Source organism: Winogradskyella epiphytica (assembly GCF_003217215.1).
In the GTDB taxonomy this organism is placed as follows: Bacteria; Bacteroidota; Bacteroidia; order Flavobacteriales; family Flavobacteriaceae; genus Winogradskyella; species Winogradskyella epiphytica.
Genome location: NZ_QJTD01000010.1, coordinates 6756 through 47960 on the forward strand (window position 1 = coordinate 6756; position 41205 = coordinate 47960).

Below are 41205 nucleotides of genomic sequence, written 5' to 3' on the forward strand. Positions count from 1 at the left end.
TTCTGCAAATTGAGCTTTCGACCCTGTCGAAATTGGGGACTTTATTATTTGCTTGGGTTGGTGATTGTTTGAGGGGCTTTGTGTCTTCTCTGTGTTCTCACTGTGTGTCTCTGTGGAATAACTTCTTAGCTCCATTAGTTCTCGATACTTTTCTCGCGCACTCGAAACTCTCGAACTGACGGTGGTGAGGTGTAAGGGATTAGGGGTTAGTTAGTGAGTCAGTGAGATAGTGAGTCAGTGAGTGTGAAAAGTGAATCGATTTTAGTCATTTATGTTAGTTTCTAGCTTCCAGCTTCCAACATCCAACTTCTAGCTTCCAGCCGTCTAATTTCTAATAGCTTCTGCGTGTCTCTCCATATAATCACTAAAAACTACCATCTACCAACTAAAATCTCTACTTTACAAACAGTTTCATAAATTTATAGTTTCTTAAATTAACACTATTGAAAACTCGTAAAAAGATCCTCATCGGATTATTAGCTATTGTCATCATTGGATTATTAATTCCTCAAAACTTACAGATGCCTGTTACAGGTGCAAGCCAGTCCGATTACAATTCTGAATCTTTTTGGTATTACCCTTGGGGAAAATCTATTACGCACAAAGGGGTTGATGTGTTTGCTAAAAAGGGAACCGATATTAAAGCTTCTACCATTGGCATGGTATTATATGCTGGTAAAATTCCTGTTGGTGGCAATATTATTGTGGTACTAGGTCCTAAATGGAGATTACATTATTACGCACATCTCCATGAATTAAAATCGTCATCTTTATCCTTTGTCAATAAAAACACAAGCATAGGAACGGTGGGTTCTACGGGAAACGGTGCAGGTAAACCACCTCATCTCCACTACTCTATCATAAGCATGCTTCCTTACGTTTGGAGAATGGATTCAGATAGGCAAGGTTGGATGAAGATGTTTTATCTCAACCCCATTGAATATTTCGAAAACTAAGAAATTTCATTTAGACCATTAATTAAAAGATGATTTTGTATTCCGATTAAGCATATTTATACGCGGCAGGCCTCATAAAACGATACATAAGGTGGTGCCTCTCGATTATTCCAATTAGAATATCGAAAAATTAATGCACAGCTTTTTGATTCTTCACCTCCTGCTTACTGCTGCATTTTCAAATATTTATCTACCGAATGTCTACCAGATCCATAGAATAAAAAGAAAACACATAAAAACAACACGGTTGATGACAACAATAGGTTTGTTGGATTCATCACACCTATGAAATTTATTAAAACCGCTCCAATTAGAATTGGTAGTTGAGCTATAATAGCCCAACGTGTTAATAGCCCGAAAACAATTAAACAACCTCCAATAAAATGAGCGGGTGCCACATAATGCACTAACATTATATCACCTGCTAAGGAGTTAATCGGCTCATATAAATCTATTAATAGGTGAATATTCGACATAAAGAAAATGCCTTTATAGAACAAAAATACGCCTAAAGCGATTCGTAAGAGATCAAGAGGATAATACGTGTGCGCATTAGCCCATTTATTCAGTGTTTTAATATAGCCCATGATACAACTGACTTTGATTAAACTACTATAAGTTAATCATTTTCAATAAGACATCATCTAACATTTATAAAACATACTGTATTTTTAATATTTTGAAAGTATTTCTCACATATCAAGAGACACATATACTCATCAGTTTTTATACTTCTTTATTCAAACAAATCAGAAGACAGATAACGATCACCGCGATCGCAAATAATACTAACAACAATGCCGCTGTCTAATTCATTAACCAGTTTCAAAGCTGCAGCTGTAGCGCCACCACTACTCATTCCCGCTAAAATGCCTTCGTCTTTTGCTAATCTTCTAGTCATTGCCACGGCTTCATCCCGACTCACCTCTAGAATTCTATCGACCTTTGAAGCATCAAAGATTTTTGGCAAATAGGCTTCAGGCCATTTTCGTATGCCAGGAATATTAGAATCGTCTGTAGGCTGCACCCCTACAATTTGAACGTTCTTATTTTGTTCTTTCAAATAGGTTGATGTTCCCATAATGGTTCCTGTCGTTCCCATAGAAGATACAAAATGTGTTATTTCGCCATTAGTATCTCTCCATATTTCAGGCCCTGTAGATTTGTAATGTGCCTTCCAATTATTGTCATTAGCGAATTGGTTGAATGAAAAGTAGCCTTCATGTTCAACTTTTGATTCCGCATAATCACGAGCACCTTCAATCCCATCTGGATGCAAGGTTACTTTAGCCCCATAAGCTTTCATGGTTTGAACACGCTCTTTAGTAGCACTTTCAGGCATCACTAGTTCGATGTCGAGTTTAAATATTCCAGCAATCATCGCCAATGCTATTCCTGTATTTCCGCTAGTTGCTTCGATCAGTTTGGAATTTTTATCTATCTGTCTCGTATCAAGTGCTGTTTTTATCATATTATAGGCGGCTCTATCCTTTACGCTTCCACCTGGATTGTCGCCTTCTAACTTAAAATACAAACTCACATTAGGATTTGTATTCAATACCATCGATTTCACTAATGGTGTATTTCCTATTTGATCAATTATTGTTTTATTCATTTTAACGCTCTGTTTTTCTAATTACTTGTACATCGGGGTTATGCAAAACTATAGAGTCTTTTGCCACAGGATGAGTTAACCATGTATTTCCTCCAATAATACTATTCTCACCTATGACCGTTTTACCACCTAAAATAGTCGCATTAGCATAAATCACCACATTCTTTTCAATAGTTGGGTGGCGCTTTGTATTCTCAAGTTCTTTTTCCACTTTGAGCGCGCCTAAAGTTACCCCTTGATAAATTTTTACATTATCATGAATAATTGTCGTTTCTCCAATAACGATTCCTGTGCCGTGATCGATAAAAAAGTCATCTCCAATCTGAGCACCAGGATGAATATCAATTCCTGTTAATTGGTGCGCATACTCGGTCATAAGTCGTGGAATAAGTGGTAAACTTAAGCTATAAAACACACGAGCCATTCTATAAATTGCGATGGCAAAGAAACCTGGATAGGCTAAATAGACTTCCTCTATGGAATGTGCCGCTGGATCATTATTGTAAATCGTTGTAGCATCTTTTTTCAAACTGCAGAATAAATCAGGGATCACTTTTGTAAAGTCCTCCCATCTTTTGCAAGGCTTCCCAACAATATGTGGACAAGCCAAATCTCTAATCTTTGTAAATAAGACTTCCAGTTCTACTAATGCTTGTTCAGCATCTGTGCCCTCATCAAATAAAGCATTAAATAATAACTGCGTAAACCTTTGGGATTCTTTCTTTAAGGTTATCGACACCTTAATGTCTTGTTTTTGATTCTTTATAGCTTCTAATAATAAAGCGTGATTCATAGTATTTATTTATAGGAATGATAACTAAACAGGAGTATAAATTATTTCGATTGCATCGGTTTAGACGTTTTTATACTTCAGCTGTCCATTTACTCAAAGATAAACATCAAACAGAGAAATAGACGAATATGACGCCATACATTTTATTATTTCGATATCGTAAATCAAGATTCCTTGTAGATATAATCGACTGTAAAACATACTTTATTCACGCATTGTAATGGTGCAAAAAAATAATATCAGAATCTACAAATCTGCACTTCTATTTTATTACCTTGCTTAGCTTAAGCAACCATATCACATGATTAGAAATATATTAGCTACAATTATTGGTTTTATTGTCGCCTCTGCCACCGTTTATATTTTTGAATCTCTAATAGGTCAAAACCTATTTCCTTTACCTATAGGTGCAGATCCGTTGAATTTAGATTGGCTTAGCAAGAATATGCATCTGATTCCAACAGGGGCTAAAGTTTTTGTAGTATTAGCACATTTTTTTGGAATTGTAGCAGGTATGTTTGTTGCTGCTAAAATTTCTAAAACGAGTTTAATTCCAAGTTATATTGTTGGTGTTTTAATGCTGGCCGCCACATTTTTTAATATTATTACGCTCCCTAAAGAGCTTTGGTTTACACTTTCAGATGGAGTATTAGCGCTTATTGGATTCTATTTAGGACATCAATTAGGTTCTCGACAAATAAAGAAGACAGAAGATATCTCTTAAATTTAGATTCAGAACAAAATGTTATCGAAGAAAATTCAATGGCATTTTAAGTCAGTACTTTCAAACCGATTAGAGCCTTAGGATCAGGACAATTCTCTCTATAAAAACCTAGATCTTTATCGGAGCATACGCCGGGATAATCGCCATAATTATCTTGAAGGTCTTTAATGATTTGAAAGTGTAAATGAGGTGGGTAATCACCATTAACTTCTGAAGTTCCAAGAGTAGCTAATTGTTGACCTGGTTTCACCTCGCTTCCAACCTTCAAATTTGCAATAGATTCTAGGCTTAAATGTCCATACAATGTATAAAATGATTGGTTATTAACATCATGCTTCAAAATTATAGTCGGCCCGTAATCTCCATAGTTAGTATTATTTTTAAAACTATGAATAACACCTTGTAATGGTGAATATATAGAAGAACCTGCTACAGCCCATAGGTCGACACCTAAATGAATATGTCGTTGGTCCTCAGGATGTTCTTTCGTAAAATAATCACTACGCTGATAGATTCCTCTTTTCTCAAGATAGCCTCCAAAGGCAACCTTAGCCTTTTTCGCCTTCATATTCCTAAATATATAAAGTTCTAAATCGTCAGAGGAAGCAATATTAATCTCATTTAACTCTATATTATCAACAGATAAATCGATGGATATATACTCTTCAGACTTTAGGTTTTCACCTAAGAGCGGAAAAGGCTTCAGAGTTTTTAAAAAAGCTTCAAATCTGGTACAGCTCATAACTATTTTTTACTAAAAATAAGAAACAATACGCTGTAACTTATCTTTCTTCATCACAAACTATCTTTTATTAACTACCGTCAATTTTCGAACTTTAATCGTATAACTAGAGGTATAACCTATCTATTCTGTTTTAATACATAGGTACTCCATAAATTGATAAAAATATTTTAAATTATAAGAATTACTTAAATTTCATCGTTTGCTTCTAAAAAGTTAGGGAATTGAATTATCTTTAAATCGTGAAAATCGAACATCGAAATTTTCAATTAAAAACTAAATCTATTTAAGATTAACCACTATGTTAAAACGCCTCCTTATTATCCTGTCTATTTTGGCTATAGGCTTACTTTTATATTCTGTATTTGTTGAAAATATATTTTCCCCACGTTTGAGTCCAAAGGATTCTGCACAAATATCACTCAACGACCTAGAATTAAAAGTGGAGTATAACAGACCATCTAAGCGCGACCGTGAAGTTTTTGGTGCACTCGTACCCTTTAATAAAGTATGGCGAACCGGAGCGAATGAGGCTACAACATTTGAAACCAATAAAGACCTATTAATCGATGGCATGCGATTAAAAAAAGGGAAATACACGATTTGGACAGTACCAAATGAAGAGAAATGGAAAGTGATGTTCAACTCCAAACAATACGAATGGGGTGTTAATGAAAAAATGGAACCTATGTGGGACCCCAATTATGATGCCCTTGTGTTGGAAGTTCCAAGTGAAGAATTAGATGTGGTGGTAGAAAAATTTACTATTGCCTTTGACAATAAGACAGGACACCTGAAACTCACTATGGCATGGGATAATATCTTAATTGAAGTGCCTTTAGAAGTTCACCCTAATTCTAAATCGTAAGTTGATCGTTGCTTGTGGCAAAGAAAGATAAAACATATAAATCGGCATTACAGGAACAAGATGGCGTTGAATCTCCAGATAGTTTAAGTTCTAATGCTGCCGAAATCTTTAAAGCCAGACGAAGAAAACAACCTTCGACTCAGGACTTAGTTTCTGGAATTACTTCCGGAAATATAACGGCTTTAAGCAGAGCCATTACTTTAATTGAAAGTACCAATCCTGCCCATTCTCAAAAAGCGAATGAAATCATCAACGCCTGTTTACCTCACGCGAATACATCGATACGAATTGGTATTACAGGAGTTCCTGGAGTAGGTAAAAGCACCTTTATTGAAGCCTTTGGACTGCATTTAACCTCATTGGGAAAGAAAGTTGCCGTGTTAGCCGTTGATCCTAGTAGTACCTTAAGTAGAGGCTCTATATTAGGTGATAAAACCCGTATGGAAGATTTAGTAAAAGATAAGAATGCTTTTATTAGACCATCGCCATCAGGTGATTCATTAGGTGGTGTCGCGAGGAAAACGCGAGAAACCATAATTCTATGTGAAGCAGCAGGATTTGACACTGTTATTATTGAAACCGTTGGTGTTGGCCAAAGTGAAACTGCTGTACATAGTATGGTGGACTTCTTTTTATTGCTGAAATTAGCAGGTGCAGGAGACGAACTCCAAGGCATAAAACGCGGGATTATTGAAATGGCCGATGCTATTGTTATTAATAAAGCTGATGGTGAAAACATCAAAGCTGCCAAGACTGCTAAGGTAGAATTTAACAGAGCATTGCATCTATACCCAGCAAAAGCTTCGGGCTGGTCACCTAAAGTGTCTTTATGTAGTGGTCTTAAACGCGAAGGGATTTCTGAAGTATGGGAAATGATTGAAAACTATACGACAACCACTTCGGATAATGGTTTCTTCGATAGCCATAGGAACAATCAGAATAAATTTTGGCTGCTTCAAACTATAGAGGAACGCTTAAAATCTAATTTCTACAATTCAGAAAACATCAAAGTCGAATTAAAAGCTCAAATCATGTTGGTGGAGGCAGGAAAGACAACTCCTTTTGCAGCGGCAGAATATTTACTTTCACTTCAGTAGATGCGCTTCAGTTTTACCTTACATTTTCAAGATTCTACTTTTAAATCACAAGACCTTCGTTCTGATATAAAAAAACAATATTTTTGTACCGACTAAGACCTTTAGCGCATGACATATAAGTTTACCATCATAGTTCCGGTTTATAATGAAGAGGACAATTTAGAACGTGTAGAAACCGAACTTTCGAACTATCTTAAAATAGCAAAGGTAACCTCGTCTGTTCTCTTTGTTAACGATGGTTCTAGTGATAATAGTCAAGCGTTAATTGAAGCTATTTGCGAACGTAACGAGGCTTTTAATTATATCTCCTTTAAACAAAACCGAGGGTTAAGTGCAGCTATTAAAGCTGGCTTTGATTATGTCGATTCAGAATTGGTTGGTTATATAGATTCCGACTTGCAAACCACACCAGAAGATTTTAATATTCTGTTAGATCATATTGATACACATGAATTAGTGACTGGCGTTCGTTCTAATCGAAAAGATTCTTTTGTTAAAAACATGTCGTCTAAAATCGCTAACGGCATTAGACGCACCTTTACACATGATGGCATGGACGATACGGGTTGCCCGCTTAAAGTCATTAAAACAGACTACGCTAAACGCATCCCCATGTTTAAAGGCTTGCATCGCTTTTTACCTGCTATGATTTTATTGCAAAAGGGTAGAATTATACAAGTGCCTGTACAGCATTTTCCAAGAATGGCAGGAACCGCAAATTTTGGACTATGGAATCGGCTTTTCGGACCATTAATGGATTGCTTCGCCTATTTATGGATGAAGAAGAAATACATTAATTACGAGGTAGAAAAATCTAGCAAATAAATTATACAATTTGAAAGACTGGATTATTTACAGCATAGGATTTTTAGCTCAGATTTTATTTTCTTCTCGGCTAATCATCCAATGGATTACCTCAGAAAAACAAGGAAAGGTAATTACACCCACCACATTTTGGACTTTGAGCTTAGTCGCATCGTTTCTGTTATTTATTTACGGCTATTTAAGATTGGATTTTTCAATCATGTTAGGACAGAGCTTAACTTACTACATTTATATCCGAAATTTACAGCTTCAAGACCAGTGGAAAAAATTCCCAAAAGTGGTTCAATACTTATTAATTATAGTACCTGTTTTTATTGTGGTGTTTTATTATAACAACAATAAAATAGACTTAGATCTTCTGTTTAATAAAGAAACTATTCCTCTTTGGTTATTAGTTTTAGGCATTATAGCTCAGGTGGTTTTCACTTTGCGTTTTGTTTATCAGTGGATATATTCTGAACGTCTTAAAGAATCGACATTACCATTAGGATTTTGGATACTGAGTTTAATTGGGGCAGGTTTAATTTTAAGCTATGCCATTATAAGAGAAGATCCGGTATTGTTTGTTGGTCATTTATTTGGGTTAGTCATTTATGCTCGTAACGCCTATTTAATTAGAAAATCTGATGATTAAATACATTGAAAAATATCCGGTTATAAGCCTGTTATTATTTGTAATTATGATGCTTGGCTTTACCATTGATGCCATTCCTGTAAGCATTATGGAAGCTCGAAACTTTATTTCGGCAAGGGAAATGCTCACGGATAATAATTGGATTTTAACGACAATGAATGGCGAAGCTCGATACGAAAAACCTCCCTTGCCAACCTGGTTGACGGCAGCCTTTGGTTATATGTTTGGAATTTCATCTGTTCTCGCACTGCGATTACCTGCCTTATTGTTTTTAGCGAGCATTGGTATTTCTGTCTATCTATTATCGAAAGAATTGGAACTCAGAACATCTCATAGTGTTATTAATGGTTTTATAGCACTGACTTCCTTTTATATCATAGGTATTACTATTGAAGCCCCTTGGGATATCTACGCTCATGGATTTATGTTGTTGGCTTTATTTCAATTGTTTTTAATGTTGAAAAGCGAATCTACTTCAATTGTACATAGTTTATTATTCGTGTTATTTATAGCCGGTTCTGTATTATCTAAAGGCCCCGTTTCACTTTATGCACTGTTCTTGCCATTTCTGTTTGCTTATGGCATCGCTTTTAAATATAAAGGGGGCGTTCTTCATTTTTTAAAACTGTTGAGCCTTCTCATTTTTGGAATAGTTTTAGGTGGATGGTGGTATATGCATGTTAGACTTGCAGATCCTGAAACTTTCAATGCGATTGCTACGCGTGAAACTTCGAATTGGAGCAGTTATAACGTTAGACCTTTTTACTATTATTGGAGTTTCTTTGTTCAAAGTGGACTTTGGACAATACCCGCTTTTATTAGCTTACTTTACCCCTATTTAAAATCGAGGGTGATTCATTTAAAAGCGTATCGCTTCAGCTTTTTTTGGACAATAATCGCTGTAATTTTACTGTCTATTATTCCTGAAAAGAAGTCACGTTATTTAATGCCTGTATTAATTCCGTTGGCCTTTAATATTGGGTTTTATATCGACTATATCATTCGTGAATTCAAAAATTTAAAGTCTAAAAGAGGAACCTTACCTATATACTTTCATTTTGGGTTAATAGGACTTTTAGCTCTGTTATTTTGGGTTACAGGATTCTTCTTAATACCTTCATTATCTGGTTTTGCATTAGTTCGATTTGTAGTTACGAGTATCGTTCTAATACTCATTGGAATTTTCATTTTTAAAAACCTGAGAGCCAAGAACATTAAGGTGGCATTCTATCTTCTAATCGCCTTTATGCTCAGTATTGGGTTCTTGGCCTTACCCTTGGCTAAAGTCCAAGCACACCCGACCTATAAGCCAATTTCCGAAATAAATGCTGATGCAATTCCACTATACCATTTAGATTATGTGGCACCAGAAACCATTTATAATTATGGCGATAAAATCCCTAATTTAAAGACGGAAGAAGGTTTTATTGTTCCTGAGGAAAAGGAATTTAGATTATTAACAACTTCGACGAATCCTGAAGATATTGAAGCATTATCTCATCTTTACACTATAGAGTTTGAAGCAACCTACGATTTAAACTTCTCTAAAAACGGGTATAATAAAAGATTAGTGAATCAGCTATATAAACTTACTCGGAAATAAATTTATTCAAAAGGTACTTATTAAGCTTATAGAATCCGTAGCCCGTTACTGCACCAAAAGTTAATCCGCATACAATATCTAAAGGATAATGCACGCCAACATAAATACGACTATAGGCTACAACTATACTCCAAATCAACATAAGATAGATTAAATTTTTGAAGTATGGTCTTAACAAGAGTCCTGCAAAAACAGCGGTTGACATAGAGTTAGAGGCATGTCCGGAGAAAAACCCATACTTCCCACAACGCGGCGCGACAAAACGCGTTAAATCCATAATACCTTCTGCTCTGCAGGGTCTTGGACGTTGAAATGTATCTTTAAAAATATTTGTAATTTGATCGGTAAATGTAATCATGGCTGCGATAACAAAGACCATCATTAATAAAGCTTTCCAACCAAACTTTTTATAGATTAAATAAAGTAAAGTCGCGTAAATAGGAATTGAAGAAAACTTGTAGGTGATAATCAACCAAAGCTTATCCCAAGTCTCCGAACCCCAATTATTGAGGTATAAAAAAAGCTCCTTATCGTACTCTAAAAGTTGATCTAGCATTAATCTTCGTATCTCGCTATTTCTCTATCGTAAAAATCGGTCGCTTGCTGAATGTAGTTTTCCATTTCAGTTTCTAATTCCTTTTCATCATGCTGGTCGAATTCTTCAAAAAACTCTACCTCATCATTTTCAAGGTTAATTACAAAGCGAGGGAATTCGGTATGAATAATAAAAATAGCGTTTGGATAATCTGTATTATCGCCTAAGATGAATTTTGGTAATTCCATTTGATGAGTTAAAGGTGATAAGCATGAAACTTGTTTAGAACTTTCAGCGCTTATGATTTTAATTATTATGTCAGCAAAAATAGTAAATGAAATTGAGTTCTCTAACTATTAGTATTTAAACTGTTTTTCATAATGAGTTTCTTAGTAAGAAGGTTGAATCTTATAAACAGTAATATTGCAGCTACACTAAGCCCAGCAATTAAACCAACCCAAATACCTAAACTTCCATACACCTCTTCTCTTCCTAAATAATAACTAATAGGAAATCCAACCACCCAATACGAAATGAATGTGATCAAGGTTGGAATCTTCACATCTTGCAAACCACGTAAAGCACCTAGAGCAATGACTTGAAGACTATCGGTAATTTGGAAAACAGCAGCTGCTAATAATAAAGTCGATGCTATACCAACCACTTCTCTGGTGTCTAAAGCATTTACAGGATCATCTAAGTCCACATACAATTCTGGTAGGAACTGATGAAAGACAACGAAAAACAGTGCGAAAGTCACTGCAAAAATAAAACCGACTAAAAATATAGATTCTGCAATACGTTTTAAGGATATATAATCTTTTAAACCTTTTTGGTTACCCACTCTAATCATTGCAGCAACACTTAATCCTGTTGCCACCATAAAGGTCATAGATGATAAGTTTAATGCAATTTGATTGGCGGCTTGAGCATTAGCTCCTAAGGTTCCACTTAACCAAACTGCGGCCGTAAAAATACCAACTTCAAAAAACATTTGCATGGCACTTGGCATTCCCAAATTCGTCAACTTTCGAATAGGTTGTTTACTTAATTGAAAGAATTTAATATTGGTCACATACGCTTTTGATTTTTCACGTTTGGCTAATAACCACCAGAGATAGGCGACCATTACAAATCGAGAAACTAAAGTTCCAACGGCTGCTCCAACAATACCCATTTCAGGAAAACCAAACTTACCAAAGATGAGTAAATAGTTAATCACCACATTAAGTACATTCGCTACAATAGTAGCAAACATTGGGTATTTAGTTAGGGACAAACCATCACTAAACTGTTTTAATGCTTGAAAAACAATTAATGGTACTAAGGAAAATGCTACTAAATCTAGATATGGAATAGCTAAATCAACGACTTCCGCAGGCTGATCCATTATGTACATTAAAGGTTTAGCAAACAAGAGTATGGTAAAAAGCACGAGTCCTAGAAGGGTACAAAGAAATAGACCATGTTTAAAAACCGATTTTCCCTTTTCGAAATTACCTTCTGTATCAGCTTCAGCCACTAATGGCGTTATGGCTGTAGAAAAACCAATCCCTAGTGACATGGCAATGAAAATAAAACTATTTCCTAAAGACACTGCAGCTAATTCTGCGGCACCCAATTGCCCCACCATGATGTTATCTATAAAACTAACAAAGGTATGACCAAGCATACCCAACATCACTGGTGATGCAAGTTTGAGGTTATATTTAAATTCCTTTGTGTAGTTACTTAAAATCATGGCGCAAAAGTAACACTTCCGATTAGTTTTAAAACTGAAATAATTGGTAAATTATTGTGAAATATTTAAGAGATAAGCTTTAAGCTAAAGTGAAGTAATAAGGGTAAAGTTTCTAATGCAATCGCTTGGATTGGGTTGTAAAAGACAAACCTTGTTGGCCTGCTGTTGATGTCATTACACCTTCAAAAATAGGTTCAGGACAATTTTGAGGCGTTTGCCAGTCGAATAAAAAGTTAGATCCTGTACCGCCTGAAATATCCGTTTCGTTGATAACAATTTCTACAGTTTCTAAAGGTGCTAAATACACGGTTGTCTTGATATAACTTTTTAAAAGCGTACCGTGGGTATCGTAGTAATCGGCTTTACTCAAATAAATCGTATCGTGCATACTTGTATTTCGCAAGCTAGCCATTGCCGTAAGATTATAAGTTTTGTGGTGAGAAAAACTATAGATTTGAGAGTAAATGGATATGTACGACTGTCCTTGTACTAAAGAATCTGATGCCGAAACCTGAGCCACCCTTTCGCTCCAATTGACTTTTTTTGGGTCTTGATAATCTTCATCTTTTACCGTATTGTCACAAGCATATAAACCTAGTAAAGACATATATAAGATTAGGATTTTTTTCATGTTGTGATAATTTAATGGACAACTACAAAATTAAGATAATGAATTTTGTTTGAGGGCTTATTCTACTATTTCGTAGTCTATACTAAGTTTTCGTAAAGCTCTTAGTGCCGAACCTGAGTTTTTATCATTGACTTCAATATCAACAGCATCACCTTCTACAAGTATATCGGTAAGTTCGTTTGCAAAAGAATTGCTCATAGTGTTCGAAATTTCGACCATACAATTGGCTATCGCTCTTTTATCCGGCCTTTGAGCATCACAAGACAATAAATTTAACTTCATAATACATTAAGTTTATCATGTTTATCACCTTCATTAGTGATGTAATGCAAACCTTCAACGAAGTTAAACATTATGATATAACTTAGGCGTTTCTTCAATTATTTGTTAAACGCAGCGACAATCTTTCAATTCAAATCCATTAGTTCACGATGGAACTTATCGCTAAAGCCAAGAAATCTTATAAGGCTTGCACATTCTGTTTCGCTTCTTCAAACTCTATAACCATATCCGCAACAATTTCTGCAACAGGTTTTACATCATGAATTAGCCCAGCAATTTGACCGATTTCTAATTCGCCATCCTCTAAATCACCTTCAAACATGCCACGTTTAGCTCTTGCTCTACCTAAGAGTTCTTTAAGCTGCTCTGGAGTTGGTGCGGTTTTGTAAAGCTCTTGAATTTCGTTAAAGAATTTATTCTTTATCAGTCGGACTGGAGCTAATTCCTTTAAAGTTAATTGTGTATCACCTTCTTTAGCATCCACGACAACTTGTTTAAAAGCCTCATGTGCAGAAGATTCTTCACTAGCAACAAATCGACTTCCCACCTGAACGCCATCGGCTCCCAAGACCATACAGGCTAACATGGCTTTTCCTGTGGCAATTCCACCTGCCGCGATTAATGGAATCTTAATTTGTTCCTTAACCATAGGTATTAAAGTCAAGGTGGTTGTTTCATCTCTTCCGTTATGTCCTCCAGCTTCGAATCCTTCAGCCACAACAGCATCTACTCCTGCCTCCTGTGCTTTTAAGGCAAACTTTACGCTACTTACCACATGAACTACTGTAATTCCTCTGTCCTGTAACCATTTAGTCCAGGTTTTCGGATTTCCTGCTGAAGTAAAGACAATTTTCACACCTTCTTCAACAATGATATCCATGATTTCTTCAATATTTGGATATAACATAGGAACGTTAACCCCAAAAGGATGGTCTGTAGCTGCTTTACATTTTTGAATATGCTCTCGAAGAACATCGGGATACATTGAGCCTGCGCCTATTAATCCTAAAATCCCTGAATTACTCGCTGCTGAAGCTAATCTCCAACCGCTATTCCATATCATACCTGCTTGAATGATGGGATGTTTTATATTGAAAAGTGATGTAATTCTATTTGCCATTGTGCTATACTATTTATGAAATTGTTGTAAAATAAAGACATAGCTCATCAGTTAGAACATCAAAAGACGTCCAACTTATGATAAGACCATAATCTAATTGGCAATTTAAGAAATTACTCCCGAACCTAGCAATTCATCTCTCAAATACCAGGCTACAAATTGTCCTTCGGTAATGGCAGATTGTTTGTTTTCAAATTCAACGTACATACCTGACTCCACTTTATGAAGAATAGCTTTGTCTAGGGGTTGTCTATAGCGAATTCTTGCTGAAACCTCCATAGTTTCCCCATCTTTCAAGGCTAGATCCTCACGAACCCAATGTAATTCGTCGTTAGAAACGAATAATACATTTCTATACAATCCTGGATGTTGTTTTCCTTGGCCTGTATAGATTACGTTTTCATTCACGTCGGTTTCAATCACAAACAAGGGTTCAACCGTTCCGCCAACACCTAAACCTTTTCTCTGTCCCTTTGTAAAATAATGCGCTCCTTGATGTTTTCCTACAACTTTTCCATCGGATTTATTGTAGACAGGCTTCTTTGAAAGAAACTCAAGTTCAGATTCTTTAGAATCAAACTTAGGTATCGCTTGGCTATAGGTTTCGAAAGAGTCATCAACCTCAACAATGACCCCTTCTTTAGGTTTTAATTGTTGTTGTAAAAACTCCGGTAATCGAACTTTGCCAATAAAACATAAACCTTGAGAGTCTTTCTTTTCAGCCGTAATTAAATCTTGGGCTTTTGCTATTTCTCTTACTTCCGATTTCTGTAATTCGCCTATCGGAAATAATGCTTTCGCCAATTGTGCTTGAGACAACTGACATAAAAAGTAAGATTGGTCTTTATTTTTATCGGCTCCCGCTAATAATTGATGAATTTCTTTGCCGTCTTTTTCTATAGTTGTTTTTCGGCAATAATGCCCCGTAGCTACGTAGTCTGCTCCGAGTTCCATAGCGATGTCCATAAAGACATCAAATTTAATCTCGCGATTACATAAAACATCAGGATTCGGTGTACGTCCTTTTTCGTATTCATTAAACATATAGTCTACAATACGCTCTTTATACTGCTCACTTAAGTCTACAGTTTGAAAAGGAATACCCAATTTATCTGCCACGAGCATGGCGTCATTACTATCCTCTAACCAAGGACATTCATCTGAAATAGTCACAGAGTCATCGTGCCAGTTTTTCATAAACAGACCGATCACCTCATAGCCCTGCTCTTTTAAAAGATAGGCTGTAACACTCGAATCTACTCCTCCGGAAAGTCCTACAATGACACGTTTCATAGTTATTTACTTTAATATTTTATTTATCGGTTATAAGTGATTTTTAGATATAATTGTACCACGAACCTTTCTAACGTGCAAAAATAGTCATAAATTGAAACATGATGTCAGTTCGAGTGTTTTTTGTGAAGTGGAGCGAAACAAAAAAAGTATTGAGAACTAATTAAACTTTTTCTTAGAAAGATTAGGCAGTTTCTCAAACTCATTATTTATCAAAGCTTCCTTCTTTGCTCGTGACCATTTCTTAATTTGTTTTTCAGTAGAAATGGCCTGATTCGGATCTGTAAACATGGCATAAAAAACTAAACTAACAGGTCTTCTACTATAGGTATAACAATCCAAATAAGTACCAATTTGATGATCTCGTATTCTTGCTTCTAGTTTTGATGTAAATCCTGTATAATAACTTTTATCGCTGCACTCCAATATGTAAACGTAATATGTTTTCATGAATTAAAATTAGTTAGAAAACCTGACTTCTCGATACAGTTTCCTCGTCCCTCGAAAACCACTCGAAGTGACAAACATATTATTATGAAATCAAATGTAAATCAGATGGATTGTCGGCATGTCTAGAACTTAGCTCAATATCACACTCTTTAGTAGTCCGAAAAACTCCGGCAAAATTACAAAATAAAAAAGGCAATCGTATTAAGATTGCCATTCTGAAATATTATCTAAAGTATAGCGTAAACTATTGCTCTTTTGAAATTACTTTTTGATTTGTATGATCTACTTCTCTAACTACTTTTCCGTCTTGATAATACTTCCAGATGCCCGATTTTCGGTCTTTAGTATACTCTCCTTCGGAGGTTAGATTTTCGTCTGCATCATAATACTTTGTTTCGCCGTCTAATTGATCTTCTTTATAATAGGACTGACGTATAAGTTTATTTTGCTCCGTAAACCACTTGGCTTCTCCATGTAGTTTTCCATCTTTGTAGTGAGCAGATTCGGCTAGCAATCCATTTTTATAGTACACAAAGCGCTCTCCAAGTAATAAGCCTTCGTCGTTATAATTTTCTACAATCATTTTAGCCGAAGAGTTTTTGTGATAAAACACCCATTCGCCAATGAATCGCTTACCATTCATTTTCCCTTCGCTAATCACCTTCTTATTAGACGCGAAAAAAGAAACATCGGCCAGGCTATCTTTTTCTCTAAAGACTTTTACCGCACTTAAAACACTTTTACCAGAGGAAAGGGTATAATACTTAAATGAATCGACCTCTTTTCCATGTTTAAAAACACCCTTATAACGTACCTGATCTGTATTATGATAGTTTTTTGTCCATAACCCGTGTCGTTTTCCGTTAGCATCATACTGATTTACGGCACTTTGAGAAAAGCCCATAACACAAATTAACGACACCATAATACCAGTAAATAATCTCTGTTTTTTCATTGATCAACTTCTAATTACATTCACGAGTATTAATACAACTCAAAAAACTAACTTTTATTTCTTTTTACCTCTTTGCTGTGCTTGCTTTTGTTGCTCAGCTTGCTCCATCATTTCAGCCATCTTTCTTTGAAACTTATTTTGTTTCTTTGGCTTCTTTTTGCTGACTTCAATTTTGGCTAATATTTTCTCTTCATCAATGATGTAGTTTTTAATCACTAACATGATTCCGATACTAATTAAGTTAGATATGAAATAATACAAACTTAATCCTGAAGCATAATTATTAAAGAAAATTAACATTAACAGAGGTGAGAAGTAAATCATATACTTCATCATTTTCTGCATATCAGGCATACCTTCTTGAGTAGGTTGCGTAGCCATTTGCTGACCAGTGGTCATTTTCATATAGAAGAAAATAGCGATAGCAGCTAAGATTGGGAACAAACTCACGTGATCTCCATAAAACGGAATATGGAATGGTAAATCTAATACAGAGTCAAAAGAACTCAAATCGTCTGCCCATAGGAAACTCTTTTGTCTTAAAGCAAATGCCGTTGGGAAGAACATAAATAAGGCGTAGAACACAGGAATTTGCATCAAACCAGGTAAACATCCGCTTAACGGGCTTGCTCCTGCTCTAGACTGAATAGCCATGGTTTCTTGTTGTGCCTTTAATTTATTGTCTTTGTACTTTTCTCTTACTGCATCTAACTCTGGCTTTAAGATTTTCATCTTCGCCTGAGATAAGAATTGCTTATACTGCACAAAAGACAACATGATTTTTACTAAAACCGTCATTACGATAATAGCTATACCATATGGCAAGAAGCTACTTAAGAATCCAAATAGAGGAATAAATAAGGCTTTGTTTATCCAGCCGAAAATCCCCCATCCAAATGGAATACTTTCTTCTAGGCCTCTATCATATTGCTTTAAAGTTTTACTATCAGTTGGACCATAATACATGGTCATATTTTTATTGATCTCACCACCACTAAAGGCTAAAGGCAATTTAGTCGTGTACAATTTAGTATATAAAGTATCAATTTCTTCATCTTCAACTAAATCTGTAGATGTAATACTTGCCTTTTTAAATGGAGTGTCCTTAGCAACTAAAATAGAACTAAAGAAATGCTGCCTGTAAGATATCCAATCTACATCTTTAAGTTCTTCATCATCTTCACCACCTTGAGATAATTTATCAACCTTCCCATCATTATACATATAGGTTAATCTTGTATAACGATTCTCGTAGCTGATACTTTTTGAATGACGAATACTTTTCTGCTGCCAATCTAAAGTAATGGGTTGAGAAGTATTAAATACACCACTTAAACCTAGTGATTTAATTGAAAAATCAATCATATAATCATTTGGTTTCAACTCGTAACGGTATTCTAAATACTCTCTTTCAGACACTTTTAGTTTCATAGAAACTACAGTGTTATCACCACTTTTAGATACTGTTGGTTCAAAAGGAAAATCTTGTGTATTTAAAATACGATTATCAGAAGTACCAAAAGAAATATTGAAAGCACTATTGTTGTCCTTTACCATATAGATAGGAACCGAATCGTAATCTACGAAGTTTCTGAGTTTTACCTCAGCTAAATGACCTCCTTTAGTGTTGAATTTTAATTCGTAAACATCTGTTGTAACTGTAGTATACTTTTCTTTTGCTGAAGGCAATGTCATTGCATAGGCAAAAGACCCTACTTTAGATTGAAGCTCTGCTCTTTGAGTAGAATCTAACTCTTGAATATTAGCAACGTAATCGTCTGCAGTGGTTACTAAAGTCTCCTCTTGTTTACGTGCTTTCTTCTGGGCTTCAATCTGCTCTTGTTCCGCTATTTTTTGTGCTTCAAGCTCTTCAGGAGTCGGTTGATTTTGATACATGATGTATAATAGAATCCCAAAAATGAGAACAAAGCCTATTATAGAATTAACGTCGAATTTCTTTTCTTCCATATCTATTTTACGTCTCTCGACTTACATTGCTTAAGATTTACTTGAGCAGTAATTAATAATCTATGTTTATAACTAATGCTGTAACAAATTCAGCGGGACAAATTTAAGCCCTTCTTTTGGTTCACCAAAAAACTGTCCAAAGTTAATTTTACGCCACACTGACATAAAATATTATTATTTTTTCTTTTTGAATTTATGAGCTGCAGCAACAAATGCTACAAATAAAGGATGTGGATTCTTTACAGTACTCTTGTATTCTGGATGATACTGCACACCTACAAACCAATTATTTTCAGGAATTTCTACAATTTCCACTAATCCAGTTTCAGGATTAATGCCCGTAGCTTTCATTCCTGAATTTTCAAATTGATCTTTATAGCTGTTATTGAATTCAAATCGATGTCTATGTCTTTCGTTAATTGAATCTGATTTATATACACTGTATGCTATACTATCTTTTTCAATTTTACATTCCCATGCTCCTAAACGCATAGTTCCGCCTTTATTAACGACATCTTTTTGTGATGCCATTAAATTGATGACTGGATCTGGCGTATTTTCATCCATTTCCATTGAATTTGCATCTTGAAGCTTTAAAACGTTTCGTGCATATTCAATTACGGCCATTTGCATTCCTAGACAGATGCCTAAAAATGGAATGTTTTGCTCACGTACAAATCGAACCGCTTCAATTTTTCCTTCAATACCACGTTCACCAAAACCTGGAGCCACTAAAACACCATCGAGATGCCCTAATTTAAAGTCGATATTACTTTCTGTTAAATACTCCGAATGAATTGGCTCTACATGAACCTTCACTTCGTTTTCCGCTCCGGCGTGAATGAATGCTTCTAATATCGATTTATACGAATCTTGAAGTTCTACATACTTACCAATTAATCCGATAGTGATTTCACTCTTAGGATTTTTATGACGTTTTAAAAAGGCATTCCATCGTTTTAAATCCGGCACAACACTTTTAAGTTGTAACTGATTTAAGACCACTTTATCCAAACCTTCTTCTAACATTAAATTTGGAACATCATATATTGTTGAAGCATCTATAGATTCTATAACGGCTTCTTTCTTCACGTTACAAAAACGCGCTAATTTTTCTTTGATTCCAGCACTAAGTTTATGTTCGGTTCTACACACCAAAATATCTGCCTGGACACCACTTTCCATTAAAGTCTTTACACTGTGCTGTGTTGGTTTCGTTTTTAATTCACCAGCAGCTGAAAGGTATGGCACTAAGGTTAAGTGAATCACACAGGTGTTGTGATCACCTAAATCCCATTCTAATTGTCTCACGGCTTCGATGTACGGTAAAGACTCAATATCGCCTACAGTTCCACCAATTTCAGTGATGACAATATCATAATCACCAGAATTACCTAGAATTTGAATTCTACGTTTAATTTCGTCGGTGATATGCGGTATCACTTGAACCGTTTTACCTAAAAACTCACCACGTCGCTCTTTATCGATCACACTTTGGTATATTCTACCTGTGGTCACGTTGTTTGCTTGTGATGTTGGAACATTTAGAAAACGTTCGTAATGCCCTAAATCAAGGTCAGTTTCTGCCCCATCGTCGGTTACATAGCATTCACCATGTTCGTAGGGATTTAAGGTTCCTGGATCAATATTGATATAAGGGTCTAATTTCTGAATGGTCGTTCTGTAACCTTGAGCTTGTAAGAGTTTAGCTAAAGAGGCTGCGATGATGCCTTTTCCGAGAGAAGAGGACACTCCGCCTGTTACAAAAATATACTTAGGATTTGTGGTCATGTTGCGCTTTTAAACGCAGGCAAATTTACAAAATAAAACGAGTAAACAATGCATAGTTTTAGGTTTGTTTTCAAGCAGAACTTTGGAAGGCTTAATCGACCATGATATGGGCTTTTCTATTTTACCATTCATCATAGAGGTCAAGATTATTTCATGCACATAATATGCGTAAATTTTAAAAACACCCTCCTACCACATTTTTTTACTTTATTAAAAATGAATACTTTACATTTAATAATTTCACTATATTGTTAGATCATCAAAACCAACTTATTCATGAAAAAAATTACTTTAGCAATTGCTTTAATAAGTATTTGCACGCAAGCTCAAACATTTCCTAGCCCGTATTGCGACTTAGACAGTGGTAGTACTACTGAAGAAATTACATCCATTACATTCGGAGAAACAATTATTGAGAATTCGAATACTAGTGACGCCTTAATTGACTTTACGTCTACGAATATCAATATTACATCTGGTCAGACCTATTCCATCGTCGTTGAAGGTAACACTTATGGACCTTTTGACACCAATATAGTGGCATATATAGATTGGAATCAAAACGGTATTTTGGATGACAGTAATGAAGTTTATCCTATTGGGACACTTTCAAATTCTACGGGAGGTGATGGGGTTTCCGTATCCGCTGATATTACCGTTCCCGCTGAAGCACTTGAAGGCACCACTAGAATAAGGGTTACTAAAACCTATACAGATTCAGACTCGGTTGCCGTTGAAGATCCATGTGCCATTTCTATGTCTATTTTAGACTACGGCATTTTTGCTGGTTTTGGCCAAGCGATAGATTTCTCATTAACTATTGGGGCATTTAGTGTTGATGAGTTCGACGCGAGTGCACTCTCTGTGTATCCGACACCTACAAAAGACTTTTTAAATATTGAGTATAAAACACCTATTGAAGCTATACACTTATACAACCTTATTGGTCAAGAAGTACTTTGGAAAGTTACTGAGGCTACAAAATCATCCTTAGACCTGTCATCTCTTGAAAGCGGTGCTTATATCGTAAAGATTATCACTAAGGATGGACAACACAACTTGAGAATTCTTAAACAGTAGTTAGATATAAACTACAGACAACTTTGTAAGCCTAAAAAAGAGGAATAAACGTATGATTTATTCCTCTTTTTTACACGAGACCTTTACTTTTTAAAATCTCTTCGAATATTGTAAATCAATTCTTCTAAACCGTTCACTTTTATGTCGTACATCTGCGTCATCATTCGTCCTAATTTCCCTTCTGGGAATCCTTTTTGCCTATACCAGATATAATAATGCTCTGGTATATCTAATAAGTATTGATTTTTATATTTACCAAATGGCATTTTGTAATGTGCGAGTTCTATAAGGGCTAATCCGTCTAATTCCATTGGTATAAAATCTAAATAATGATAATTGGTGATTTTTTTTCTGAGTCCCAAATTTAAACCCTATTTGATAGGTTTCAATTTTAAAACACTAAAGAAGTTTTAGAGCTTTTAATTAATGAGACTTAAATTGATCTAAGGCTTTCAGTTCTTTCGCTACAAATAGTTCCCAGGCCTTTTGTTTTTCAATATTCATACTGTGATTCGTCTGTTTATCATAACGAATCTGTGTTTCGTTCAGAGCTTTATTCACGGAATCGTGTAAACTTCTCATTTGTTCTTTCAAATTTTGGTTCACCACAAGTTTGGTGAGCTGCTGTCTGAATTGCCTAGCATATAATTCAGTAATATCAAAATGCAATTGCTCATGCCTTAAGACATGATGATTTCCTCTACTTTTTACATACCAAGATTTGTTGGGGTAGAAATGTGCCTCTACTGTTGTTCTATAATCCACGATACGTTTTCCCGAGGTTTTTAAAGAATAGCCAAAGGTAATTCCAGAGGCTGTTAAAGCAACGGCATCCGATGTAGGGTCAGGATTCCCTTTAAAGTCAGACCATGAAAGTTTTTGCCCCTCACTCCAAGATTTAGCGTCTTCGTTAGACATATTTCCAACGAAAAACGCTACTATAAATAAAATACTATACTTCACGGATAATTATTTCCTGATGCCAACACTGTAGTGCTTCATCATTAATTTAAAAAGCAAGCGGACTTGAATGAATTTATTTGGCTTCAACAATTCTTAAATCACTGTATTTCACCACATAAACAGCTTCATTAACATAACCACCAAATAAGGCTTTATTGTACCTAAATTTGTTCTCAATATACTCCGTCTCCACAGTATTTACTGAAGCGTCATATAGGTTTTCAGCAGAAGCCAAACGCATTAGGATATCTAAAGTAATATCAAAACCTCTCGCTACATATTTACTTGGAGTTACTCCATATTCCTTGCGGTAAGAGGTCACAAAACCATTGTCTTTGGTTTCGTCATAATCTTTGTAAATAGATGGATAGTGAAATTGTAAATTTGACAAATAATTATTATCAATATCCTTACCTTCAAAAGCTTTGTTTTTATCGGTTGTTGCTAGTATAATTTCTGCTCGATTCGTTCTTAAGCCATTTATCATACTAATAACACTTGAGGCAAATGCATTATCATCCGTTTCTAAAAAAACATAAGTTTTTCCAGATGGAAATACATTTTGCAAACTCGCAGGGTTTATATAAAGTAAGTCTTTCGAGGCGTCTTTACTACTCGTCAATGTGAAAATAAGTTTAGAATTAGGAAATTCTCTTTGCAAGGCTTCACTGGTTGCTCTATTCGCACGATCTGAAATGATGACTACTTTTGTCTTTAAACTATCTGCTTTTACATAATCGACCATAGCCTTTGTCAATAATTTATCTTCAGGTATGGTTTGAAATACGTTGCTATAAACATCCTTTGGTTTGTTCATTGCAGCAATCAAAGGCACTCGATCACCCTTTAAAGCTAGGGCTACTCGGTTAAAATTACTATCTTCCATTGGACCGATGATAGCATCATATTTAGAAAAATCGTTATCCTCTAATATACTAGAAACGGTAGATGCCTGACGACGTGTATCAAATACTTTTAGATCTGTAGATATTCCTAATTGTTTAGCTGAATCTAAAGCCATTAAAACACCTACATGAAAGTCTAATACTATTGATAATAACTTATTATCCTTAATCCTTGCTTTCGCTTCTTCTACTGAGTCTACATCTATTCTATTAAGTTGATATGGCATCATTAATGCCAATTTCTTAGTTTTAAAATTAGATAAACTCGTTTTTAAATTAGTTGTGCCTACAGATTCTAATTTGGTAGTGGTATCCACTTCGGCTGGAACTTTTAAAATCATTCCGGCTTTTAAACCTGTTTCTTTCAATTCTGGATTTAACTGTTCTAATTGTTCTTGAGTTAAATCAAGTTTCACTTTTAGTCTGTAAAAACCTTCTTTAGGTAAAACCTCATAATAACCATAAGCGGACTCAATCTCCTTTTCCTCTTTATCTTCGATATTAGGTACATTAAGCACATCTCCTGGCTGAATAACGTCGTTCATAGAAGGGTTTAAAGCCTCTAATTCAGGAACCGTAATTCCGAATTTATAAGCAATTCTCCACTTACCTTCACTTGGCTGAACGGTATATTTTTTAACCGTATTACTTAAGGTCTGTCTAGAAACCACTGTTTTATAACGTGGAATCCTAATTCTATCTCCTCGCTTTAAATTTTCCGAATATAAAAAGCGATTTGCTTTTTTAATTTCATCCTCGGTTACATTATATTCTTTAGCTAAACCATATAATGTTTCTTTACGACGAACCTTATGTTTTTCGTATCCAATTATTTCACGACCTTCTTCAGCTATAGGTTCATTCTTTACTTTAGTATTAGGAATGATTAAAACCGTATTAGGCTGAAACTTACGTTTAGCATCAGGGTTTAGTGCATAAATATCGAAAGGTGTTACCAAATACTTTTTGGCAATAGTTGCGATAGTTTCACCTGGTTGTACCGTATGCTCAATATAATTTTGAGCACTTAAACCCATAGTAAACGCAATTAATACGATGGTTAAAATCTTTTTCATGTATATTCTTTTACTATAACCTACTCTAAATAAGTTACGTTATTATTCCCACTCAATGGTTGCGGGTGGTTTTGAGCTGATATCATAGACTACTCTATTCACACCTTTCACCTTGTTAATTATTTCATTAGACGTTTTCTGTAAAAACTCATAAGGTAAATTTACCCAATCGGCCGTCATTCCGTCTGTACTCTCTACAGCTCTTAAAGCTACACATTTTTCATAGGTCCGTTCATCGCCCATAACACCTACACTATTCACTGGTAATAAAATAGCACCGGCTTGCCATACTTTATCGTATAATCCCCAAGATCGTAAATTATTAATAAATATAAAATCAACTTCTTGTAATATACGTACTTTTTCAGCCGTTAGGTCTCCAAGAATTCTGATGGCCAATCCTGGACCTGGAAATGGATGACGCCCTAATAATTGGCTATCCATATTCATAGAAGCCCCAACCCGTCTTACTTCATCTTTAAATAAGGCTTTTAATGGCTCTACGACTTTCAGCTTCATAAAATCAGGTAATCCTCCGACATTATGATGACTTTTAATAGTGGCACTTGGACCTCCTGTTGCTGAAACACTTTCGATAACATCGGGATAAATTGTTCCTTGCGCTAACCATTTTACATCTTGTATAAGATGTGCTTCATCATCAAAAACTTCAATAAACACACGACCAATGGCTTTTCTTTTTTCCTCTGGATCGCTCAATCCTGCTAAGGCATCCAAAAAGCGTGCCGAAGCATCAACACCTTTAACATTAAGGCCCATACCTTCATATTGATTGAGGACATCTTCGAACTCATTTTTACGTAATAAGCCATTATTTACGAAGATACAGTAAAGGTTTTTACCAATAGCTTTATGTAATAACATGGCCGCTACGGATGAATCTACTCCTCCTGACAATCCTAAAACGACTTTATCGTTTCCTAATTGTGTTTGTAAAGTTTCAACGGTTTCTTCCACAAAAGATTGTGGCGTCCAGTCTTGTTCTACTTCTGCAATTTTAATAAGGAAATTATTTAAAAGTTGATGTCCATCTGTAGAATGGTACACTTCAGGGTGAAATTGGATCGCGTAAGTTTGCTCACCTTCAATTTTATATGCGGCATTTTCTACATCAGTGGTACTTGCTAAAAGCACCCCTCCTGCAGGCAATTTTTTAATGGTATCGCTATGGCTCATCCAAACTTGGCTACCTTGGTGAATGTTTTCGAAGAAAACTTCATCAGATTTAATAAAATCCAAGTTGGCTCTTCCGTACTCCCTTGTGTTTGATTCTGCCACTTCGCCACCAGAAAAATGGGCTAAATATTGTGCTCCATAGCAAACGGCAAGTATTGGTTTTTTTCCTCTGATACCTTCTAAGTTAGGATGAAGCACGGCTTCTCCTCTAACTGAGTTTGGACTACCAGATAAAATAACCGCTTTAAAGCTATCTGAATCTGAAGGAATTTTATTGTAAGGATGAATCTCACAATAAATGTTTAACTCTCTAACTCTACGCGCAATAAGCTGTGTGTATTGCGACCCGAAATCTAATATAAGTACTTTGTTGTGTTGCATGCGCAAAAATAGTAATTGATTTTAGATTTTTGATTAACCTTTATCAAATTTTGATTCACAATTATCAAGATATTGTCAACAGCAGTCCTCTTAATTATGGTTATACTAAAGAGAATCTATTATTTATTACCTCATGGCGAATTATAAACTCTAAACAAAAAAAAAAAGCTGCTCTAATTGTAGAACAGCTTTTCTTTATGTCATTTGTTTCATTAGTTATTTAAATAATAAGCTTTTGAGTTTTACTCTGCATACCATTAAACACTTTTACTATATAAACTCCCGTTCCAATCATAGAAATATCGATGGTGTTTTGCACGTCTCTATCATTCAAAACCGAACTTAAAACCAATCGACCCTGCGTATCGTAAAGATTCACTTTTGTTGACGCTTTTAATTGTCCATTTACATGTAAGCGTTTTGGATTAGATTCTGCATAAATTTGCAGAATATCTAAATCATTTTGCCCCACTCCTAATGTCGTATTAGAATAATGAAGGTAAAAACGACCTGTACCATTTAAATTTAATGTAGGTGTAAACACATACTCGGTCTCATTTAACAACGTAAATGTATTCTCTAATCTATCCTCTAAATATATAGTTGTATTTTCAGGATATGACGACATATCACTAATTCCTATTGTTAATTCTACCGCTGCAGGTGCATTAACCCCTAGAGGCACTATTACTCCTGTTAGGTCTTCATAAGGCAGGGATTGAATTGATAAGTCTAATCCTGTATTATCTTCTACTAAGTTGGAAAATATAGAAAATTCTGCTGCACTATCCATAAAAGAACCAGCATCATAGCCTGCATCTAAGCCTCGTGTTGTACCTTCTATAAAGTAGATTTGTGTGCTACGCTCTTTAGCCTCACTATTTAAGTATAGTTTTGTAGATGCAAAATTTGAATTAGACGCTCTTCCTAAAATAAAATCATCTGAAGATCCTGTTGTACGCATTGCCAGTGTAAAGCTTACATTAGCCCCACCTACTTTTGACTTCACAAAGAACCCTTGCCCAGGTGTGATTGAACTATTAATATTATTATCTAATATGGTTGCTGAATTCCATGTGGTCCACTCGCCCGAATTCCCAGTATAACCGTAGATGGCTTGAAACGCTCCATCTGAACGTAAAGCAGATTTATTTACTTCAAAAAACGATTCGAAATCGAGATAAGATGGATAAGGATTCCCAATTAGGTTCCAAGCAAAACCGGCAGCTGCATCTGTTATTGCAATAGTGACCTCTCCAGTTGGAACATCTCCTGTAAATATTAAGTTACTTCCATCTATAGTAGCCGCTCTATATCCTTCTCCTGAAGTCAATACTGTAGCCTCATTAGCTGTAGCTCTGACATCATAGTTTTGGTAGGCTGCTTCCGCCGTATTATAAGGTGCAAAAGCCCTAATATCTCCAGATGGCGCTAAAATTGATTCATTCTCTGTTGCAAATGGTCCAAATTCTATATTCGCCAATGGGGCAGAAATTAAATCATTACCTCCACCAGTGGAAGTTCCAATTGCGTTTGTATATCGCTCATACTTTACAGTCCCTTCAATATTACCATTAAGGATTAAACTTGAATACGTCATTGAGTTGGACTGTAAGGTTGTGGTTTTGGCGGATAATGTTGCCCCTGAAGCTATAGTAAGTGAAGCACCAGGCGCTACGGTAAGGTTGTCAATAGATAGATTATCAGCTAACACCAAATCTCCTGAAGCGATAGTCACAGTGTCGTTTGATGTGGCTATATCAATAGGGGATTCCGGTGACCAAGTGTCGTCTGTATAAGTATAAGTTTCTTTTGGGTCTACATCAATTTGTATGGTTTTGGTGCATTGAATTACAACTCGTAATTCTGCAGCAGTTGCATAGCTTGCACCCGTGTCTGAATATGTTTCAGTTGCAACTAATCTTACGTATCGGCCACTTTTAATACTACCGTTAAAATCTGCTACTCTTTCCACATCACCAGGCGCTGATGAAGTAGATTGCCCCCAGTCACCGCTAGCTATAAGATTTTCTGGTGATGTAGTTACAGGAGTAGTATTGCTTACATAAATTTGATACTTCTCAATAATTCCATTTGGATATTGATCTGTACGACGTCTATATTGAAATCCAGACACATTAAATACCGCACCTAAATCCAATTCTATATAATGGGGTGTTGATAAATTTTCTTGGCTATACTGCGTATGCCATCTAGTCCCGTTATTATCATCTATGGCGTAAACTGCCGCACCTTCATCCGCGTTTTGTATTTCTTGACTCGAATAACCTGATATACTAAGTTCACCCTGTCCTTTTAGTGTTTTTCCGAGAGTGGTTTCTAGTGTATAAACTCCTGCCTGTGCAATGGAAATATTACTAATAACATTATTGTCTACAGTAATTCCTTGACTATTTTTAATCGTATAATTGCTTAAGTCTAAATTACTAAACAGAGTGATATTTTCACCTTCTCCAACAGTCACAGTTGTGGCGTTATTAACTCTAGCTCCGTCGTTAATTTGATAGGCTATTTGTACATCATCACAAGTTTGAGCAATTGGCACAACACCTACACAATTGCAGTTCGCATCCAAGACATCATTAATAGTATTAGCATCACCATCATCACAGGTCTGCCCTTCCTGAGGACACTGCGGAGAGCTATAGGTTTCTGTGTTGTTAGAAAAAACATTTTGTGCTATCAAAAGTGATAAAGCAAGTAGAATGGGTAATTTTAGTTTTATTTCGAAATTGATAAAAATTAGTATGTATTAATTGGTGGTTACCTTAGCTTTTATATCTTCCTCTGTATAACCGTCTAAATTGTGGTTATACCTAGGGTTTCATTACTTCATGTTTCATCCTTAATTGTAACTAGATTGATCATTATAAGAAATCACCAAAAAAGGTTATAATCAAGTGAGTGCTACAAAAGTAAACAGAATTCTTACAAATTCAACCATAGATTATAGACAAAGTAACAATATTTTCGACGAACTACAGGGCACAAACCCTACACCCCGAATTATCAGTTGTTTAGGTGAATAAAAAAAATCATATTAACTGCTTCAATAAACATTAACTCTGATTTAAATAAAAATTCTTCAAATAGTTATACCACCGTATTCTTTCTTTACTTCAATCCATCACAATTCGGCTAACACAAGCAGTCATCTTATTAAAATAAAAAAAGGAGTAAAAACCTTTCAGTTTCTACTCCTTTTTCATTTTAAATTATTTGGAAGGTCAATATTCCTCCTCGTCAATTAACTTGTTCTAATCAAGTTAGGACAAGCACTATTTAATTATTAGTTTTTGTGTTTTCACTTGATTATCATTAAATACTTTAGCAAAGTACACACCAGTTCCTATTCTGGAAATATCAACGGTATTTAACACCTGGTACTGATCTAACTTTTGAGTTAAAACCACTCTACCATGTATATCGTATAGATTGATGGTTGATGCTGCTGTTAATTCACCTTTCACCACTAAAGATTTTGGATTTGCTGTAGTATATATTCTTAAGTTGTCTAACTCTATTTGACCTACTGACAATACCGTATTGGTATAATGAAGATAGAAACGCCCAGTACCATTTAAATCTAGAATTGGTGTAAATACATACTCCGTCTCGTTTAACAAGGTGAATGTATTTTCAAGTCTATCCTCTAGATATATATTTGTGTTTTCCGGATATGTAGACAAATCACTAATGCCTATCGTCAATTCAACCGCTGCAGGTGCATTTACGCCTAAAGGAACAATGACATCTGATAAGTCTTCATAAGGCAAGGATTGGATGGATAAGTCTTCTCCAGTATTATCATCTACTAAGTTTGAGTATATAGAAAATTCTGCAGCATTATCCATAAAAGAACTAGCGTCATAGCCTGCATCTAAGCCTCGTGTTGTACCTTCTATAAAGTAGATTTGTGTACTACTTATACTAGCCCCACTGTTTAAATAGAGTTTTGTAGATGCAAAATTTGCATTTGAAGCCCTTCCTAAGATGAAATCATCGGAAGACCCTATTTTACGCATTGTTGGCTTAAAGCTCACTACTGCTCCATCTGTTTTTGACTTCACAAAGAAAGCTTGTCCAGGCGTTAATAAATTATTGATACTAGGGTCTGCAATGGTTGCATAATTCCATGTCGTCCATTCGCCAGAATTCCCGGTATAACCGTAGATAGCTTGAAACGCTCCTCCTGATTGGAATTTTTCATGATTATCATCAAAAAACTCACTAAAATCGAGATAAGATGGATAAGGGTTCCCAATAAGATTCCAAGCATAACCAGCAGCTGCATCTGTTATTCCTATAGTGACCTCTCCAGTTGGAACATCTCCTGTAAATATTAAATTGCTTCCATCAGTAGTAGCTGCTCTATATCCAACTCCCGAAGCCAATTCTGTAGTCGCATTAGCTGTGACATTATAATTCTGGTAGGCTCCTGCCGAGGTATTATAGGGCGCAAAGGCTCTAATATCACCAGATGCTGCTAAATTTGATGCATTCTCTGCTGCAAACGGTCCAAATTCTATATTCGCTAATGGGGCAGAAATTAAATCATTTCCTCCACCAGCAGAAGTTCCAATAACGTTTGTATATCGCTCATATTTCACAATACCTTCGATAGTACCGTCTAGGATTAAATTTGAATAAGATTCAGACGTTGAGGTTAAAGTCGTCGTGTTTGCGGTCATAGTTACCCCCGTATTTATCGTTAGTGTCGCTCCAGGATTAACGGTAATATCATCACAAACAGTATTACTTGAAATAATAGCTTCGCCTGTATTTATGACTATAGAATCATAAATATTAGAAATACCTGTAGGATCTTCTGGCGACCATCCATTATCATAAGTGTATAAAACGCCATCAGGACTATCACAACCTATTAATTCTATTTCGGATAACTGTGTCATTCCGAGATTGCCTAGATTCTTGGTAATTTCCAGTCTATATATTGTATACGGTGTAGAATTGTCAAATCTAAAACTTCGGGATAAATATCGGCTAGGAAACACTTCATTAGCCCAACTTCCTAATTCTGTAAATGCCCCACCATTAGATCCTAAGATTTTAAAATTTTCCGGATCTCTATCAGGAACATCATTTGCACTTGTAATTATTAATTCAGTGACCAATTTTGGATCATTAAACTCTATAGAGATATAACTAGGGTTGGCCTCGGTTGGAACACCAGCATTATCTAACCACTTACTAAAGTCACCTGCTGTGTTTTTATTATCAAAAGCTTTAAACCTATTTTCTGCTTCATTTATTTCACCGCTAGCCAGAATGGTACCTGTACCAACCGGATCCGTATGATCTACTATAGTCCCATTACAATACAATAGGTCTTTAAAGCCCCATTTAAAATAATCTGAACTGTTAATAGGGTTGGTCACAATATTGGCACCTGCATTATCTGAATCGCCCTCTATTCCGAGATATAGGCCATTGACTTTGCTTCGTATGGCATAGGTGCCATCACCAAGATATTCAAAAGAAAACAGTTGTGCATCTGTACCATTTTCATCATGCTGTATAAGCTCAGTTCCAGGATCCTGACCTGCATATTCGACATCCACATTTTTATTACTGTGAACAGCTTTGATCGTATAATAATTTCCTCCAGCTGGTTCAACAATAAATTGTTGATTCTCTGTCAAATTATTTGGCCACTGAATAACATTAACAAAATTATCTAGAGAAGCATCGAAAATATCCATGACCAAGTTACTACCCACATTGGTTATGGTATAGGTAGACGCCGGAAGTGAAGATCCTTCGTAAACCGTTATTTGAGCAGAATCTGTAAACGATCCTTCTACTGTGGTTGCCGTTATAGTTACAGTTCCTTCATTAATACCAGTCACTACACCTACCGAATTAACAATAGCAATTGATTCATCGCTAGACGACCAAATAACATCTTGCACTGTTGCATTTTCGGGTAAAACAGAGGCCGTTAACATGTAAGTTTCATCAATAAAAACCGATGCTGTTTCTGGTGTTACAGCGACTCCTGTTACTGGCTCATATAGTAAGTCTGTGAAGCCCCATTTAAAGAAATCAGAACCGTCATTTTCATAAGTTTTTATACTTCCTCCATTGACTAGAGAGTTATTTTCTATACCTAAATAAAGATTATTCGCCTTGCTCTTTATAGCATATTGATTATTACCTAGATATTCAAAACTAAATAATTGAGCGTCTGTGCCGTTTTCCTGATATTGAATCACATTAGTTCCCGGTTGCTGACCTTGAGCTTCTACATCGATATTTTTATTACTATGCACGGCTTTTAGTGTATAATAAATACCTCCAGCTGATTCAATTATAAATTTTTGGTTATCACCGCCACCATAAGTCCATTGATGAACATCTGCCAGGTTTGCTTGTGAGACCCCATTTATATCCATTACCAAACCACTTCCTACATTTGTTACTATATAGGTAGAATTGCGAATTGTAGGATCTTCATAATTAGGGTCTAATTGATTGATCCACTCGTAGACGAGGTCTACACCTGCTTGATCCATGACATTTTTTGCAATTGGCGGCATAGCAATAGATTGGTCTACACTCTCTGTTCTATGATAAAGAATTGAGTTATCGGCATCGCCTGCAATCACTATTCGCTCACCGGGAACACCAATAGGTGTATTAGTCCCCGCATACATTAGCCCAGTTTCAACCAAGCTGTTAGACAGTCTCAAATCAAATTGCGCACGCTCTCCGGTTCCTCCTGGTCTGTGACAATAGGCACAGTTTAGATCTAAATAAGACCTTGCCTTTTCATCTAAGGTGGCATTAGGATCGTCTAAAGCTTTATAGGTCTGATAACCTAAGACTGTATTGTCGTCAATAGTTTCATCTAATATCCCAATATGACTTAAGGTCACCAACTGATTGGCTTCTAAGCCAGTGGTAGGATAGCTTATCTCTGAGTTTAAATACCTAGTTCTTGGGCCCAATGTTCCTTTTGTTGCAGGATTATGACAAGAGATACAATCGGGATTTCCTGGGTAAGTCCAGGTTTGGTTTCTTGTAGAGCCATCGGTTTGAGTAATTTGAATATTTTCCTCTAAACGAGAATCTAATAAGACGGCATCGGTTTCATCTTCATTCCATTTATAAGTTAAGAAGTAAAAATGCCCCGTACTTGCCTTAATAGAAAATCTAGTTTCCAAACGTTTTGTGATACTTGGATCTGATTCGTCTATCAGCATTTCAAAATGCTTTATAAGCACAGAACCTACTGGAAATTCCCAATCACCGTCTTCTGAAAAACTAATTTTTTCTTGTGGGGTATCATGTGTACCGTCATTAGGTATGACCATCCAGCGCTTTTTTTCAGCACCGTCTGACCAAAAAGACTCAATTAAATCGTATGGTATGACACCGGGATTAGGTGTCAAGGTTTCTAAATCTTGAAACGCACCTGTTTCTGAAAGTAATTGAGGTGCAGAATCATGTGGCGATTCATTAACTTGGGTTAATCGGTATAAGAAAACACCGTCTCCTTGACTTAATAAATAAAGTTCTCCATTTCCATCTTCACCGAAGGACATGATATCTGTTGGCGAGAATGAGGTTATAAGTTCATATTCTCCAGTATTGATATCTACCGACCAAATCTCTTCACCATAACCGTAGTCTGCACATATGTATTTACCATATAAATCTGGCATACTCGTTCCACGATACACATAACCACCTATTATAGCATTTGCTTCTGAACGCGGGAAAGCTACCAAAGGTCCTTCATGTGGCATATTGTTATACATATCGCCACAGTTATCTCCAGGTCCCGTCACATAGCCTTCGTACATAGGCCATCCATAATTTTTACCGGGCTTGACCACGTTAATTTCCTCATGTGTATTTTCTCCAACTTCACCAATATAGAAAACACCTGTTTCTGTATCTTTAGTCATTCTATGAGGGTTTCTATGTCCCAAAGTATAATACTCTTCAAAAACACTCCCTGACGGATCCACAAAAGGATTGTCATTAGGAATATAATAACCCACACCAGAAATTTCATCTGCAAAACGCCCCGTATCCAAGGTTCTAATTGGAGGATGACTTAAGGCTGGATTTTGATTGACATCAATACGAAGTACGCCTCCGTCTAAGTTGGTACTTATATCCTGTGGCTTCATGTAAGCCGACTGCTCTCCAGTAGTTAAATATAAAAAGCCATCATTGCCAAAATCCATAGAACCACCACGGTGTGTACAGCTAAACATTCTTAGCTTAATCATGGTTAATTCAGAGTTTACATCAAGATCGAAGGTTACCGGATCCACTTCATAACGTCTCAGATAAAGAAAGCCTCCCCAATAATCCTCTCTATAACAACCAAATCCAGTTGAAAAAGAATTGGGTAAATCATTACCTAGACTATCCTTAGAAGTGTAATAAGTGTAAAAATAATTATTACCTGGCGTTCCAAACTCGGGATGAATAGCTAAACCTAAGAATCCACCATCCCATACCATTCCTACTCTATCCGACAGATCTGCCATAAGATTTTTAGAAGTGACTGTTTCATCGTTATCAAACCAATAAATTTCCCCATTACGTTGTCCTACAACTAGAACATTGCTATTAGGTACATTAGCAAATGTTAAAGGAGAATCAAAGGTTAAATTTGGAAATGCCGGCCTATAAGGTTGCGCGGATAATGTTAGATCAGGGAAGTTACTATTTAGAAATTCGCCTACAGGAACTGCTGTAGTTAGTCCTGGTCCAAAAAAATAGGGTGCGACACTTAAAATAGTAAAAATCGATAATCCTAAAAATACAAGTAGTAACTTGATTCTTTTGATAGAATAAAACATTGTAGATTGAATTTAATTAATAGCGTTATAAATAAAAGCAAATTTTGTTCAATAAATGTCTTATCACGCCAACTTGCTTTTTTTTTCGACAAAACATCTATTATTCGAAAAACTAACTACTTAGCCCCCTGTAAATGATCATTTTTATGTCGATTTGTATCTTAATAATTTTAAAATCTAAATTTCTGAATGAAAGTAGCTATAAGGATGTTGTTATTTAACTTATAATCCTACTTAGGTTTAACGCAAAAAAAAGGCTGCCCAAACTAGAGCAGCCTTATTTCATTGCTTATTTTATGTGCTTATTTTATAATAAGTTTTTGTGTTTTTACCTGACTATCATTGTAAATTTTCACAATATACACCCCTGTCCCGATGGCTGAAATATCAACAGAGTTTAGGTTATCAAAATGGTTTAAAGGCTGGTCTATAACTAAGCGTCCTTGTATATCAAATAAATTAAGACTTGTCGCTTCGTTTAACTCCCCTTTTACGTTTAACAACTTTGGATTTGAAGTCGTATATACATGTAAACTATCGAATTCACTTTGTCTAATAGACAATACTGAATTTGAATAGTGCAGATAAAAACGTCCTGTTCCACTTAAGCTCGACTCAGAAGTAAACCCATATTCTGCCTCGTTCAACAAGGTGAGTGTGTTTTCAAGAGTATCTTCTAAGTAAACATTTGTATGCTCTGGTAAAGATGATATATCATCAATTCCTATAATTAACTCTATCCCAGCTTCAGCATTCACTCCTAAAGGCACCACTACACTAGCTAAATCTTCAAAAGGTAAAGTTTGAATAGACATATCTACTCCTGTATTTTCTTCTACTAGATTTGAGAATATACTAAACGCTGCCGCGCTTCCTTTAAAAGAGGCTGCGTCATACCCCACATCCAATCCTCTTGATGTTCCCTCAATAAAATAGATTTGTGTAGTACTCGAAATGTTAGCTGTTTTTAGGTATATTTTACTAGATCCAAAATTAGAATTAGGGGATCTTCCTTGAATAAAATCATCGGATGATCCGGTGCGACGCATAGTTGTAGTATAATTTACTGAACCACCACCATCTTTAGATTTCACGAAGAAACCTTGACCAGGAGCAATCAAGTTATTAATATCAGGATCGGCGATAGTTGCCCAATTCCAAGTTGTCCATTCTCCACCAGTTCCCTTATATCCGTAAATAGCTTGAAATAGGTTACCCTGAGCAAACTGACCTGAATTCTCAGTAAAGAAGTCATTAAAATCTAAATAAGATGGATAAGGGTTTCCTATAAGATTCCATGAAAACCCTGCGGCTTCGTCAACAATTTGAACATTAGAAATATCGTTGGTAGGTACATCACCCTTAAACGTTAGTGTTCCTCCATCCGGATCCGTAGTCGCTGCTCTATAACCAATTCCTGATTCTAGAGGAATAGCCTCTTGACGATATGGGCCAATATCCATATTCTCATATGCTCCATTTGCTACATTATAAGGTGCGAATGCATACACTCCAAAATCACTAGGATGCTGTGGTAAATTTGGATTTATATCTGTAAAATCAAAATCAAATACTGCATTCTCTACAGGAGAAGACACCAAATCATTACCACCGCCTGCAGAGGTGCCAAGTTTATTTACAAAGAGCTTATAATTAAGTTCTCCAACGACATTAGCATCATTAACAATTAAACTAGAATAAGAGTCTGAAACAGAATTCAAAGTAATGGTATTCGCTGTTAAGTTCGCATTTGAACTTAATACAACAGCTGCACCAGGATGAACGATGAGCTCATCACAAAATGTATCTGTAGTAACTTCAACTTCGCCATCATTTATTACAATAGTATCTATTAATGTGGCTACTCCGTTTGTAGGGTTGCCATTCGCATCCCAGTCTCCATTGATATAAGTATATGTAATCGGATTTTCAATATTAACTTGAATCGTCTTAACACATTGGTTTTTTGGAGTTAGAGCCCTTATTTCTGCCGCTGAGGCCCAAGCCTGATTAGCCCCTTCCCGAGTGGCTACCAAACGAATATATCGCCCTTGCTTTTCTGGAAAATTGACGGTTTTCAAGTCGTGATTATACGCCCATTCACCGTCCTCTGCAGATGTGGCCACGGCATCACCCCAATCTGTCGCGCTACTACTAACATAGATTTCATAACCCGCAATTGTCCCGTTTAATTCAGCATCTTGTCTCGGCAAATAATCCAGACCCATAACTGTTGTTTCTGCACCTAAATCAATTTGAATCTCATGAGGATAAGGTTCATTATGCGTACCCCATTCTGTATGCCAAATTGTATTTGGATCTCCATCCGTAGCGTTTACAGCTGGCGCAAATTCATCTATAATCTCTTCACTATCTACATAAACCACCGCTGGCGTAGCCCTGATCACACTTAGTTCGGCTGCTGAGGCCCAAGGCTGCCCCGCTACCGCTGGATTTATAGCTACGAATCGAAGGTATCTTCCTTCCGTTGCAGGAAAAGTTACTGTTTGTGCGTTTAGATTATTTCCTCCTGTTCCTGTTCCAACCACACTCCCCCAATCTGAGGTTGAATCGCTAATATAAATCGCAAAATCACCTATTCTTCCATTTTGATTGTTTTGTCTAGGCAAGTAAGTAAATCCATTTAAGACCGATCCTTCACCTAAATCTAAAACCATTTCGTGTGGATAACCTGGATCTGTTGTTTGTCCACCATACTCCCACTCCGTATGCCAATAAGTATCAGGATTTCCATCTAGCGCATTTAATGCCCCAGCTGCCTCATTAGTGAGCTCTTCCGAACTTACCGAGATGAGCATTGGATCTACTTGAAACTGAAATTCCAAAGAACTATTAATCGTATAAAGACCTGCATCAGCATTAGTAATTCCATTAATTTCATTAGCATTTAAAATGCTACCATCTGGTGCTCTTACAGTATAATCTACAGAGTTAGAATTAAGATATAAACCCAAATCATCACCTTCATTAAGCGTTATTTCTGAAGCGCCGCTATTGCTTTCTCCGTTAATCTCATAAACAATTTCTAAATCTTCGCATGAACTACCGTCTACAACGATACCTAATTCATTATTATAAATCGTTTGAATTTCCTCTGCAGTAAGAGCAATATCATATAATTTAAATTTATCCATTTTTCCGTCTAACTCATCCGTAATACCACTACTATTTCCATAGCCTACTACTGGAGCTGGACGTCTGTCATAAAAGCCAGATAAGGTAAATGTATTATATATTGGCTCGGCTGTATTAATTTGGAGATTCCCCGTTACTACATCACTACAAATTTGTTGACCATTGACATAAAGTCTTGCCACTTCTCCATCATAAGTTCCCACAAGATGCTCCCATTCGCCAGGGTTATACTCGCCGGTATAACAACTTGCTGCTCCTCCATTATCTGTAAAAAACTCCAATTTATAGAGTGAATTATGATAACCAAAAAAGAAGGAGGCATAATCATGTGCAAATATGGCAACATTGGGTATTTCCCCATTTTCTGGAATGACACTTCCCGTATTTCTATTAACCCAAGCCATAACGGTAATTTGGTCGGTTAGTGCGGCTAGTGAAGGTGAGGTTGGTATTTCAACTATAGTATTAGACGTAAATTCCATACCATCCATTTCAAGGGCATTCCCTGAAAAACCATCTTGCGTCCAATATTCCGTACTAAGTGGTATTGGATTCCCATTATCATCTCTTTCTTTAATTTCACCATTATTACCTCTACCTGAAGTATCTGTTATAAATGCGTTGCTTCCTTCAAAAAACTCAAATTCAACAATTAAGTTATCCCCTTGAACCCTTGCCTCTGGTGGTCCAACTAGAACCGTTTCAGACATACTAGGAGTACCGTCTGCATTCAATGCGAATAACATATAATACCCTGGAGGCATTAAGTTCGCATCAGGCATATCTATTAAGAAGGCCCCATTCGATTCTGTATATGTGACAGGAATTCTACGTTGTTCATTGTTCACACTATGTGTTGCCGAAGACATTCGTACAAAAGCGAATTCAGTCACATCAGCGGATGCCGTAACTGGTAAAATATTCTCATAAAATGCATTATCTGGAGCATTTAATGTTGGACGAACTGCTAAATCGCCATTACTATCGAATAAATAAGGTGGGCTGAAGATTTCTGCATCCGGATGGTTGGCGCCACCTACAGGACAGTTTCCACAGAGTCCACCTCCACCAATAAATACACGACCATCATTTAACAAAATACCAGCACTGTGATACGTTCTAGGTATCTGCATACTAGCCAAGGTTGTAAACGAATTGGTGTCTGGATTATACATTTCTGCAGACAAATGAGCGCCCACATCAGAAAACACATCAGAGGTATTCATTCCACCTAAAATTAATACTTCTCCATTAGGAAGCACTACGCTAGTGACGTATATTCTTCCATAGGCCAATTCATTACTTGTTGGAACTACAGTAACGTTATTTTCATCATTAAAGTCAATCACATAACCATTTGTGTTGCTTATATCGCCACCATCATAGGACCCGTTACCACCTACTTTTAGAAGTTTTCCAATATCGAACATCACTGTATTTCCATTCATGGACGATTTATCATCCCCTCTTTGGCCAATGACTTCAAAAGACCCATCACCAGATACATCAAACCAATGCATAGTTTCCCCTGGTCCAGCATGAAATATTTTTCCATTTGGTGCAGCCCATAACCAAGCGTGGTTATCTAATCTAAATTCTCCTTCAGGCTCTCTGTTACTATCTTCTGCATTCCAAAGTAGTTCTCCTTGTAATCCATTAAGTACGCGCCATCCAGATTCTTCTGTCCATAGCTCGGCGGTTCTGCCTCCGTAAGCTCCTCCACTCCACGATCCACCAATAGTAAATGCAGATCCATCAGCTAAGGTTACAGCTCCTTGATAACCACGTGGAATATTCATATCATCCGCTCTAGTCCATAAATCCAATTTCGGATCATAAATACTTGCACGTTCACTTGAACTTCCTCCAGTAGCCATAATTCTACCGTCTGCCAAATTATTAATCCCTGGACAGAACATGTCATGGTTGGTCTGCGTTCTTGTTCTTGGCAATACATCGCCATCTGATCCAATAGTCGGATCAAATATTTGCGTAAATGTGTATCCGTCAGCGCCTCCAAAATTATCATGATATTTAGAAGACCATGTCAGTAATTTACCATCTGGTAAATTAGCAACAGCGACCGGCACTATGTCAAAGGAAATAGGATCACTCCATTGTCCTTCCATTTCCGGGTTTTGTGAAAAACTTTTAAAGCTAAATAGAATTAGCAGAATAAAAAGATTAGTAAAGTTAGAATTACTCATAATAGCAAAAGTTGAGTTAGTAATTTAAATTACGGTTGGAATTGATTGAAAATAAAATGGCCCTTACGTCCATTTTTGCACAATTAACATAAATTATTCTAAGCTCAACTTTTTTTGAGACCAACGGCTGTTTTTTTCGTCTAACTTTCTTTAACAGCTAAAACAAGAGGCTGCAAACCAATTCATTATGAGACACTTATGAATCTACAATTCATAGTTGTGAAACTTCTTATTGAATATATTCGTTGAATGTTTATTGGTTCTCTAATGCGTTATTAACTTGCGAAGTTGTAAATTTTTTATGAAGTTATTTTAAGTCATACTGTCTAATATCATCTGAATATCGCGTTGTGTAGTATCAGGATTAATGAAGCAGAAGCGTGAAACCGTTTCAAAATTATCTCCATTTTTCCATTTTGTGGGAGTCACTAAAGCGAAGCCTTTTCTGTGATTTTCATAAGTCCAATTGGTATAATCCTCAGGCTGCCATCCTTTTCTTCTGTATAAGACGCAAGATAAGCTAGGCTCTCTAACCAATTCTAAATCTGGATGTGCTTCAATCATTTTCCCTGCAATTTGAGCAAGTTCTAAACCGCGTTCTACAGCTTGCTTATAACGATCTGTTCCGTGAGTAGCTAATGAAAACCAAAGCGGTAAGTCCGAATTCAATAACTTAACGCAACAAATCAAAATTTTAGATTTGTTGTATGAATACAAAAAAGCATAAACGATTATCACTTAAGGAACGTGTTA

Annotated in this window: 30 protein-coding genes and 1 pseudogene; 8 read left to right on the top strand and 23 right to left on the bottom strand. The window is 36.1% G+C overall.

Annotated elements, in window-relative coordinates; translation table 11 throughout:
* The first annotated feature begins 443 nt into the window (after positions 1-443).
* Positions 444-956: a M23 family metallopeptidase gene (locus tag DFQ11_RS13970; RefSeq protein WP_110476503.1), complete on the top strand. Its 513-nt coding sequence runs from the start codon at positions 444-446 to the stop codon at positions 954-956.
* A gap of 164 nt (positions 957-1120) precedes the next feature.
* On the opposite strand, the gene DFQ11_RS13975 is transcribed toward DFQ11_RS13970, so the two are convergent.
* The 3 genes from DFQ11_RS13975 to epsC all read right to left on the bottom strand — a co-directional run bounded on the left by DFQ11_RS13975 (position 1121) and on the right by epsC (position 3364).
* Positions 1121-1543 carry a DoxX family protein gene (locus DFQ11_RS13975; RefSeq protein WP_110476504.1) on the bottom strand — a complete coding sequence of 141 codons (423 nt, stop codon included), beginning with the start codon at positions 1541-1543 and terminating at the stop codon, positions 1121-1123.
* A gap of 149 nt (positions 1544-1692) precedes the next feature.
* The gene (cysM, locus tag DFQ11_RS13980; protein ID WP_110476505.1) at positions 1693-2571 is read right to left on the bottom strand and encodes a cysteine synthase CysM; all 879 of its coding nucleotides are present in this window, start codon (positions 2569-2571) and stop codon (positions 1693-1695) included.
* 1 nt (position 2572) lies between these two features.
* Positions 2573-3364 carry a serine O-acetyltransferase EpsC gene (gene epsC, locus DFQ11_RS13985; RefSeq protein ID WP_110476506.1) on the bottom strand — a complete coding sequence of 264 codons (792 nt, stop codon included), beginning with the start codon at positions 3362-3364 and terminating at the stop codon, positions 2573-2575.
* 301 nt (positions 3365-3665) lie between these two features.
* Between epsC and DFQ11_RS13990 the strand changes: the two genes are divergently transcribed.
* Positions 3666-4088 (top strand): hypothetical protein, encoded by a 423-nt coding sequence (locus DFQ11_RS13990; protein WP_189343025.1) that lies wholly within the window; start codon positions 3666-3668, stop codon positions 4086-4088.
* 46 nt (positions 4089-4134) lie between these two features.
* Here DFQ11_RS13990 and DFQ11_RS13995 read toward each other — a convergent pair whose 3' ends face one another.
* Complete coding sequence (locus DFQ11_RS13995) at positions 4135-4830, bottom strand: peptidoglycan DD-metalloendopeptidase family protein (RefSeq protein ID WP_110476507.1); 696 nt, start codon at positions 4828-4830, stop codon at positions 4135-4137.
* Positions 4831-5131: 301 nt separating this feature from the next.
* Here DFQ11_RS13995 and DFQ11_RS14000 point away from each other — a divergent pair, with 301 nt between their 5' ends.
* From DFQ11_RS14000 to DFQ11_RS14020, 5 genes are all read left to right on the top strand, one after another.
* Entirely contained in the window at positions 5132-5698 is a 567-nt protein-coding gene (locus DFQ11_RS14000) for a DUF2911 domain-containing protein (protein ID WP_189343024.1), read from the top strand.
* A gap of 14 nt (positions 5699-5712) precedes the next feature.
* On the top strand, positions 5713-6795 hold the full coding sequence (gene meaB / locus DFQ11_RS14005; RefSeq protein WP_110476532.1) for a methylmalonyl Co-A mutase-associated GTPase MeaB: 1083 nt from the start codon (positions 5713-5715) through the stop codon (positions 6793-6795).
* Positions 6796-6903: 108 nt separating this feature from the next.
* Positions 6904-7620: a glycosyltransferase gene (locus DFQ11_RS14010; protein ID WP_110476508.1), complete on the top strand. Its 717-nt coding sequence runs from the start codon at positions 6904-6906 to the stop codon at positions 7618-7620.
* A gap of 10 nt (positions 7621-7630) precedes the next feature.
* A complete protein-coding gene (locus DFQ11_RS14015) occupies positions 7631-8254 on the top strand; it encodes a lipid-A-disaccharide synthase N-terminal domain-containing protein (protein WP_110476509.1) in 624 nt (207 codons plus the stop codon).
* Positions 8247-9857 (top strand): ArnT family glycosyltransferase, encoded by a 1611-nt coding sequence (locus tag DFQ11_RS14020; RefSeq protein ID WP_110476510.1) that lies wholly within the window; start codon positions 8247-8249, stop codon positions 9855-9857. The genes DFQ11_RS14015 and DFQ11_RS14020 overlap by 8 nt, the downstream gene beginning before the upstream one ends.
* Here the strand turns inward: DFQ11_RS14020 and DFQ11_RS14025 are convergent.
* The 11 genes from DFQ11_RS14025 to DFQ11_RS14075 form a co-directional block, all read right to left on the bottom strand.
* Entirely contained in the window at positions 9844-10413 is a 570-nt protein-coding gene (locus tag DFQ11_RS14025; RefSeq protein ID WP_110476511.1) for a phosphatase PAP2 family protein, read from the bottom strand. The two genes, DFQ11_RS14020 and DFQ11_RS14025, sit on opposite strands and share 14 nt — an antisense overlap.
* Entirely contained in the window at positions 10413-10640 is a 228-nt protein-coding gene (locus DFQ11_RS14030; RefSeq protein ID WP_110476512.1) for a hypothetical protein, read from the bottom strand. The genes DFQ11_RS14025 and DFQ11_RS14030 overlap by 1 nt, the downstream gene beginning before the upstream one ends.
* Positions 10641-10741: 101 nt before the next feature.
* Positions 10742-12133 carry an MATE family efflux transporter gene (locus DFQ11_RS14035; RefSeq protein ID WP_110476513.1) on the bottom strand — a complete coding sequence of 464 codons (1392 nt, stop codon included), beginning with the start codon at positions 12131-12133 and terminating at the stop codon, positions 10742-10744.
* A gap of 112 nt (positions 12134-12245) precedes the next feature.
* The gene (locus tag DFQ11_RS14040; protein WP_110476514.1) at positions 12246-12764 is read right to left on the bottom strand and encodes a DUF3124 domain-containing protein; all 519 of its coding nucleotides are present in this window, start codon (positions 12762-12764) and stop codon (positions 12246-12248) included.
* A gap of 57 nt (positions 12765-12821) precedes the next feature.
* Entirely contained in the window at positions 12822-13046 is a 225-nt protein-coding gene (locus DFQ11_RS14045) for a hypothetical protein (protein WP_110476515.1), read from the bottom strand.
* A gap of 178 nt (positions 13047-13224) precedes the next feature.
* Entirely contained in the window at positions 13225-14166 is a 942-nt protein-coding gene (locus tag DFQ11_RS14050; RefSeq protein WP_110476516.1) for an NAD(P)H-dependent flavin oxidoreductase, read from the bottom strand.
* A 105-nt stretch (positions 14167-14271) separates the two neighbouring features.
* Complete coding sequence (gene mnmA / locus DFQ11_RS14055; protein WP_110476517.1) at positions 14272-15459, bottom strand: tRNA 2-thiouridine(34) synthase MnmA; 1188 nt, start codon at positions 15457-15459, stop codon at positions 14272-14274.
* 159 nt (positions 15460-15618) lie between these two features.
* The gene (locus DFQ11_RS14060; RefSeq protein WP_110476518.1) at positions 15619-15909 is read right to left on the bottom strand and encodes a GIY-YIG nuclease family protein; all 291 of its coding nucleotides are present in this window, start codon (positions 15907-15909) and stop codon (positions 15619-15621) included.
* A gap of 244 nt (positions 15910-16153) precedes the next feature.
* Positions 16154-16864 (bottom strand): toxin-antitoxin system YwqK family antitoxin, encoded by a 711-nt coding sequence (locus tag DFQ11_RS14065; protein ID WP_110476519.1) that lies wholly within the window; start codon positions 16862-16864, stop codon positions 16154-16156.
* 54 nt (positions 16865-16918) lie between these two features.
* Positions 16919-18832, bottom strand: coding sequence for a membrane protein insertase YidC (gene yidC / locus DFQ11_RS14070; RefSeq protein ID WP_110476520.1), 1914 nt, complete (start codon positions 18830-18832; stop codon positions 16919-16921).
* Between the two features lie 174 nt (positions 18833-19006).
* Positions 19007-20623, bottom strand: a complete 1617-nt coding sequence (locus DFQ11_RS14075; RefSeq protein WP_110476521.1) for a CTP synthase — start codon at positions 20621-20623, stop codon at positions 19007-19009.
* 276 nt (positions 20624-20899) lie between these two features.
* Here DFQ11_RS14075 and DFQ11_RS14080 point away from each other — a divergent pair, with 276 nt between their 5' ends.
* On the top strand, positions 20900-21703 hold the full coding sequence (locus tag DFQ11_RS14080; protein ID WP_110476522.1) for a T9SS type A sorting domain-containing protein: 804 nt from the start codon (positions 20900-20902) through the stop codon (positions 21701-21703).
* Positions 21704-21786: 83 nt separating this feature from the next.
* Here the strand turns inward: DFQ11_RS14080 and DFQ11_RS14085 are convergent, their stop codons facing one another.
* From DFQ11_RS14085 to DFQ11_RS14125, 8 genes and pseudogenes are all read right to left on the bottom strand, one after another.
* Positions 21787-22014, bottom strand: coding sequence for a DUF3820 family protein (locus DFQ11_RS14085; protein WP_110476533.1), 228 nt, complete (start codon positions 22012-22014; stop codon positions 21787-21789).
* A 112-nt stretch (positions 22015-22126) separates the two neighbouring features.
* Positions 22127-22666, bottom strand: a complete 540-nt coding sequence (locus DFQ11_RS14090) for a DUF922 domain-containing protein (RefSeq protein WP_229791309.1) — start codon at positions 22664-22666, stop codon at positions 22127-22129.
* Positions 22667-22739: 73 nt separating this feature from the next.
* A complete protein-coding gene (locus DFQ11_RS14095) occupies positions 22740-24647 on the bottom strand; it encodes a LysM peptidoglycan-binding domain-containing protein (protein ID WP_110476524.1) in 1908 nt (635 codons plus the stop codon).
* A 42-nt stretch (positions 24648-24689) separates the two neighbouring features.
* Positions 24690-26225 (bottom strand): glutamine-hydrolyzing GMP synthase, encoded by a 1536-nt coding sequence (gene guaA, locus DFQ11_RS14100; protein WP_110476525.1) that lies wholly within the window; start codon positions 26223-26225, stop codon positions 24690-24692.
* 220 nt (positions 26226-26445) lie between these two features.
* Entirely contained in the window at positions 26446-28932 is a 2487-nt protein-coding gene (locus DFQ11_RS14110) for a discoidin domain-containing protein (RefSeq protein WP_110476527.1), read from the bottom strand.
* 592 nt (positions 28933-29524) lie between these two features.
* Positions 29525-35089, bottom strand: a complete 5565-nt coding sequence (locus DFQ11_RS14115; RefSeq protein ID WP_110476528.1) for an RICIN domain-containing protein — start codon at positions 35087-35089, stop codon at positions 29525-29527.
* Positions 35090-35391: 302 nt separating this feature from the next.
* Positions 35392-40452, bottom strand: coding sequence for a discoidin domain-containing protein (locus DFQ11_RS14120; protein ID WP_110476529.1), 5061 nt, complete (start codon positions 40450-40452; stop codon positions 35392-35394).
* 312 nt (positions 40453-40764) lie between these two features.
* Positions 40765-41109: pseudogene (locus DFQ11_RS14125) on the bottom strand (aspartate aminotransferase family protein); the annotation flags it as partial.
* Positions 41110-41205 lie beyond the last annotated feature (96 nt).

Bases quoted from the DNA above. Each gene is read 5' to 3' on its own strand.
- DFQ11_RS13975 (WP_110476504.1), bottom strand. From the start codon at position 1,543: ATGGGCTATATTAAAACACTGAATAAATGGGCTAATGCGCACACGTAT.
- cysM (WP_110476505.1), bottom strand. From the start codon at position 2,571: ATGAATAAAACAATAATTGATCAAATAGGAAATACACCATTAGTGAAA.
- epsC (WP_110476506.1), bottom strand. From the start codon at position 3,364: ATGAATCACGCTTTATTATTAGAAGCTATAAAGAATCAAAAACAAGAC.
- DFQ11_RS13990 (WP_189343025.1), top strand. From the start codon at position 3,666: ATGATTAGAAATATATTAGCTACAATTATTGGTTTTATTGTCGCCTCT.
- DFQ11_RS13995 (WP_110476507.1), bottom strand. From the start codon at position 4,830: ATGAGCTGTACCAGATTTGAAGCTTTTTTAAAAACTCTGAAGCCTTTT.
- DFQ11_RS14000 (WP_189343024.1), top strand. From the start codon at position 5,132: ATGTTAAAACGCCTCCTTATTATCCTGTCTATTTTGGCTATAGGCTTA.
- DFQ11_RS14010 (WP_110476508.1), top strand. From the start codon at position 6,904: ATGACATATAAGTTTACCATCATAGTTCCGGTTTATAATGAAGAGGAC.
- DFQ11_RS14020 (WP_110476510.1), top strand. From the start codon at position 8,247: ATGATTAAATACATTGAAAAATATCCGGTTATAAGCCTGTTATTATTT.
- DFQ11_RS14025 (WP_110476511.1), bottom strand. From the start codon at position 10,413: ATGCTAGATCAACTTTTAGAGTACGATAAGGAGCTTTTTTTATACCTC.
- DFQ11_RS14030 (WP_110476512.1), bottom strand. From the start codon at position 10,640: ATGGAATTACCAAAATTCATCTTAGGCGATAATACAGATTATCCAAAC.
- DFQ11_RS14035 (WP_110476513.1), bottom strand. From the start codon at position 12,133: ATGATTTTAAGTAACTACACAAAGGAATTTAAATATAACCTCAAACTT.
- DFQ11_RS14040 (WP_110476514.1), bottom strand. From the start codon at position 12,764: ATGAAAAAAATCCTAATCTTATATATGTCTTTACTAGGTTTATATGCT.
- DFQ11_RS14045 (WP_110476515.1), bottom strand. From the start codon at position 13,046: ATGAAGTTAAATTTATTGTCTTGTGATGCTCAAAGGCCGGATAAAAGA.
- DFQ11_RS14050 (WP_110476516.1), bottom strand. From the start codon at position 14,166: ATGGCAAATAGAATTACATCACTTTTCAATATAAAACATCCCATCATT.
- mnmA (WP_110476517.1), bottom strand. From the start codon at position 15,459: ATGAAACGTGTCATTGTAGGACTTTCCGGAGGAGTAGATTCGAGTGTT.
- DFQ11_RS14060 (WP_110476518.1), bottom strand. From the start codon at position 15,909: ATGAAAACATATTACGTTTACATATTGGAGTGCAGCGATAAAAGTTAT.
- DFQ11_RS14065 (WP_110476519.1), bottom strand. From the start codon at position 16,864: ATGAAAAAACAGAGATTATTTACTGGTATTATGGTGTCGTTAATTTGT.
- yidC (WP_110476520.1), bottom strand. From the start codon at position 18,832: ATGGAAGAAAAGAAATTCGACGTTAATTCTATAATAGGCTTTGTTCTC.
- DFQ11_RS14075 (WP_110476521.1), bottom strand. From the start codon at position 20,623: ATGACCACAAATCCTAAGTATATTTTTGTAACAGGCGGAGTGTCCTCT.
- DFQ11_RS14080 (WP_110476522.1), top strand. From the start codon at position 20,900: ATGAAAAAAATTACTTTAGCAATTGCTTTAATAAGTATTTGCACGCAA.
- DFQ11_RS14085 (WP_110476533.1), bottom strand. From the start codon at position 22,014: ATGGAATTAGACGGATTAGCCCTTATAGAACTCGCACATTACAAAATG.
- DFQ11_RS14095 (WP_110476524.1), bottom strand. From the start codon at position 24,647: ATGAAAAAGATTTTAACCATCGTATTAATTGCGTTTACTATGGGTTTA.
- guaA (WP_110476525.1), bottom strand. From the start codon at position 26,225: ATGCAACACAACAAAGTACTTATATTAGATTTCGGGTCGCAATACACA.
- DFQ11_RS14115 (WP_110476528.1), bottom strand. From the start codon at position 35,089: ATGTTTTATTCTATCAAAAGAATCAAGTTACTACTTGTATTTTTAGGA.
- DFQ11_RS14120 (WP_110476529.1), bottom strand. From the start codon at position 40,452: ATGAGTAATTCTAACTTTACTAATCTTTTTATTCTGCTAATTCTATTT.